The organism is Pseudoalteromonas xiamenensis, from assembly GCF_017638925.1.
Taxonomy (GTDB): domain Bacteria; phylum Pseudomonadota; class Gammaproteobacteria; order Enterobacterales; family Alteromonadaceae; genus Pseudoalteromonas; species Pseudoalteromonas xiamenensis.
Genome location: NZ_CP072133.1, coordinates 3,198,009 through 3,255,679, shown reverse-complemented (window position 1 = coordinate 3,255,679; position 57,671 = coordinate 3,198,009). Strand labels below are relative to the sequence as shown.

General features: G+C 43.3%; 56 protein-coding genes, 1 other RNA gene and 3 pseudogenes (1 of these 60 only partly in view). 14 read left to right on the top strand and 46 right to left on the bottom strand.

The window, feature by feature from the left end; all coding sequences use genetic code 11:
* Positions 1-4 precede the first annotated feature (4 nt).
* The 8 genes from J5O05_RS15745 to J5O05_RS15710 form a co-directional block, all read right to left on the bottom strand.
* On the bottom strand, positions 5-751 hold the full coding sequence (locus J5O05_RS15745; RefSeq protein ID WP_208842866.1) for an alpha/beta hydrolase: 747 nt from the start codon (positions 749-751) through the stop codon (positions 5-7).
* 91 nt (positions 752-842) lie between these two features.
* A complete protein-coding gene (locus J5O05_RS15740; protein ID WP_244369681.1) occupies positions 843-1,310 on the bottom strand; it encodes a GNAT family N-acetyltransferase in 468 nt (155 codons plus the stop codon).
* Between the two features lie 163 nt (positions 1,311-1,473).
* On the bottom strand, positions 1,474-2,115 hold the full coding sequence (locus tag J5O05_RS15735; RefSeq protein WP_208842865.1) for a hypothetical protein: 642 nt from the start codon (positions 2,113-2,115) through the stop codon (positions 1,474-1,476).
* Between the two features lie 50 nt (positions 2,116-2,165).
* Complete coding sequence (locus J5O05_RS15730) at positions 2,166-2,456, bottom strand: antibiotic biosynthesis monooxygenase family protein (protein WP_208842864.1); 291 nt, start codon at positions 2,454-2,456, stop codon at positions 2,166-2,168.
* 31 nt (positions 2,457-2,487) lie between these two features.
* A complete protein-coding gene (locus tag J5O05_RS15725) occupies positions 2,488-2,859 on the bottom strand; it encodes a hypothetical protein (protein WP_208842863.1) in 372 nt (123 codons plus the stop codon).
* Between the two features lie 47 nt (positions 2,860-2,906).
* Positions 2,907-4,361 (bottom strand): M1 family aminopeptidase, encoded by a 1,455-nt coding sequence (locus J5O05_RS15720; protein ID WP_208842862.1) that lies wholly within the window; start codon positions 4,359-4,361, stop codon positions 2,907-2,909.
* 414 nt (positions 4,362-4,775) lie between these two features.
* Complete coding sequence (locus tag J5O05_RS15715; RefSeq protein WP_244369679.1) at positions 4,776-5,291, bottom strand: LysE family translocator; 516 nt, start codon at positions 5,289-5,291, stop codon at positions 4,776-4,778.
* Positions 5,292-5,492: 201 nt separating this feature from the next.
* The gene (locus tag J5O05_RS15710) at positions 5,493-6,647 is read right to left on the bottom strand and encodes a porin (RefSeq protein WP_208842861.1); all 1,155 of its coding nucleotides are present in this window, start codon (positions 6,645-6,647) and stop codon (positions 5,493-5,495) included.
* 82 nt (positions 6,648-6,729) lie between these two features.
* Between J5O05_RS15710 and J5O05_RS15705 the strand changes: the two genes are divergently transcribed.
* The 3 genes from J5O05_RS15705 to J5O05_RS15700 are packed head-to-tail and all read left to right on the top strand — an operon-like array spanning position 6,730 to position 9,477.
* Positions 6,730-7,980, top strand: coding sequence for a PDC sensor domain-containing protein (locus tag J5O05_RS15705; protein WP_244369678.1), 1,251 nt, complete (start codon positions 6,730-6,732; stop codon positions 7,978-7,980).
* On the top strand, positions 7,931-8,614 hold the full coding sequence (locus tag J5O05_RS21995) for a methyl-accepting chemotaxis protein (protein ID WP_244369676.1): 684 nt from the start codon (positions 7,931-7,933) through the stop codon (positions 8,612-8,614). The genes J5O05_RS15705 and J5O05_RS21995 overlap by 50 nt, the downstream gene beginning before the upstream one ends.
* Positions 8,615-8,631: 17 nt before the next feature.
* The gene (locus J5O05_RS15700; protein ID WP_244369674.1) at positions 8,632-9,477 is read left to right on the top strand and encodes a substrate-binding periplasmic protein; all 846 of its coding nucleotides are present in this window, start codon (positions 8,632-8,634) and stop codon (positions 9,475-9,477) included.
* A 141-nt stretch (positions 9,478-9,618) separates the two neighbouring features.
* Here J5O05_RS15700 and J5O05_RS15695 read toward each other — a convergent pair whose 3' ends face one another.
* From J5O05_RS15695 to J5O05_RS15665, 7 genes are all read right to left on the bottom strand, one after another.
* A complete protein-coding gene (locus tag J5O05_RS15695) occupies positions 9,619-10,425 on the bottom strand; it encodes an AraC family transcriptional regulator (protein WP_244369672.1) in 807 nt (268 codons plus the stop codon).
* Entirely contained in the window at positions 10,382-10,840 is a 459-nt protein-coding gene (locus tag J5O05_RS15690; protein WP_208842860.1) for a carboxymuconolactone decarboxylase family protein, read from the bottom strand. The genes J5O05_RS15695 and J5O05_RS15690 overlap by 44 nt, the downstream gene beginning before the upstream one ends.
* A 135-nt stretch (positions 10,841-10,975) precedes the next feature.
* Complete coding sequence (locus tag J5O05_RS15685; protein ID WP_208842859.1) at positions 10,976-11,986, bottom strand: thrombospondin type 3 repeat-containing protein; 1,011 nt, start codon at positions 11,984-11,986, stop codon at positions 10,976-10,978.
* Between the two features lie 240 nt (positions 11,987-12,226).
* Positions 12,227-12,838 carry a LysE family translocator gene (locus J5O05_RS15680; RefSeq protein WP_208842858.1) on the bottom strand — a complete coding sequence of 204 codons (612 nt, stop codon included), beginning with the start codon at positions 12,836-12,838 and terminating at the stop codon, positions 12,227-12,229.
* 4 nt (positions 12,839-12,842) lie between these two features.
* A complete protein-coding gene (locus J5O05_RS15675; protein WP_208842857.1) occupies positions 12,843-13,295 on the bottom strand; it encodes a GNAT family N-acetyltransferase in 453 nt (150 codons plus the stop codon).
* 38 nt (positions 13,296-13,333) lie between these two features.
* Entirely contained in the window at positions 13,334-13,696 is a 363-nt protein-coding gene (locus tag J5O05_RS15670; RefSeq protein WP_208842856.1) for a VOC family protein, read from the bottom strand.
* Positions 13,697-13,742: 46 nt separating this feature from the next.
* The gene (locus J5O05_RS15665) at positions 13,743-14,264 is read right to left on the bottom strand and encodes an NADPH-dependent FMN reductase (protein WP_244369670.1); all 522 of its coding nucleotides are present in this window, start codon (positions 14,262-14,264) and stop codon (positions 13,743-13,745) included.
* A gap of 135 nt (positions 14,265-14,399) precedes the next feature.
* On the opposite strand from J5O05_RS15665, the gene J5O05_RS15660 reads away from it, so the two are divergent.
* On the top strand, positions 14,400-15,044 hold the full coding sequence (locus J5O05_RS15660) for a TetR/AcrR family transcriptional regulator (protein WP_244369668.1): 645 nt from the start codon (positions 14,400-14,402) through the stop codon (positions 15,042-15,044).
* A gap of 44 nt (positions 15,045-15,088) precedes the next feature.
* Here J5O05_RS15660 and J5O05_RS15655 read toward each other — a convergent pair whose 3' ends face one another.
* The 3 genes from J5O05_RS15655 to J5O05_RS15645 form a co-directional block, all read right to left on the bottom strand.
* Complete coding sequence (locus J5O05_RS15655; protein WP_208842854.1) at positions 15,089-18,124, bottom strand: efflux RND transporter permease subunit; 3,036 nt, start codon at positions 18,122-18,124, stop codon at positions 15,089-15,091.
* 98 nt (positions 18,125-18,222) lie between these two features.
* Positions 18,223-19,221, bottom strand: a complete 999-nt coding sequence (locus tag J5O05_RS15650) for an efflux RND transporter periplasmic adaptor subunit (protein ID WP_244369666.1) — start codon at positions 19,219-19,221, stop codon at positions 18,223-18,225.
* 427 nt (positions 19,222-19,648) lie between these two features.
* Positions 19,649-19,945, bottom strand: a complete 297-nt coding sequence (locus tag J5O05_RS15645; protein WP_208842853.1) for a GNAT family N-acetyltransferase — start codon at positions 19,943-19,945, stop codon at positions 19,649-19,651.
* 450 nt (positions 19,946-20,395) lie between these two features.
* Between J5O05_RS15645 and J5O05_RS15640 the strand changes: the two genes are divergently transcribed.
* On the top strand, positions 20,396-21,007 hold the full coding sequence (locus J5O05_RS15640; protein ID WP_208842852.1) for a TonB-dependent receptor plug domain-containing protein: 612 nt from the start codon (positions 20,396-20,398) through the stop codon (positions 21,005-21,007).
* The gene (locus J5O05_RS15635; RefSeq protein WP_208842851.1) at positions 20,976-22,484 is read left to right on the top strand and encodes a TonB-dependent receptor; all 1,509 of its coding nucleotides are present in this window, start codon (positions 20,976-20,978) and stop codon (positions 22,482-22,484) included. Before J5O05_RS15640 ends, J5O05_RS15635 begins: the two co-directional genes overlap by 32 nt.
* A gap of 134 nt (positions 22,485-22,618) precedes the next feature.
* Here the strand turns inward: J5O05_RS15635 and J5O05_RS15630 are convergent, their stop codons facing one another.
* The 6 genes from J5O05_RS15630 to J5O05_RS15605 all read right to left on the bottom strand — a co-directional run bounded on the left by J5O05_RS15630 (position 22,619) and on the right by J5O05_RS15605 (position 28,333).
* Positions 22,619-23,182, bottom strand: coding sequence for an acetate uptake transporter (locus J5O05_RS15630; RefSeq protein ID WP_208842850.1), 564 nt, complete (start codon positions 23,180-23,182; stop codon positions 22,619-22,621).
* A 239-nt stretch (positions 23,183-23,421) separates the two neighbouring features.
* Positions 23,422-23,889, bottom strand: coding sequence for a GNAT family N-acetyltransferase (locus tag J5O05_RS15625; protein ID WP_208842849.1), 468 nt, complete (start codon positions 23,887-23,889; stop codon positions 23,422-23,424).
* A 107-nt stretch (positions 23,890-23,996) separates the two neighbouring features.
* Positions 23,997-24,863 (bottom strand): PhzF family phenazine biosynthesis protein, encoded by an 867-nt coding sequence (locus tag J5O05_RS15620; RefSeq protein ID WP_208842848.1) that lies wholly within the window; start codon positions 24,861-24,863, stop codon positions 23,997-23,999.
* 57 nt (positions 24,864-24,920) lie between these two features.
* On the bottom strand, positions 24,921-25,370 hold the full coding sequence (locus J5O05_RS15615) for a GNAT family N-acetyltransferase (RefSeq protein WP_208842847.1): 450 nt from the start codon (positions 25,368-25,370) through the stop codon (positions 24,921-24,923).
* A gap of 230 nt (positions 25,371-25,600) precedes the next feature.
* Entirely contained in the window at positions 25,601-26,929 is a 1,329-nt protein-coding gene (locus tag J5O05_RS15610; protein WP_208842846.1) for an amidohydrolase family protein, read from the bottom strand.
* 195 nt (positions 26,930-27,124) lie between these two features.
* A complete protein-coding gene (locus J5O05_RS15605) occupies positions 27,125-28,333 on the bottom strand; it encodes a winged helix-turn-helix domain-containing protein (protein WP_208842845.1) in 1,209 nt (402 codons plus the stop codon).
* A 210-nt stretch (positions 28,334-28,543) separates the two neighbouring features.
* Between J5O05_RS15605 and J5O05_RS15600 the strand changes: the two genes are divergently transcribed.
* Genes J5O05_RS15600 through J5O05_RS15590 form a run of 3 tightly spaced genes read left to right on the top strand, consistent with a single transcriptional unit; the run spans position 28,544 to position 30,169 of the window.
* A complete protein-coding gene (locus tag J5O05_RS15600) occupies positions 28,544-28,963 on the top strand; it encodes a hypothetical protein (protein WP_208842844.1) in 420 nt (139 codons plus the stop codon).
* Positions 28,964-28,976: 13 nt separating this feature from the next.
* Complete coding sequence (locus J5O05_RS15595) at positions 28,977-29,936, top strand: methyl-accepting chemotaxis protein (RefSeq protein ID WP_425281520.1); 960 nt, start codon at positions 28,977-28,979, stop codon at positions 29,934-29,936.
* Positions 29,933-30,169 carry a hypothetical protein gene (locus J5O05_RS15590; RefSeq protein WP_208842842.1) on the top strand — a complete coding sequence of 79 codons (237 nt, stop codon included), beginning with the start codon at positions 29,933-29,935 and terminating at the stop codon, positions 30,167-30,169. The genes J5O05_RS15595 and J5O05_RS15590 overlap by 4 nt, the downstream gene beginning before the upstream one ends.
* A 404-nt stretch (positions 30,170-30,573) precedes the next feature.
* Here the strand turns inward: J5O05_RS15590 and J5O05_RS15585 are convergent, their stop codons facing one another.
* Positions 30,574-31,053, bottom strand: coding sequence for a DUF2798 domain-containing protein (locus J5O05_RS15585; protein ID WP_244369663.1), 480 nt, complete (start codon positions 31,051-31,053; stop codon positions 30,574-30,576).
* A 59-nt stretch (positions 31,054-31,112) separates the two neighbouring features.
* Here J5O05_RS15585 and J5O05_RS15580 point away from each other — a divergent pair, with 59 nt between their 5' ends.
* Entirely contained in the window at positions 31,113-31,535 is a 423-nt protein-coding gene (locus J5O05_RS15580; RefSeq protein WP_208842841.1) for a MarR family winged helix-turn-helix transcriptional regulator, read from the top strand.
* Positions 31,536-31,642: 107 nt separating this feature from the next.
* Here the strand turns inward: J5O05_RS15580 and J5O05_RS15575 are convergent.
* Positions 31,643-32,284: pseudogene (locus J5O05_RS15575) on the bottom strand (MBL fold metallo-hydrolase); the annotation flags it as partial.
* A 186-nt stretch (positions 32,285-32,470) separates the two neighbouring features.
* Between J5O05_RS15575 and J5O05_RS15570 the strand changes: the two are divergent.
* Positions 32,471-33,618: pseudogene (locus J5O05_RS15570) on the top strand (IS3 family transposase).
* Between the two features lie 140 nt (positions 33,619-33,758).
* Positions 33,759-34,667, top strand: a complete 909-nt coding sequence (locus J5O05_RS15565; protein ID WP_208842840.1) for a hypothetical protein — start codon at positions 33,759-33,761, stop codon at positions 34,665-34,667.
* Between the two features lie 25 nt (positions 34,668-34,692).
* Here J5O05_RS15565 and J5O05_RS15560 read toward each other — a convergent pair whose 3' ends face one another.
* The 5 genes from J5O05_RS15560 to J5O05_RS21985 form a co-directional block, all read right to left on the bottom strand.
* Positions 34,693-35,322 (bottom strand): TnsA endonuclease N-terminal domain-containing protein, encoded by a 630-nt coding sequence (locus J5O05_RS15560; RefSeq protein ID WP_208842839.1) that lies wholly within the window; start codon positions 35,320-35,322, stop codon positions 34,693-34,695.
* A 130-nt stretch (positions 35,323-35,452) separates the two neighbouring features.
* An RNA gene (gene ffs / locus J5O05_RS15555) (signal recognition particle sRNA small type) lies at positions 35,453-35,549 on the bottom strand.
* Positions 35,550-35,728: 179 nt separating this feature from the next.
* Positions 35,729-36,034, bottom strand: coding sequence for a DUF3014 domain-containing protein (locus J5O05_RS21990; protein ID WP_280117665.1), 306 nt, complete (start codon positions 36,032-36,034; stop codon positions 35,729-35,731).
* The gene (locus tag J5O05_RS22575; protein ID WP_280117664.1) at positions 35,976-36,140 is read right to left on the bottom strand and encodes a DUF3014 domain-containing protein; all 165 of its coding nucleotides are present in this window, start codon (positions 36,138-36,140) and stop codon (positions 35,976-35,978) included. Before J5O05_RS22575 ends, J5O05_RS21990 begins: the two co-directional genes overlap by 59 nt.
* 135 nt (positions 36,141-36,275) lie before the next feature.
* Positions 36,276-36,560 (bottom strand): hypothetical protein, encoded by a 285-nt coding sequence (locus J5O05_RS21985; RefSeq protein ID WP_244369660.1) that lies wholly within the window; start codon positions 36,558-36,560, stop codon positions 36,276-36,278.
* A 187-nt stretch (positions 36,561-36,747) separates the two neighbouring features.
* On the opposite strand from J5O05_RS21985, the gene J5O05_RS15545 reads away from it, so the two are divergent.
* A complete protein-coding gene (locus J5O05_RS15545) occupies positions 36,748-37,893 on the top strand; it encodes a patatin-like phospholipase family protein (protein ID WP_208842838.1) in 1,146 nt (381 codons plus the stop codon).
* A 97-nt stretch (positions 37,894-37,990) separates the two neighbouring features.
* On the opposite strand, the gene J5O05_RS15540 is transcribed toward J5O05_RS15545, so the two are convergent.
* Positions 37,991-39,964, bottom strand: a complete 1,974-nt coding sequence (locus tag J5O05_RS15540; protein WP_208842837.1) for a monovalent cation:proton antiporter family protein — start codon at positions 39,962-39,964, stop codon at positions 37,991-37,993.
* 183 nt (positions 39,965-40,147) lie between these two features.
* Between J5O05_RS15540 and J5O05_RS15535 the strand changes: the two genes are divergently transcribed.
* The gene (locus J5O05_RS15535; protein ID WP_208842836.1) at positions 40,148-41,044 is read left to right on the top strand and encodes a GGDEF domain-containing protein; all 897 of its coding nucleotides are present in this window, start codon (positions 40,148-40,150) and stop codon (positions 41,042-41,044) included.
* A gap of 57 nt (positions 41,045-41,101) precedes the next feature.
* Here J5O05_RS15535 and J5O05_RS15530 read toward each other — a convergent pair whose 3' ends face one another.
* The 14 genes and pseudogenes from J5O05_RS15530 to J5O05_RS15465 all read right to left on the bottom strand — a co-directional run.
* Positions 41,102-41,440 (bottom strand): hypothetical protein, encoded by a 339-nt coding sequence (locus J5O05_RS15530; RefSeq protein ID WP_208842835.1) that lies wholly within the window; start codon positions 41,438-41,440, stop codon positions 41,102-41,104.
* Between the two features lie 10 nt (positions 41,441-41,450).
* Positions 41,451-42,800, bottom strand: a complete 1,350-nt coding sequence (tilS, locus tag J5O05_RS15525; protein WP_208842834.1) for a tRNA lysidine(34) synthetase TilS — start codon at positions 42,798-42,800, stop codon at positions 41,451-41,453.
* A gap of 109 nt (positions 42,801-42,909) precedes the next feature.
* The gene (accA, locus tag J5O05_RS15520) at positions 42,910-43,866 is read right to left on the bottom strand and encodes an acetyl-CoA carboxylase carboxyl transferase subunit alpha (protein WP_208842833.1); all 957 of its coding nucleotides are present in this window, start codon (positions 43,864-43,866) and stop codon (positions 42,910-42,912) included.
* Positions 43,867-43,881: 15 nt separating this feature from the next.
* Positions 43,882-47,374, bottom strand: a pseudogene (gene dnaE, locus J5O05_RS15515) (DNA polymerase III subunit alpha).
* Positions 47,375-47,417: 43 nt separating this feature from the next.
* Entirely contained in the window at positions 47,418-48,008 is a 591-nt protein-coding gene (gene rnhB, locus J5O05_RS15510; protein WP_208842832.1) for a ribonuclease HII, read from the bottom strand.
* Positions 47,998-49,149, bottom strand: coding sequence for a lipid-A-disaccharide synthase (gene lpxB, locus J5O05_RS15505; protein WP_208842831.1), 1,152 nt, complete (start codon positions 49,147-49,149; stop codon positions 47,998-48,000). The genes rnhB and lpxB overlap by 11 nt, the downstream gene beginning before the upstream one ends.
* Before the next feature lie 72 nt (positions 49,150-49,221).
* Entirely contained in the window at positions 49,222-49,992 is a 771-nt protein-coding gene (gene lpxA, locus J5O05_RS15500; protein ID WP_208842830.1) for an acyl-ACP--UDP-N-acetylglucosamine O-acyltransferase, read from the bottom strand.
* A gap of 1 nt (position 49,993) precedes the next feature.
* The gene (gene fabZ / locus J5O05_RS15495; protein WP_208842829.1) at positions 49,994-50,446 is read right to left on the bottom strand and encodes a 3-hydroxyacyl-ACP dehydratase FabZ; all 453 of its coding nucleotides are present in this window, start codon (positions 50,444-50,446) and stop codon (positions 49,994-49,996) included.
* Between the two features lie 12 nt (positions 50,447-50,458).
* Positions 50,459-51,496 (bottom strand): UDP-3-O-(3-hydroxymyristoyl)glucosamine N-acyltransferase, encoded by a 1,038-nt coding sequence (gene lpxD / locus J5O05_RS15490; protein ID WP_208842828.1) that lies wholly within the window; start codon positions 51,494-51,496, stop codon positions 50,459-50,461.
* Positions 51,496-51,963 (bottom strand): OmpH/Skp family outer membrane protein, encoded by a 468-nt coding sequence (locus J5O05_RS15485; RefSeq protein ID WP_377096505.1) that lies wholly within the window; start codon positions 51,961-51,963, stop codon positions 51,496-51,498. The genes lpxD and J5O05_RS15485 overlap by 1 nt, the downstream gene beginning before the upstream one ends.
* Positions 51,964-52,025: 62 nt before the next feature.
* Positions 52,026-54,497 carry an outer membrane protein assembly factor BamA gene (gene bamA, locus J5O05_RS15480; RefSeq protein ID WP_208842826.1) on the bottom strand — a complete coding sequence of 824 codons (2,472 nt, stop codon included), beginning with the start codon at positions 54,495-54,497 and terminating at the stop codon, positions 52,026-52,028.
* 72 nt (positions 54,498-54,569) lie between these two features.
* Positions 54,570-55,922: a sigma E protease regulator RseP gene (rseP, locus tag J5O05_RS15475; protein WP_208842825.1), complete on the bottom strand. Its 1,353-nt coding sequence runs from the start codon at positions 55,920-55,922 to the stop codon at positions 54,570-54,572.
* 2 nt (positions 55,923-55,924) lie between these two features.
* Complete coding sequence (gene ispC, locus J5O05_RS15470) at positions 55,925-57,124, bottom strand: 1-deoxy-D-xylulose-5-phosphate reductoisomerase (RefSeq protein ID WP_208842824.1); 1,200 nt, start codon at positions 57,122-57,124, stop codon at positions 55,925-55,927.
* A protein-coding gene (locus tag J5O05_RS15465) for a phosphatidate cytidylyltransferase (protein ID WP_208842823.1) crosses the window boundary here: on the bottom strand, positions 57,121-57,671 show its 3' portion. The gene runs 319 nt beyond the window's last position; only the last 551 of its 870 coding nucleotides appear in the window; the start codon falls outside the window, past its right edge — the gene reads right to left on this strand; the stop codon is at positions 57,121-57,123. The genes ispC and J5O05_RS15465 overlap by 4 nt, the downstream gene beginning before the upstream one ends.

Here is a 57,671-nt window from a genome sequence, read left to right as displayed (position 1 = left end):
CCAATCAGCAAATTGAGACTCGAAATGCCCCAATTTGCGACAATAAAGGCGTCGTCATATGATCTTCATTAGGAAACTCTTGAAAAATCGCATTTGGATAGACGCCTGAAAGTTTTGCTTGGTAATTTTGATAGGCTGTTCTTTGCTTACCTTGCTCATTTGCAATACTCATATACACAAATGGCGACTTTGCTTTTGATTTGAAATCAGTACGTTTAGCTAACACTTCGTTATCCCACCACAGAGATGGGCTAAACAAATAGTAAGCATCAAACATATCGGGTTGAGACTGTAGGATATATGCGCAGAAAAGCCCTCCTAACGAGTGTCCTGCTACCATATTAAAACCAGAAACTCGGTAGTTTTTATTTATCTCTGGCATTAATTCCGACTTTAAAAATTGCGCGTAAAGATCTGCCTTTCCTGAATCACGTCCGCTGTTCTTGTCCAAAGTCGGCGTGAAATATGTAAATCGCTCTACCGTTGATATCGCCACCACGATAAGCTCTGGCATGACGCCTGTTGAATTCAGGAACGCTGAATTGGTCACAGTATGGTTTGCGTGTGTGTCTCCATCTAAGAGGTAAATAACCGGATAGGTTGTTTTATTAACCACGTCATACGACTTAGGCGTATAAACTTTAACATTAATCGATTGATTCAATCGTGCAGAGTCAATTTTTAAAATCGACTCTGCTGCTTGTGAACCAATCGATGTAATGAGTAACAGAAATGTAAGTAACAATCGCACAAAACCTCCTTGCGTTAATATAAATAGAGTCGGAAAGAGCATTTGCTCATTCTAGTTTTAACCTCATTAAGGTAGACCGTTCTGATATACATTAATGGGAAAGGTCAATGGGCTTCACGTAAACGTGTGACGTTTTAGACAAGTTAAAACCTATCGATGGGTAGAAAGCATGGGATGCATCGCGAGCCACATTTGACCTTACAAATAGCCGCGTTAAACCATGTTCTCGCCCCCATAATTCCGCAGAGTTCACAAGCGCCTCAGCAATACCTTGACGACGAAAATTTACGCCTACCACCAATCCCGTAATTTCAGCTGCAAAGCCAGACTCTAAAAACAGCCTTTTCTCAATCACTAACCAGCCACATACCGATGAGTCTGTTACCGCGACCAATACCAGATGAACGGGAGACGCGATTAACTCACGTAACCACACACGTGTATCTTCAACGCTTACTTCGTAACCTAATTCCAAAGTCAAATGCGCAATCGCATCAGTGTTGTCTAAACTTGCAGGTATCACTTCAAATTGCATTTTTTCTCCACGACCTAATCTCATTTTTATTTTCTTAACGGCGTCTTTATAAATTTCGTGACTTACAAGAAGTCGCTAATCGAACCCAAAATAGAAACACACCTTTGTTGCCACGCATACATAGGCCATTTTGCTCCAAATGGACTAAAATCTATTACTTTCAAAGAGATGAACGTTACAAACCACATTACCTTCGTTTTGTTACACGCCAATATCCTCCACACTGATTTGCCTGTCCCGGTGAATCACAGCGTGTCACTTTTTGCAGGTTTTTTGGTATTGGTAACTCAATCCAGTGGTAACCACTCGGCGGTGAAGTGACCCATCCTAAGAGCGGTGCCATGGTTAATTTTTGTGGTCGAGTTGGCGACATTAATACGAAGTATGGGGTTACATTGAGCCAGTTTTTACCATTAGCACCGAAAATATGGCGTAGGCGACCCGCTTTGGAAATGGTCTGCGCATTCGACCATCCCGTGACCCCTTTCGCTTCAATGCAAATTACATGAACATGTCCATGGCTTTCATAAGCGATAAGAAAATCAACGTCCTCTTGCTGACCTTTAATCTCCCCACGGTGATTGTCGTATACCGATTGTGGTTGGTAGGTTTTGCAAAGAGCTGCGTAAATCCAATCAAGGTGGCAATCCATTGCACAAAAAAGTGCGTCAGGAAACGAAATTCCCAACACTTCTTCAAGATGACTTAAAAATTCACTCGAAGGCGAAAATGACGTGTTACCTAAAATGTGCCCAAGTAAATAAAAGCGTTCTTTGCTATTAAATGCTGTCAATTGTTCAATGAAGTCTAACTCTCTTTGACTTTCCATTAGTCACTCCATATGTCAGAACCTACTAACCCGCTGTTCGCTATGCTTTATTAATTGAAGCTATACTCTCTTTTAATTTCAACAACTTGAACTATATATGATTCATACCATGTTTTGCGCCCAAGTGACTGAGCCAACGCATGTTCTGAATCATTCTTCCAGTGTTTAATCGCGTCTTCGTTTTCCCAATAGGAAATAGTCACTTCTTCCTCGCCAGCAGTGGCAGCAACAAACTCAAGACAGCCGTATTTTTCAAATGCCAGCTCACGCATTTTTGCGACCGTAATTCCATATTCTTCATCTTGAACACCCGGCTTTGCCCTAAATATAACTGCGTACATATGACTTCCTTCGACGATGCATTATTAACGTTTAATATAAACTGATGAGAGCTGACACGCTGATCGCTAAAAACACAACCCAAGATAGGTGTTTGCCTCTAGAACCGAGTAACGCGACAAGACCATGCACAATGAATGTCGCCGCAATAACATAAATCAAGCTGGCTTTTTCAGTCCCTGGAGTGGCCAGAAGTGCGAGGATCGCGGCAAAGCCCAGCCAAGCAATTGACGTGATATGCCAAGCAAATCTTAACGTGCGCTTAGTAAAGTCATCACTTCCAAATAGCTTTGGGAGGTTATCTCGCTTAAATAAGCGCGTCAGGATGTAACGTTCGCCAAGGAACGAATGAACAAACGCAATCACCAACAACAAAACGGCTGAAATGTATAAAGCAAAGTTCATATCAATTCCTTGAGTAAATTGCGGCGCCAATCAGATATCGGAATCTTCTAACGCACATTTTTTGGTATTGAAGCCATCTGCTTTGAGAGACTTGTGGAATAGTAGTCAATCAAGTCGCGGTATGACGTTGTTGATAAAACACGTTCGGTGTATTTGCCAGAGTAGGCCCATTCATTAAAGAACGTCGTCAAATCGACCTTAGAATTTTTATTAATAAAATCAATAAATTCTTGTGTAGTTGCGCCCTGTTTGTGGTATGTACGATAAAATTTTCCAATGATCGCGTTAAATTCATCCGTGCCTAATAAATCAGACATAATACGGAAAAAGACCATACCCACAGCGTATGAATTTAAATCAGCTTTACCATAATCAATGAACGCCGTTTTGCTATAAATGGGATTATCCTTAAATCTATCTCGTAGTTGGTTCATAAAAGTCTGTGTTTTACTCTCCAGATGACCCGGTTTGCCTAAGTCCGTTGTGGCTGCTTGCAAGTAAGTTGCTAACCCTTCATTCCATCTGGGAGAAAAGGTATCCAACGTTTTCACATTCCATTGGTGGCTGATTTCATGATAAACGCGACCGAGTTCCCTAAACCCTTCCGCATCTTGAATAACCGCCGTCACGTCGGCCTGTGCACCATAATTTTCGGGTACTTCAATGAAGGTATAGCCAAGCTCTTGCTGTAGCGGCCCGAACCAGTTCGAATACAATTCGAACGTATTATTTATCTCTTGCAACAAGGCATTAGAATCTTCTGGTGATTCCCAACTGAACACGGAATATCGACCTTTTGAGTATTGCTCGTAACGAGCAATGGCAAAATCCATACGCCAAGCCGGTAATTTATTCACATAACGATACGTAGTTTGCTCAGTATTCTGTAGCACAGGCTGTAACGATCCGCCATTCGCCACCACGTAACCCGTAGGAACCGTCACACGAACATCGTAATCATAGGTATGCAGCCAAAACTTCGCCTTGTGATTTACGTCATCATTGGGATACGTAATGATTGGATAGGCGAAAGCATCCATTCTTAGTATTGAAAAGTCGGCTGAAATAGAGTCTTTGACATAGTTCATCCCCGTTTCACTATAACCGAGGAGAGAGCCATCAAACTGTACCTGAAAGGTGTATGACTCGTTCGGCTCAATACCCTTCTTAAGCTGAACTTCGACATAATTGGTTTGCAACACGGGCCAATCTTCATTACTCAATACGTGTTGTGAAAATGCCAATGGTGCTCCTGCATTGTTCTTAACAGCTGACACATGAAGCAATCGATACAAGCGCATTGGGATATGATCCGCGACGTTTGCTGAGTTGTTTTTTACGGTGATGATACCTGTCGCAGACAAAGTTTGTTTTTTGATATCAACTTTATAATCCAGCTCATATTTCGTCGCAAAGAGCTGAAGTTCTTTATCAACAAACGAAGTAGTCGCAAACGCCGAATTTGCTATGCAACCCAAAATGAATAGTATGTATTTCAACATAAGCTTCCTTCTTAGTTATTCTCCTTAATATAAAAACCACTTTCCAGCGCCGCTCAGCGCTCGAATTCTGGTAGATATTGTTGTAATACCAATTGAAGTTTCTCTATTAAGATTTTGGTTTTATTATTATTTTGTAACAAGAACCACCCGTCAGTGCCCATCATTTCGAGAGAGTCAATTTGGCACCTAAAGGAGGTAGTGTCACACCACGTCCCTGACAATTTGAAAATCCCGAAATTCGTAGTGAGTCGATTAATCGTAAATTGCCTCATGGGAGCAATCCGTTGGGTCAAAACGAATTAACCACGTTGTTTCATAAAGGCCACGGCTAATCCCGAAGAGACAAAAGTGACTCCCGCTCCAACGTTGAGACCATTTACAAATTTAGGTCTATTTTGTAGCCAACGGCTCAATTTAGATGCAAACACACCCATAAGCGAAAAACCAATGGCCGTGAGAAGGGCGAACCAGCCTCCGTATACCAGCATCTGACTGGTCACTGAGTTCCAGTTCCGGATTAACGAACTGAGGGACAAATGCGAGGACAAATAAGCCAGGTTTTGGATTCAAAGCTGCCGATAAAAAACCTGTCCAAAAGATAGTTTTTAACGACTGTTGCTGAGCCTTCTCCAAAGAAAACAAGCTTTTGGATTTAAGCACTTTAATCCCTAACCAAATTAAATAAGCGGCACCAATAATTTTTACAATGTAAAACGCAATCGTGGACGTTTGCAAAAGCAAAGTAAGACCAAACGTTGCTGTTAACACATGGAATAAAATACCCGCCCCAGAAGATAACCCTGACACCACCGCAGCGGCTTTACCTTGACTGAGTCCTCTACCGATGGCCAACAAATTATCGGGACCTGGAGAGAGTACTAAAAGAAAACATGCCAACGTATAGGCTAGCCAAACATCCATTGGAAACATGGTTACTCCTTTATGCTTTGAGCATTGGTGCTATTTATAACAATACTGATTATTAAACACCCATTAAAATGCCCCCAAAAGTGAAACTTCGCAAGCGAAAAATTCGACAATTAGCAATTAACTTTCAGCCTTTTTCATTTGCTCCTTTGACAAAAAATAGGCCTTTTGCTTGCGAAAAATCCTTTCAGGTCTGTTTAAACATCATTTGAACGACCACTGCTGCTTGAAATCATAGCGAAAGCCAATAGAAATAGAGTCAAACTCAGTATCATTTACAAATGACTTGGATAGGTATTCCAAATGAACGCGTAGAGGCGCAATTGGCAACCACTCAAGCGTCACGTTATAGCCATCGAAACTTTGATTCTCCAATGCGGTGCTGGCAAAACCGTCCTCGAAGTCAAAGATACCCGCTTTGAGTTTGTAGTGTGGTGATAATTGATAAGCCAATGACAAGTCAAAAGTATGGCCGTCACGCGATAGATCTGCCGTCAATCGCTGGTACGTTTTGTCTTGGTACGCAACAGCCGCATAAAAACGGTCGGTGAATTGATACGCTAAAGCACCTGCCCAGATTTGATTTTCACCGAGCCGAGTGTCTGCGTCATACACCTTACTTTGCTGGTAGGTAATTGCGGCATGAAGACCATTCGCATCATAACTCAGCCCAGCGTTAAACATATCGCTTTGATCATCGCCTTTTTGACCATCAAATTGACTCACCGCGATAAAGGTTAAAGCTCCATATTCATAGCGATATGACAGTAAATTATCGACGAAAAATAAGCTTTCTGGATCATACGAAAACGGGCTACTGGAGTGGTTAAAAATATCAACCGGATCGGCAATAAACAAATATTGGGCTGGTCTTTGTTTCCCGATACCAAATCGACCATAAGGCGTTTTTAGTGCGGTATAAGCACGCCTCGATTTGCCGAAATTCCCCTCATTCGCCAAATCAATTCCCCATTCGCCTTGCAGTTCAACCTGCCAATCAGGCATAAATTCATGTGTTACTTTGAACCCTGCATGGGAAAGAGCGTCACGTACATCCCAATTATTGCCACCTGATTCTTTGAGATAACCAAATGTCGGACGCACTGTGGCGTATAAATCAACAAACGAGTTAGTTGAAGTTAGTTCAGTCTTTGATGAAGAAGGCGTATTTGGCGTACTTTGCGGGGGTTGTGCTTGCTGTGCTTGCTGTGCTTGCAGCCTAGCTTTTAACTCGACCAGTTGTGCTTCCAAAGCTTGAATATCAGCCATCGTAACAGGACGTTCCGTGCTGGAAGCGGAGACTGCGAAACTTAAAAGGCAGCAGAGCGACAGCAGTTCTTTGCAGCGAGAGAAGGACATTGTTTTTCACCTTCAATTATTGCCAATAACCAAATAATAGACAACACTTTTGAAGTTGGGATAATTTTTTAGGCAACAAAAAATGCAGATACGCACTAAGTTTTCGGTGACTTCCGCTGTTGTGATACTAATAATTATTTGCGTCACTACGACATCAACCTATTGGTTTGTGAGTGATTCGCTCCAAACTAAAAATCATGCCTATGTAAGCGATAGCACACAATTGCTTGCTATCAGCATCGACAACTGGTTGACGGCAAAAGCTGATCAAATCAATTTAGTCAAAAGCCAAATCGAGCAACATTTTAGCTCCGAGGCTTTTCAAGCTGCGCTGAATTCGCCTTTTTTCACTCAATCTTTTCTACTCGCCTTCGGGACCTTAGACAACGAGACGCAATTGCGCTCTAACGACCTGAATCGCCGTAACCCCAAAGAGATCGATTTTAGGCAACGAGCTTGGTATCAGTTAGCAAAACAAAAACAAAATACGGTTTTTACGAGTCCATATACAGACGCAGCAAGTGGTGAGCTGCTTTTGTCGGTGGTATCGCCGATTATTGTAGGAGGCAGATTTCAAGGGGTAATTGGAGGGGATTTAAGCCTTGAGGCTATTGCAAAAAGTGTAAATACGATCAATTTTGATAACACTGGGTACGCCTTCTTAGTTGATAGCACAGGCGCTATTGTTACCCATCCCCAAAAACAATTTTACGGTCAACCGATGAGCAAAATATACCCGGAATTGTCCCTCTCAAAAACCGACCAAATTACAGAGATAAAGACAGCTGACGGTACAAAATTGTTTTACTTACATGCACTTGATAACCGCTTTGGTACAAATTGGTACCTTGCCGTGTTAATTGACAAGTCTCTCGCGTACAAAACCTTATTTGATATCACCTTAAACTCATTTGTCATCGCTGTACTTGCCGTGTTGTTTGGCGTGATCTGTATGCGAGCATTAGCACTGCACCTGCTCAAGCCGCTTCGAGATTTAGAGGTTGCAATTACCGGTATGGCCAGTGGTGGAGGCAATCTTACTCAGCGGTTAACCATTAAAAATAGTGATGAATGTGGTGTTGTTGCCAGTCAATTTAATCGCTTTTTAGCTTCATTACAGCAATTAGTGTGCGACGTGAAAGAACGAGCTGATCAAGTACTTGGCAGCAGCGACGCGGCAAAAGAACTGTCGACGCAATCGATGAAAAAGTTAGATCAACAAGTGAGTTTGATTGAAAGTTTAGCCACGGCCATGCATCAAATGAGTACCACGTCGATAGAAATTGCGGGTAACGCGCAACAAGCCGCGAGCATCAATTACGTCGGTCAATGAAAAAGCCGCGCAAGGGCAAGAAGTATTTTTGCAAGCAAAGAACCAAATTACGGCGCTCGCCGACGATATTAACCATTCTCACAAGTTGAGTACCCAATTAGCACAGTACAGCCAAAGCATTGAAAATATTCTTTCTGTTATCAATGGGATAGCTGAGCAAACTAACTTACTAGCGCTTAATGCGGCAATTGAAGCCGCACGAGCAGGTGAGCAAGGCAGAGGGTTTGCAGTGGTGGCTGATGAGGTCAGATCATTGGCGTCAAAAACTCAACAATCGACCACTGAAATCAAGACCATGATTGACCAAATCCAAGCATCGTCAAGTCAAGTTCAAGAAGCCATGGGCAGCAGCCGAGATAAAACCTTGAGCTGTGTAACACAAACTGAACAAGCGACAGATATGTTGAATGAGATCTCAGAGGCAGTTAAAGAACTGATGGATCGCAATATTCAAATCGCCACGGCCATTGAGCAACAAAGTGTGGTTATTGAAGAAATAAACAAAAACACCAACTACATTAACGATATCAGTGTTGAAGTTGGCAGTTTTGCGGATAAGCAATATTGCGCCAGTGATAAACTCGCTAAACAGGCGCATGAGCAAGAAAGTCTTCTATCGAAATTTAAGGTGTAACGGTGGTGTGCAATCTATTGAGATTTCGCATTGCCCCTCTGACAACGAATAGTGCAGTACATCACGTAGTGAAAAATGGCTTCAGTTGCATGGGCAAATTAATGCTGATGTTGCTCCTTTTTACAACAAGATCCTTTGCCGAGCCACAATATCGCGTCAGTATCATGGTGGATGAAAGCTATCCTCCTTACACCTACATGATTAACGGTGAACTCAACGGTATCTATGTAGATCTCGTGCGACAAGCTGCACGTTTAATCGATAGTAAGTATCAGGTGGAACTTGTACCTGTACCTTGGAAACGTGGGCTTGCTGACCTTGAGCATGGTACCGCATTCGCCATCATGCCACCGTATAAACACATTCAAAAACGACCATACATTTGGCCATACTCGGTACCGCTTTTGGAAGAAGTTGTGGTGGCTTATTGCAACTCGGGCTTTACCCTAAAAAATATCGAACATCGAGATACGTCAGAAACTCCGATAAATCTTGGTATCAATGCCGGTTATTTGATTCTAGATGATGTACTGACCCAAGCACTGGCACAGAATAAAATCCAAGTATGGGAGAACAAAGACACCTATTCCAACGTAATGAAATTAGTGAAAGGACGCATAGATTGTTACCTGAACGACAGATTGTCTACCGTACTGGTCATGCGAAACATAAAACGTAGTGAACCCGATATTGATTTAAATGGTGTTCTAGAAGACCGCGTAGTACTACGGCGTACTGCACACATTGGTTACGTTAAAGATGGGCTTGAACAATATCCTTATAAACTTGATTTCATTGCACAAATGGATGAAGCTTTGTTGAAAGTGATGGCGAGTCAAACGCCTGAATTAGATATCAATTAAGCGCGAATGAGATAACAGCATAACTCGGTGCATTTGCCAAGTGATTGAACTTTCCTGATTAGCAACCTATTCCCTGCGCTTCACATGATTATTCACCGCTCTGTTCACAACACAGCTCACTTTGGTATCTAATTGCATGCGCTACAATTTTCCGGGCGTCGTACGCGCTATCGCAGAAAACTCCCTCGTCATGTGTGCCTGATCGCTAAAGCCAAACTGAACCGCCACGTCAGCCAAATTTGCTCCGCTATTGTGCTTTAAATAGTCGATAACATGCTTCACGCGGATGAGACGCTGATACGCCTTCGGAGTCATGCCTAACCATAACTTAAATAAGCGTTCAATTTGCCGCTGACTAAGCGTTGCAACCGTACTCAGATCTCCAACAGGATGCCCCTGTCTAATACTCTCGAGCGCATTGTCAAGTGAGTGAGGTAACACTACCGATAAGTCAAGGTAGGTCTTCGCCCACTTGTTTAACAAGGCAATTTGGCCTTTCACACTTGGTTCTTTGTCGAGTGAATGAAATAGTGAGTATAAATGAAACTGGTTATCCTCAGACTCCTCCAGCCTTTGATGTTTTTCAACATGAGAACCCAACAACCCAAATCCAATTGCCGGATGAAATCGTACTCCGGCCAAACGCGTATCAGCTCCAAAAGTAATGTGCTGAGTAACGTTACTCACAGGCAATAAAATCACACCTCGAGGTAAGATTTGTTCACCGACTTGAACCTTGCCTGAAAAATTAAACATCAGCCCACTGCCTGCGTCACAATGCAATGGCTTGCGGATGACGTCACTCTGTGAAGTCACTTTTGCAGCCCATATTCCCTGAAACAAAGCACTGAGCTGCCCCGACGGATGGGACAGCTCAAAATGGAATGGATTTAGGTTCAAATCTTTAGGCTTGATAATGTCCCACCTCTGGCTTAAATACTTTAACAATGCGATTCCAGCTATTAATCGCGTTAATCGCGAACGTAAGTATCACTAACGCTTTTTCGCCAAACACCTCTATCGCCATTTGATAATTTGTCTCATCAATTGTTTTACCCAATGTCAATTGTTCGGCCAAATCGAGTGCGGTACGCTCTCGATTCGAATACTGTGGCATATCTCGCCACGCGCTAAGCCCGACGATACGTGACCACGTTTCGCCTAGTTTTAACGCATCCTTAGAATGCATATCAAGACAATATGCACATTCATTGATTTGAGATACACGTAATTTGACTAGTTCCCAAATAGAGAGGGTCAACGTATCAGACTGTTCAAATTGCGTTCTTAAAAAGCCTTCCTGTTCCAATAAAATTTTCAGGCCTTGTGGTGCAAGTTCTATGTAGTTTGCTCGGTTACTCATGACTATTCTCCTGTTTTGATGAGCACCAAGATACTGACTTTACCAACTCAGGTATTGAATATTTTCGACACATAAAGAAAGGCCTTCAAAAGGCCCTTCTCGATTTATTTTAGTAACACGAGTTAGATTTTACCGCTATCTTTTACCTTTGGACTTCTTACCGCAACTACTTTGTGCTGCAGACTCTACCAAGGCTTCTCCTTCCACTTCCGAGAGCAATCCCATATTAATCTGTGCATTTTTCGCATGAGCAACGCAACTCACATATTGTCCATGATTTTTCCAAAGCACACCCTCTTCAGGTCCACTACAACCGCATGAATTGCCGACATTCTGTTCACCTGAACACCCATATTGATCGACTGAAGCACCGCTTGCCGTTCCTTCGCACAGGTCATCACCATCCATCACACCATCCCCATCAGAATCCACGACAGGTGTACTAGTGCCGTCATTAGGGTCACTGCCTGCGCTCACTTCCTCACCATCGCTATACCCATCGCCATCACTATCTGGATTAGTTGGGTCCGTTTGCGTTAGCACTTCCTCTGGATCGGTAAGACCATCGCCGTCCGTATCAGGAAATTGCGTGCCAGTATTTGTTTCAAGTTTAAACATTCCCCCCGCTAAACCGCCACCATCATAAATTAGAAAATCCAACGTATGCGTACCACTTAAGGAAACTGGGTATTGTTGCGAAGACGATGTCACACCTTGAAACCCGACTAAGTTTCCATCAATGTAAACCCATGAACAATTATCCGCTAATAGATCTAATACAAATTCGCCGGTTCCCGAAACTTCTTGCGTGTAGCGAGTCCAACTTTGTCCTTGTGGTCCCTGTGAACTTAGATTGTTCCAAGCGTTAATCCAACTTGCGTAATTATTGTTTTGATTTTGCCAAGGATGAGCTGCTGTACCAAATGAATAGGCCGAATGTGGATTAACCCAATTGTCCGCTAAGGTGATTTCGGGATTGACAACACACGGTGCAGCCCAATTGCTATAGGCTGAGGTAGGATAAATCGGATCCCAAGCGGTTACACTTGAGTCACTTGTATAAACTGTATTTGCGAATACTTGAAACGACCCTATCAAGCATCCTACTATGACCGCCGTTCTGACTGGCGCTACCATCATTTTCATTGTATTTACCTCAATAATACGCTTGTATGTATGAGCAATTCCGTGATGATGCACTATTACAAACTTCTTCCTTGGCCCTAGGTTGATGCTATTGACTGATCGCGCTCACTCAATGAAGCGTAGAACACCCTTTCAATCATTCCAGTTTTAGCAATAAAAGCAGAGAAAACGCTGAAGCAGTAAAAAAGTACTAGTACTTTTTACCAATGTTCAATTTAGAAACAACCGACAAGAGCAAGTTTAACTCTTACTAAACAGTAAGTTGAATCCAGACAACGACAACAACACAGCACAGCCTTTGTTAAAACGACTTGCTGTTTTTGGTCGAGTAAACCACTGGCTTAGATATATACCAAACAATGCATAACAACTCAGTGCTACCATTTCTAATAGCAAAAATAGGCTTCCTAACACCACGAACTGTTGTCGTACATCTTGGTTTACATCAATAAATTGGGGCAGGAATGAGGTGAAGATTAAAATCGCCTTAGGGTTCCCAGCAGCTAACATAAATTCCTGTTTAATTAGCTCTTTATTGCAAGCACCATTGGCGGCTGTAGCTATGCGCAATTCACTTGAACGCCAGAGTTTGAAAGCAAGCCAAAACAGGTAAACAGCGCCTAACATTTTAATCGTAAAAAACAGTGTTTCTGATGCATACAAAACAGCAGCAAGTCCTGATGCTGCCAAAGTAATCATAATGACAAATGCAACGATACGACCCAACCCAGCCAAAAAGGCAATGTTGAAACCATAGTTGCGCCCATTGTTCATCGCTAATAAATTATTTGGACCTGGTGCCATATTGAGTGCAAAGCACGCTGGTATAAACAACAAAAGAGGCCAATACATTTTCTCAGTCCTTCGATGGTGCTTTAATGACAAACCCTTTTTCAATACCCGCTTGAAAACCGATTTTTTCGTACAATCGATGTGCTTCAGGTCTTAACTCACCTGACAGCAGCATGACTTTATAGCACGAGTTTTCCCAAGCCAATTGCAATGCATGTTCCATTACACGTTGGCTCAATCCCATCCGCCGAAACGAAGAACTCGTTATTACATGTTCGATCACGCCAAAAGGCCTCGCGCCATTAGTGAGCGTAGGAATGATCCCAAGCTGACATGTTGATGCTATTTTTCCTTCCACAAGCGCTACAATTAACTTCGTGTTTGTGATTCTCAACAATTGTTCACCGTGAAGGTCTATTTGCTGTTGAGTGAGCGTGGGATCAAGAGGTCGCAATTCGTGATAAAGCGATAGAATTCCGACCAAGTCTTCAGGCTGTGCCAACCGCACACATATCATCGTAATTTCCTTATATAAATTAGTATTAACGGGACATATTAGTTAGGTTGCCAGAGCTCAATAGGATTTCCTTCTGGGTCGTAAAGTCTCGCAAAAGACCCATTCGGGTAGGCTTCAGGGTCGACAGTGACGTCTATCCCTTGCGATTGCAACTGAGCAACCATTTTACCTAAATCGGTCACTCTAAAATTAATCATCCAACGTTGGCTGTCTCTTCCAAAATAAGTCGTGTCTTTTGCAAAAGGCGCAAATACGGTTGGGCCTGCGTCTTGTGTCCACGGTGTTTCTCCATAACTTTTCGGCACAAGATTAACCCCTAGATGTTGTTCATACCAATTTGCCAACGTCTCTGGATCTTCTGACTTAAAAAAGAAACCTCCAATACCCGTAACTTTTTCCATTTTTTCTTCCTTCTCATCGTGATTCGTCGTCTTAATTTAGACTACGCTATCCAAACGAACAAAATACATCTAGCGCTTCACGAATTTGTTGCACCATATGCTCATCTTCTAAAATGCCTTCATACGACAGTTCAGAACCAAGTAAAGGGAGCGTTAAACAAGCCTGTATTTCAATATTGCCCGACATCGTACGAATAATTTCATGGAGTGCATTGATTGCATGTGAAGCTCGCGGTGAAGTATTAAAAATGGCCACCCGTTTATCGACAAATTCAGGCTCACTGACCAACCAATCTAGGGCGTTTTTTAGCACACCACTTACGCCATGAGCATATTCTGGACTGGAAATAATCAGCCCGCTAGATAACGCTAAAAGCTGTTTAAGTTTCAAGACGCTCTCTACGCTACTCGCTTCAATGTCTGGATTAAAGGGTGGAATGTCTGCCAATCCGTCAAAGAGAATAATTTCGGTTGAATCTGGCGCCAGCAATTGACACGCCTTTAAGAGCGCAGAATTATAAGATTTTTTCCTTAAACTTCCTGATATTGCTAATATTTTCAAAGTCATTATCCTTAAATGATGTCTGTTCACCTTAACACAATTATTTGCTGTAAATAAAAACAACTTGTTGCGTTAGTACTCGCCCCAATCAATGTTATGATAACGAACATGTTAAACGCTTGCTCGACCATGACCAGAATTATGATGACCAAACCTCTTCTCGAATCCCCTCTATCTGAAGAAATGACAAAAGCCAAACGAGGTCGGCCGACAGGTGATCGGGATAAAAAAAGAGAGGAATTACTCGATGTTGCAATTACAACGCTCGCGCATGAAGGTTATTCGGGTTTATCTATCCGCAAAGTGGCTCAAAATGCAGGTGGTTCAACTGGAACGATTACTTATTACTTTGCAAACAAAGACGAGTTAATACTCGGTATCGCTGATGAGTTATTTAAACGTTTTGAAGCAATATTGGTTAGCGAAGGTGAACCGACGGATATAGCGACGGCTATAGAACAATGGTCTCTGTGGAGTAGCGCTGACAATACGGACCTGGTAAGGGCTTTCTTACAGCTCCAATCTTACGCAACGATTGAGCCGACGTTTGCTGATTTTGTGCAAAAGCGAAACGAGCTGATCCTATCTCAGCTCATCAAGATGATAGAGAAAGGCCAACAGGCCAACATCGTTCGAAATGATATTCCAGCCGACATTCTTGCTGAACAACTCAGCGCCATGGGAGATGGATTCATGATTTCACTTTCTATCCACCCAAATAGACTCTCGAGCGAGAAAATCAACGCCCTGCAACAATGCATTAAAACGTTGATTTCCCCGACCTAAGCTCAGCGCGGTTGTTCGCCGCGCAAGAACGGAACACAGTTCACTTAATTGCTTTGTGCTTTAAAAATCAAGGCGTAGAGAATGGGTAAAACGACCATTGTGAGTATCGTGGCAAAGACGAGTCCGCCAATAATAGTGATAGCCATCGACACGAAAAATGCGTCAAAAATCAACGGGATCATCCCAAGCGCCGTCGTCAATGCGGCCATTGCAACGGGACGTAAACGACTAACACCTGAATCAATAATGGCTGGCAAAAGAGGTTTACCTTCACCTTGCTCGAGGTTGATTTCTTCAACAAGGACAATCGCATTTTTGATAAGCATACCAATTAAACTGAGAAAGCCAAGTAAAGCCATAAAACCAAATGGTTGATTTGTCGCCAATAATCCCGCCGTGACACCAATTACGGCCAGTGGCACGCAAAGCCAAATAACCAAGGTTTGTTTTAGGGAATTAAACATGATGATCGTCAATAAAATCATCGCCAAAATAAACACAGGGATCGTTTTACTTAGCCCTTCTTCAGCCTTAGAGGCGTCTTCAAACTCCCCTCCCCACTCTAATGTATATCCTTTGGGCAGTGTCAACGCTTCCACTTTTGGTCTCAGTCGCGCTAATAATTCATTTGCAGTACCTTCAGTTGGATCAGCAAAAATCGTTATCGTGCGCGCGCGATTTCGACGATAAATAATGCCATCCTCAAATTCCGTTTGAAACGATTCCACGACTTGACGTAAAGGGATCATCTTTTGGGCAATGGGACTCCAAATTTGAATATTCTCAAGATTGCTAATGTCAGCTTGGAATTGCTCATCGGCACGTACAATGATGGGAAGCAATAAGTTTTGGTCTCGGAAAACACCCGTTGTTACACCTTCGAAGGATTCTCGAATAGTTTGTGCCACCATCGCACGCGAAATACCATTAAGATTGGCTTGCTCTTCAGACAATATAGCCTTCACTACTTTGACTTTTTGTCGCCAATCCGTTCGCACCGCTTTCGTGTTGCTATCCTCATTAAAAATCGCTATGACTTCTTGCGCACTTTTCCTAAGTTGGCCAATATCCTCACCGCTTAAACGGGCTTGAATTTTTCCTACGGTCCCTGTGCCAAGCTCAAATGGTGCGGTATAAATTAGCGCGTCAGGGTAACGCTGTGATAACTGCTGCTCAACTTGGGGCATGAGTTCACTAAGTGCGGTGTAATCATCTACGCTGACAAGAAACTGTGCGTAGCTACTATTTGAAAGCTGAGGTTGATACGTCAACAAAAACCGTAACCCTCCTTCACCAATTGTACTTGTCACGTGTGTGACATGCGTTTGTTGCTTTAAATAGCGTTCAATCTCTTTTGTGTTCTCATGGGTTTTATCAATGTGCGTGCCTTGAGGTAACCACATGTCCACCATAAATTGTGGCCGAGTTGAACTTGGGAAAAAGCTCTGTTCTACAAAAGAAAAACCCCAAAGCGACAATGCAAAAATGACCGTGACAGAAGCTGAGCTAAGGTAACGGTGTCGAATGCATAGCGTTAAAAACGCACGATATCCTGAGTAGAATGCACCACCATAGGGGTCTCTATGTGCATCATTTTGTACGGGTGGTTTTAAAAAGAGTACGCACAATAATGGCGTGACGGTGACCGCGGTAACCCAGCTTAATAACAACGACACCATCACCACTTGGAACAACGAGCGACAATATTCTCCTGTTGCGTCATTGGAGGTGCCAATCGCGGCAAATGCGAGTATGGCTATCAATGTCGGCGCGAGTAATGGCCAAGCCGATTGGCTGACGACTTTCGGGGCAGCATTGCGTGCGCTTTCCCCTTTTTGCATGCGGATAAGCACCCCATCCACGACCACGATTGCATTGTCGACTAACATGCCGAGTGCAATAATCAACGCGCCTAGCGAAATTCGTTCAAGTGCAACGCCCATAGGCTCAAGAAAAATAAATGAACCCGCAATGGTCAAAATAAGAACAAACCCTATCAACATGCCAGCGCGCATACCCATAAAAAGCAGTAAGACTGCAATCACTATTACAACGGCTTCAACAAGGCTGATAACAAACCCTGAAATGGCTTCAGTCACCGCTTCTGATTGCAGCGACACATAGCCAAACTCAATACCAATCGGACGCGCATCTTCAAGTTCAGCCAGCCGATTTAGAACGGCTTCCCCCATATCAACTACATTGCCACCGGACACTGTCGACACACCGAGTCCGATGCCAGATTTGCCATCAAAACGGATAATGGCGCTTTGCGGATCTGAATATCCTCGTTTTACGGATGCAATGTCTCTTAAATAAAATTGCTTCTCAGCGCCATCGCTGATTAATAGCGACTCAAAATCGGCTACGGAATCAAATCCACCGGTTGGTGCAACGTTCACATAAGCCGCACCTAATTTTGCACGACCGCCATCTACGACAAGCCCTTTGCTACTTAATTGCTGAGTGATCATGTCGGGAGATAGACCGAGTTGTGCCAATCTGTCCCGGTTGAATTCGATGTAAATTGCCTCAAGACGCTCACCAAATGTGGTGATTTTTCCAACGCCTTTCACCTGTAACAATTGCTGCTGCAACTTGTCGACGTAACGTTTCAGCTCGTGATATTCATAGCCATCGCCAGTGACAACCATAAAAATACTGTACACATCACCGTAGTCATCCATCACTAATGGTGTCGAAGCGCCTGGAGGCAAATACGGCTGAACATCACTTACTTTCTGACGCAGCTTATTCCAAACTTGTGGCAGCGTTTCTTTATTGTACTGCTCCTTTATCGTTACGGTGATGGTAGACAGCCCCTGCTCTGACTTCGACACGACCTTGTCGAGTTCGCCAAGCTGTTGCACCGTTTTTTCCAAAAGTTCGGTGACTTCCTGCTCGACTTCTTCGGCGGATGCACCTGGATACGAAGTAACAATTAAGGCGTCTTTAATCGTGAATTCAGGGTCTTCCAAACGGCTCATCGATGAGAAAACCATGAGGCCTGCCACCAGCATTACCACGGTTAAAACTAACGTAACAATTCGATTTTTAATTGCGATACAAGCTAAATTCATGCCTTTAACCCTCTAAAGCATGAACTAGTGCGCCATTGCGAAGGCTATATAGCCCAGAAGTCGCAATGCGGTCACCTTTTTCCAAGCCTTTTTTCACTTCAACCAAATTCGCAGAGATTGCTCCGAGGCTCCACAGGGGTTTTATAAACTGCGCCTGTTTCGTTGTCTAAACGCCAAACAAACGAAGTGTTGTCCGTTTCCCCAAGTACAGCATCCACGGGGATATAGAGCGCTCCCTCTTTATCGTCATTGTTTTTAGGTTGGTAAAGTACATGCCCTGTCATCCCTGGGCTTATAGAAAGGTTGGAGGTTGAGGAAAACCCCACGGTCACTTTAAATGTGCGCGTTATCGCGTCTGCCTTGCCAGAAAACTCCGTAATTTGGCCGTCGAAACGTTCCTCAGGTAGTGCACTGACTTCGACAAAAAGCTGATCTTTCAACTTGATCTCCTTCGCAGACCGAACATTGCGCCCTTTTGCCCAATCTACTTCAGGCACTTCAACTACCATTTCAAGTTCAGCGTCACTGTGAATGTGCATGACGGGTTGTTTCGCGTAAACCGTTGCAAATTGCTCAATTTCTTTACTGGTGATTCGACCAGAAAATGGAGCGATTAATCGCGTATCGTCGAGCGCTTTTTTCGCTTGGGTTAATGCTGATTCTGCTACCTCTAAGGCACTTTTTGCCTGCTCATACGCTTGCGTGGTTACCGCGTTCACTTTAATGGCTGTGCTGAAACGCTCAAAGTCCAACTTGGCTATGTCTTTCTCCGTTTCAGCTCGCTCAAGTTGAGCTTGGTAGTCTCTAGCATCGAGAGTGGCCAATACATCACCTGCTTCGACCAAGTCACCCTCTTTGACTAGCACATTTATGATTTTTCCCGGCACTTCAAATGCCAGTACCGATTGCTTAACCGCTGAAACACTACCCGGATAGCGGAGCGATTTTTGAATGTGTTCACTGCCTACAGTAAACAGTTTGACCGGTCTTGAAACCGGTTTGGAATCATACTGGTCTGACGGTTCGCAACCCATCAGTAAAGTAGCAACACCGAGTACAAAGGCATGCATTCGCAGCAGACGGTGAAAGTATTTCATGCAGTTCTCCATATTAACAACGAGGAAATTGACGTTATTTGCAGGGACTTTCATGCCTCTCACCTGATGATAAAAGCAACAATAGACGCCCAGCGGGGGCGATTATAGAACAACTAAAACAATTAACACAACGATTGTTATGTTAATTAAAAATTGGATAAGTAGCCGAAGCCCTGAGATCATTGCTATTTGAAATCAGAGAAAAGTTAACTGAATCTTGGACTTGAACAACGACGATTGGCTAAAAAATGCAGAGTATAAAATTGCTAAAATGTTGAGATTTGAAGTGATAGATCAATGCGGGACGAGCATGCAGGCTAAGCGGAAGATTGGCATACCACAATGGTATGATGAACCGGCGATTCAATTGGCTATGGTTAAAAGTACAGCCCAAAATCTAAAGTTCATTCGTTGACTATTCGTCAAATTAACAGGGTTTTCGTAAATACGTTTCAGGTGCATCAATGACTTTAAACCCGAATTTTTCATACAGCGCTGCCGCATCGTTCGTACGCAGTAACCAATTTACCGTTTGTAATTTTTCATGGTTCAAAATATGACCTAACAATTGTTTCCCAACGCCTTTTCCTTGATGGTTCTCCAAAACAAATACATCAAGCAAGTACGCAAACACGACTGTATCGGTGATCACTCGTGCAAAGGCGATTAATTCGCCATCAATATAAGCACCAAAGCACATGGAATGCTCTATGCTTTGTTGCACCTGAAATTCTAGTTCTACCCTGAGTTCCAATAAGATTGATTGGCAAGATAGTCATGAATAGTCTCCACATCCAGTGTTCGTATGTCGTTTGAAATCGTCATTGATGTGTTCATATTCGCTCTCCTTATGCGTCGAATAGCAACGAACTCTGCGCGTGATGTCCTGATGTTTCGTCTTCTTTGGCGGCTATATCTATCACGAATAGTGAACAATTTTGCCCATAGCGTTGAATCGCCTTTTGCTCACTATAACAAATAAAACTAGGCGAGAGAACGGCTAGTTGGATAAGCTAATCAAATGAATTTTAAATACTTAATCAAGTTTTCTAACACTCAAATGTGTCGCTTTATGTTATTGTGCGCACCAACATATTTGCACGTTGAAATGTCATCGTAGACTCGACTTCTACGCCCAACGCATTTTATTCGGCTCTCAAGGAAATCTTAACCCATGCGTTTATCTGTTGTTTGCCTCTCAGTCATCGCTTTCCTCTTTGTTCCCTTCAGTGATGCGGTTGAACCTATTGAAACGATTACGGTGACTGGAAGTCGAGTTGCAGAGGCGAACGTAGACCAAGCACTCAGTGTTTCTGTTGTTTCCAACAACACGATTGAGCAAGACAACCCACAGCATATTGGTGAAACTCTCGCGTCTGTCGCAGGTGTGCTAGTCAACCAATTAGCTGGCGGGCAAGGCCATAACTCAGCTATTCGTATGCCAATGAACTATGGGGGTTACACACTTTATTTACAGGATAACGTGCCGCTGCAAAGCGCCGCTTTTTATAGCCATAACGCGCTTTGGTGGTCGAGCAGTAATGCGGATCTAGGACGTATTGAAGTTATCAAAGGTGCTGGCACTAGCCTTTATGGCTCTGGAGCCGTCGCAGGAACCGTCAATGTATTATCTTCACCGCTCGTTAGCGACCGTAAACATGTGGCCGCCACCTTTGGCGATTTTGGTTATCAACGGATTCAAATGGCGATTGAAAAGAAAGACCGTCTTGGTGTATCGATTGCTTCTTTGAATAATGGCGGCTGGCGAGGCTCATTCTGCTGTTGATAAATACGAACTCAACGCTAAACACCGCACATTCATCAACACCAATACGGCAATAACGACTCACCTGATAGCGTCAACGTTGGACCAACAACTGACCGGAGCATTATCACCGGAACAATACGCCAACGATCCGACACAATCCGCGTTACCCGAAGCCATTGAGGCCGTTGATCCGCACCGTAAGACCGATTACTTCCGATTAACTAGTTCAGTGGTGGTCAACGATGGCGACATTGAATGGTCTGCTATACCGTTTTTGCGTTACCGTACCAATGATTACATTGCAACATGGCAACCTAACATGCCGCAAATGGAAACGACCATAAAAAGTGCAGGTTTGCTCGCCATGTCTCGTGTTAACTTTTCACGCGAACAGCAAAGTATTTTGGGTCTCGATCTAGAATTTACTCAAGGCGATAGCCTTTCGTATCAAGCAAACACCATTTCAACCACTGGTTGGAACGCTAAACTTTATCCTGAAGGTCACATTTTTTACGACAATCGCGTCACTTTCAGAAATATTTCACCCTATTTTCAGCATCAATCAGAGCTATCTGAAGTACTGTCGTTGTTGGTTGGGGTGCGATATGACATTAATGAATATGAATTAAATAATCATTTACCAGAATACGATGACGATGGTTTTGGTAATCGTTCTCTTGCCAATCGTCATGATCGCATCACCCACTTATCACCCAAAGCGAGCATCAACTATCGATTGAATGAGGATGCTAACGTGTATGCACGTTTTGCCAACGCAATCCGGATCCCGACTGCAGCAGAACTGTACCAATTAAAAACGCAAGATAGCAGTGCGCAAGTTGGACAAATTTCAGAAGAAACGTCAAACACCTATGAGGTTGGCTATAAACATAATTTTACTAATGCGAGCGTCGAAGCGGCGTTCTATCGCATGGATGTAGACGATGCCATTGTGACCGCCTACGACGACCTCGGCTCATCATATCGCGTCAATGCAGCCAAAGTACGACATCAAGGCATTGAGCTGGCGTTAACCTACCCTATTTCCAAACAATGGCAACTCGCATTCGCTGCTAGCCGTTCACGTCACACCTACGTCGATTACACGCAAGATGTTGGCCGAATTGATACCAATACAGGCGACACCAAGGCAATAACATTAGATGGTAACGACCTTCCACTTGCGCCTGATTACATCGCTAATCTGCGCTTAATTTACACGCCAACGTTTATCGCGGGACTTTCTGCACAGATTGAGATAAAAAGTATTGGTGACTATTATGGAGATGAAGTAAATCAACGTCGTTTCAATGGCTATATCACGTCGAATTTGAAGCTAAACTATCGGTTAACCAATGCATTCGCGATTAATGCCCGAATCGCAAACCTCAGCAACGACAAGTACATTCTCCAAAACGAAGTCCGTTTTGGAAAAACTCAGATCCATCCTGGAGACCCAAGAACCACATATCTAGCGCTCTCTTATACGTTTTAAGATTTCACGCCCCAAATGGTAACATGAGGGATTCACCACACTGCTTAATATACTCGATATTCTGCAGTGTGGTCTGACATAAAATAAACGCTCGCCGAGTGATTAGGGTGCGTAGACACGCAGATCAATCATCTTTATTTTGGCATGCCAATTGGCAACACCGTACGACCAATTTGTTCATTCAAAACGGTCGCCATAGCAAGATAAATCGCCAAGCTGCCCACGAAAATACCTTCATACGCCGCAATGAGGCCAATCAATGTATTACCCGTGAAATCGCGAATGGCCAGCAAGAAAAACAACAACGTTAAACCGGCAAAAATAGCCTGTTCCACCTTGTTGTATTTAAACGTACCTAACGTCATAAACAAGGTAAACACACCCCACATAAACAAATAGCATCCCATGTACTCTGGTGATGTTGGTTCTGCCAGCCCCATTTTAGGTAAAACCAAAGTCAGCACTAAACTCCACCAAAACAAGCCATAAGATAGGAAGGCTGTCATACCAAACGTATTGTTGCGACGATATTCCATGATACCAGCGATTATCTGAGCGAGTCCGCCATAACAAAACCCCATTGCCAAAATCATGGCGCTAATTGGGAAAAAGCCGGCATTATGAATGTTCAAAAGAACGGTTGTCATTCCAAAGCCCATTAAACCGAGAGGGGCTGGATTGGCAAAAGTGGGATTCACGATAACACTCCAAAAAAGACCCCAGAATCAGGGGCGCGGCATTGTAGAGTCGTCTTTTGAATAGAGCAAGCGTGATGAAGATGGATTTATTTCAAGTCGCTAATCAGACCCAATAATCATTCGGTTAATACAAGACGAGCAGGCACGTGCTGCTCTCCTTTGTTGTGTCATACACTTCTTTTGATTTTCTGTTTAGTGCTTTAATACATTGGATTTCAAATGAATATTACGAACTCAACTTACATTGGCTCGGTCGCAGAGTTTTTCATTAAAAATGCGATTTTTTCTATACCGTGAGACGGAGTCCAACGTTTATATTCTGTAAACCCTTGTTTTTGATATAAAGTAATGGCTGGCGCATTGGCAACTGCCGTTTCCACCGTCGCTTCCGTATGTTCAAAATTCACCAGAACAAAGTTAATCAGCTGAGTCGCTATTCCTTTTTTGAAATGGTCTGGGTCTACCGTTAAACTGTCTATGTCTAACTGTTCATGCTGAAGTGAGACCTCGATAACCCCCGCCAGCACTTCATTTTCGAAATAGCCAAAAAATTGAGTGGTTGATTCAGCAATATCTAAAACTCGACGTGACAATGGGGGGAAATGTTGTGTGCCTATGAGTTTGGCTTCTATAGCGTAAGAACGCTGAAAAACATTATATATCTGACGAGCAACATCTTTATTGGCTTGGTTCAACTTCGTGATCATATTTAAACACTCTTACTGCGTTGTTTTATTCTATGCTGCGGGCTACGGTTCTGATTTTAATTGTTCTTATCTATTCCCTCAATTCAAAGAATAGTTCAAAAATCACCTTAAACGTGAATTGTTTGAGTATCAAACTGCTTAGCAAAACCGCCGACCTTAACCTGAGTGATTGTTTGTCCTTGAAGCTTAATCGACGCCGATAACCTCGAAATACAGCCCATTGCTCGGCCTTGCTCAAACAAAAATTGCGTCTCTATGCCGTCAAAGTGTTTGGTCAAATAACTGGCAAGCGCACCTGTTGAACTCCCTGTCGCCGATTCTTCAGAAATACCAAACAAAGGGGCAAAGTTCCGGCAATGCGCTGTGACGCTGAGCTGCTGATTACATAATTCAAACGCATGCAGCCCCACCACATTATGCTCCTTGCAAAATGCCACAAGCCTCGATTCATCAACAACTAGACTATCAAGACTGCCATGAGGAACCGCGACAATAAGGTCTGACAACCCTGTTGAAACTACTTCAATAGGTAGATTGGTTGACGCTAAACGTTCAGCTTCAAGACCAATGAGCGGCGCAATTAATTCGGAGTCAAATACGCCTTTAAATTCGGGCAGTCGTTGCTCCATCACTACATGCCCCGTTGCATCGACATATACACCAAGTAAACCCGCTTTAGTTCTTTGGATATATTGACCTTCACTAATTAAACCTTGAGCATACATTGTTGAAAACGCGGCTAACGTTGCATGACCGCAGAAGTCGACCTCATCAGTCACGGTAAAAAACGACACGGCGAAATCGACTTCGTTATCCTGACATACAAACGCCGTTTCCGAAAAACCAACCTCCTTCGCGATAGCCAATTTTTGTTGGTTTGATAATGAATCCGCGTGTAACACAACACCGGCTGGATTACCGCCTATTCCATCGGCTGTAAAGGCATTCACTAAATACGCTTGAACGTTTTCCAAAAGCTCATCTCCAACTCAGATTAAAACTAAACGTTTTTACAAATGGTGCTAAAAGGCTTACGCGAAATGCAATTCCATAATGGTTTTATCATATTCGTCTTGTTCTACCACGTTGAAATCAAAACGTTCAAAAAAGGCTTTCATCACATCATGACCCTCAACACAACAAATTGAGACTGAATTGAATCCTTTTAATTGTTTAATTTCCTCTAAAGCTAATTTGATCGCCTCGGTACCGTAACCTTGGCCTTGTACACTAACGTCAATGAGTAACTGATCAATGAAAATTTCGTTCGGTTTCCCATCGCCTAAATTTGGGTAATATTGAATAAAACCAACAGGTTTATCACCAGAGTAAATACCACGGTTTATATAGTGGTCATAGAATTTAGACGCAGCAATCGCTTCTGAGGGCAGCGCGACAAAGCGCTCTTGTTCTTTTGAAATTTCAAGGTCAATCATATCAACCCAATTGTCTTTCGTAATGTCTCTTAAATTAATGGCCATTTCTCAACTCGCTTTTTGTTCAGATGAATTATCAAACCCACAAATTCGAATGAATTCTATGTTCTTGTCGACACCCCTGTTTTTGTTTTACCACAAACAAGAGACCATTAGCACAAAGAATTACCCAAATCTAATACAGCGCTATCTGTTCGCGTTGAATTAAAAAGGATTACGTTGAAAAAAGACGACGCTCAATGTATGCAACTAAACCTCGCAAAACGTCAACAATGCTATTCTTTTGGAACAACCACCTTGCCATCTTTCACGACAAAAGCGATGTCCTGAGTATTTAAGATATTTTTGGTTGGTGAGGTGTTTAGCACGACAAAATTTGCTCGCTCTCCTTCGTTTGTACCGACTTTCATTCCCAAGAATTCAGTAGCGTACGTTGATGCGGCCGCTATTGCTTCCTCTGGTGTAAAGCCAGCTTCAGACAGTAATTTCATTTCACGGTGCACGGAATAACCTTGAACTGTATTCCAATTTCCAGCGTCCGTACCCACTAAAACACGAACACCCGCTTTATGGATTGCGTTAACGGCAGCAAATGCAATTCGATTACGTACCTCAACTTCAGCCTTACGATCTTTATATTTTTCCAAAAGAGATTGGGATTTATAGGCTGCGATGAGCGACTCAGGCACCAACTGTTTCAATAACGGAGCATCTAACACGGATTCGTCGAACAGAAAATTTACAAAATCATTGTGAACAGCCAGTGTCGGTATCATTACCATCCCTGACTGTGCCATCAAAACAGGCACATCCAAAGGAATTTTCCCCCGCGGGACATGCGTAACCGCACTCGCTCCAACCTCAACAGCATCTCGTACATCTTGCCAGGTTTTGATATGTACAATTGTTTTGATGCCAAATTCATCTGCCGATTTTACTAATTGCGCAAATACTTCCTTGGATATTGAAGGTTGGTCGTCAGTGGGTTGGTACACAATTTTAATTACATCGGGTTTATATTGCGCGAGATCGTCCATTTGACTTTTCACCTCTTCAACCGTCGTGACGGTCCGAGTTGGAATACCATACTCAGAACAGTGTCCTTTTGGCGCAGTAAAACAGGTTAAACTGGTATACATGTCGGCGCCAACAAATGCGCCACTGCGTTGCTTTGCTCTTACTTCAAACAGCTTTTTTTCGTAGCCAAACAAGTCTACAAACCCGGTAACGCCAGCTTTAAGTATACGTTGCGCAATGACTTCTGTGCCGGGAGAGTCATTTTTCGCATTGGGAATGAAGTTGCCATAAGAGTGCGTGTGCATATCAATAAGTCCGGGGATCACCCACTTTCCTGCTAAGTCGACAATTTTTCCTGAAAAATCAGACGTTAAATTTTTAACATTAGCGATAACAGCACCTTCTCTTACGATGAATACATTATCTACAAAGCCATCTTCCGCGTTAAAAACGTGACCATTTACAAACGCCACATCGCTTACCAAATACTTGGCCTGAGGTTCATTTTGATTGTCAGATGCGCAGCCGAATACACCGAGTGTTAAGACAAAAATCACACTTCGCTTGAGGCGGGTAACTAAATTCATGTTCTTATCCCTAAATAGTTGGCAAGGCCAGTTGTTGTTTTCAATAGCGATAAGTTGAGATTTAAGGATGGCCAGTGTGAATTCGCGTGTAACTACTAAGGACTCAATAACCTAACGATCTACAATCTCGCATACCGTTCTTTTTGGATAAGACGAGCGCGATTTTCGAAAGGTTTAAAATGCCTGCAATTTTATTTAGGCTTGCCATTTCAATGCATGTTCTCCAATGGCATCGAGACTGAGCGTGACACAGCCATTGAAATGTGCAAAATTTTCGAGCTCTGCTAACAAGGCATTGAAGAATACCCGCTCATTAAAAACCACATTTTCTAGATGTAAACTAATGACTTCAAGCCGCTTTTCGGCTCTGTGCGCTTTACAATCCAATCGCGCCACTAATTTATCGCCGTATAAAATAGGCAAACAAAAATACCCATATTGGCGTATATTCGCCGTCACATAGCACTCTATTTTATAGTCAAAATTGAACAATTCTTTTAGTCGCTCCCGATGGATCACCAAGTTATCAAATGGCGATAAAATCTTAAGTAACTTGTTGGGAGAAGTTGTCTGCTCAAGAAGTTGACTTTCAACATAAAGATCTCCCCCTGTTTCTTGTTTAATGACCTTAATATCACCAGTCTGCACATGGTCAATAAGGATCTGCCGCATTTGCTCTCTCAGCGCCGGTCCTTTACGTAAATGAACAAGTTGTTTCCAATTGAATACGCCATGTGCCCGTTTCGTCGTGTTGAATAAATATTCTGCGAATTCGCTGGTTGTGGGTACTCTGGTATTAAGCTCGCTTGGCAAACAGCGCTCTGCTAGGTCGTACTCCTTTTCCATTCCATATCGCTGCGTTACCATCAGGTCGCCACGCATAAAGAGGTGTTCAACGGTGCGCTTCACTGGGCCATAACTCCACCAGCTGCCACTGCCACCACCCCCACCTTTGTTATCCAGTGTTCGAAGTCGCATAGGCCCCTCAGACTTAATACGAGAGAGGACTTCGCGCTCTAACTTAGGGTTGGTATTTTGATGATATGGACTTTCACCATTTCGTATGCTGTTCATTTTGATGAGTGCAAATCGGTAGTCGTCCATCGGTAAATACGCCGCTGCATGAAACCAATATTCGAAAATAGATTGTTGTTTTACAAGTTGATTTAGATAGTCAGGTTGATAACTTGGAACTCGACTCCACAACACGTGGTGGTGTGCTCGCTCAACAACACTCAGTGTGTCGATTTGCACATAACCTAAATGTTTAATGGCTTGTTTAGTTGCGAGTAAATCGTCATGCGCTTTAACTTCCGACTTCAATCCTTGCGAGGCAATCGCGATTCTTCTTAAGTGTTCATTCAGTTGCATATTGTTTTTACATCCCATAAAAATCATTGCCATTGGCACTTACTACACCTTCCCAACATTTAAATTAGTCACCTTTTGTACAGACAACTTACCCATTGTTTTGGGCATCCCGACAATACTCTTCATAAATAACAACCAGACTTTATTATCCAATAGTCTAATCGCCTGTTCTGGCCCATGCTACACACTAGGGGATGAGCTATAATTCAGTCTTGCGGTAGTCCTATCTAAGAAGTGTTCTTTATGCTTAAACAGCTCCAAATCATTACGAAATGCTATCTAATCAGTGCAGTTATTTTAACTGTGTTATTGGTTCAGTCGGTTTTTAGCCACTTTTTAATGTCTTCAATAAGTCAAAATGTAGACGAGCAACAATCAATCACCTTACCAACACTTGAAGCGTCTTACGAACTAAAAATTAACATCATCCAAATTCAACAATGGTTAAGTGACATCAGTGCAACAAGAGCAATGTACGGATTGAATGACGGGCTGGACGAAGCAACCAAAAGCTACAATCAAGCAGTAAAAACAATCATTGAATTAGAGCGCCTTCTTCCCGAAAAGTCAGCAGATTTAGCTAAGATCAAACACGCGCTGGATACTTATTTTGAAACAGGGAAGACCATGGCAAACGCCTATATTACTGGCGGAGCCTCATGAAGGGAACAAAACGATGTCCGATTTTGATGCAGCGTCGGAGACCCTACAGCAACATGCCGAGGCGTTGACGGGTTACATCAATCAGCTCAAGGATTCGAGTAACCACAACATTCTAGCGGATGTAAAATCAGCTTCAACCAGCAGCTTGATTTCATTTGCTATCTCTATTTCTGTAATTGTATTGCTCGTCTATTTACTCAAAGAATGGATAATCGCACCGATTAAATCGTTAGAACTGGTCTTTAAAAAGTTGAATCAAGGTGATGCAAACTTACATTTCCGCTTTGACAATATTGAACCTAATGAACTGGGTGCCATTCAATACGCATTCAACGAGTTTTTAGCAAAATTACAAAGTATGGCCGATTCGATTACCCAAAAAGTGGATGTGATTTACCAAGATATCGAGATTTTGGACAAGTCAGCATCGGATGTCAGTGCACAAACCCAAGAACTCTTCAAGCGCGTTGAGTTGCTTGCTTCAGCCATGCATGAACTTGCTGCCACTTCTGAAGACGTTGCACGCGCAATGGAAAATACCTCAGGGAATGTCGAAGGATTGAATACCTATTTAAATAACGGACACAGTTTATCTGAACAAACTCAAGAAGCTACTCTCAGGGTATCAGAACGCATAAACGAATCGTCTAACGTCATCAATCAGGTTGAAAACCACACTACGAGTATTGTCGCCATGGTTGACAACATAAGAGCGATTGCAGAACAAACCAATTTACTTGCTCTCAATGCCGCAATTGAGGCTGCTAGAGCTGGAGAACAAGGCCGAGGCTTTGCGGTTGTGGCTGACGAAGTAAGAGCGCTCGCCTCGAGAACACAAGTGTCCACCGTTGAAATCAACAGTATTATCCAATCACTAAAAAGCTCAGCGAGTAATGCCGTCGATATTATGGGCGTCAGCCTTAGAGAAGTGGATGGATGCGTGACCTTAGGGTGTCCGGCAAAGACGCGATGACGTCATCTCTAAAAGAATCTGATTTTGTTAGGGAGCAAGTCTTTAGTGTGGCCAGCTCAATGGAACAACAATCCAAAGTCGTTAGTGATAACTCGCAAAACCTTTATGAAATAAACAAAAGTGCAGAAATCCTTGAAAAAGCGATTCAAAACACGGTTGACCGTGTAAACAGTTTGAATACTCAAGCTGGGCAACTAAATAAACTAGCACGCACTTTCAGTAAAACAGATTAACCTCAACCTTCGTTAAAATAGGTATTCATGGCACATGCAGTCATCGTGTCATGAATACGAAGGTTTTTAGACAAACTATGCGCAATCATGACGTTTGAAATAAAGTCTGTACAGCAAGCCCAGCAACGTGCAGGTTTTGCGCACGTCAAGACCCGAGTCTTTTAACTCTTCCACAACTCTGGAGTCTTTGAGAATTCAGCATGTGGCAGCCAAAAGTAAAAAGTTATGTAGTAATTCAAAAGAAGAGAATTGTTGTGTTGAACATCGTAAAGTCAGCTAAAAAACGGTCGTAGGTTCGCCTCATAAAAACGTGCGGCTTCGACGACTTACGCTTTATTCCCGTCATACTTATACCGAGCATTGTGTTTACTTATGATTAAACGATACATCCACATAATTTGTCTCTAGCTAGCCATAAAACGCTCAAGGCGAGGTTTTACAGTCAAAGTCATAAAGACTGAAATTAACAACCCGACAGGCAAGGCAACAATAAATGCCTGCCACCAAGCACCTGAAAATTCAATTATTGAGGTGTAGTGGACATTATTTATCGTGGTCACAACGGCCATAATTCCTTCCATAATAATGGCCATTGATATGCCAATTACTGTGTTCTTTGTGACTTCTCTTGTATTTGGAATCAGTGTTCCAACCGCTTTTGATATGATCGTTACCATCACAAAACCAATCGGCGCCATAGTCGTAGCAGCCCACAAGGTTGAAGTTAACCATTGCTCAACAAACGCATTGGAAAACCCAATGTTTTGATAAGTCATTACAAACGTTAGGATACCAATCAAGGTAAATATCAATGGTACTAAAACAAGCATCTTTCTAAGTAAATTCAAAATAACCTCCGCAATAAAGTTGACATTATCAACCATTGAAAACACAAAGGTTAAATGATACTGTTGATATTGTCAACTATATAAGGAGTGACGTTTTGAACAAAAACCTACCTCATAGCTTTTTAACATTAACCTTTAAATTTAAGTCTTTGGTTCTAAAAGCAATTAGAGAACAAGGAATCGATATTGTCCCTATGGAAATACAATCTCTCCATCTCATCAGTAGCACAGATAATTGTACAGCAGCACTTATGTCTGAACGGATGAATAGAGACAAAGGTCAATTAGCAAGATTAATTAAAGATATGATTAATAAAGATTTAATTGAAAAAACAATGAATCCAAATGATACTCGAAGCCATTTACTGAGTTTAACTAGCAACGGTAAAGCGGTATTAGAACAAGTGCATGCCATTGAAGCCAAGTTAATACAAAAAATGCAAACTGGTCTTTCGGCAGCACAATTGGAAGCATTTAATCACGTGGCTGCTACCATGACTGCGAATTTAAATAATTAGATATTGTGAATGGCTTAAGAAATATTGGAAATATATTACTTTTGACTCGGCTTTTATCAAGTTAAAGGCGCGTTTTTCAGATTGAAGCCTTAAAATACTGTCTCACCTCAATCAACCAACGCTTTAACGTTCAGTTCTATTGACGTGTTAGGATTGCCAGTCTTTTTGAGTGGTGCGTTTTCCTTTATTTTTTTAGACGCTGAATCTTCCTGCAGCTCTATAAATTGGAAAAAATTGCTGCTACTAATAAATGGATTCGCTGATTCACCTTGGCGTATTTTGTCTCTGTTGGCGAACAAATTGTTTTTATGAGGATGATTGCTTAGATTAACCGCCACAACAGGACTCTCATTTGCCAGCTTTTTTATTCGGGCCATGCTAGACAAAAAAGCCTTTACAAGACTCGGCTTTTGAAAATTAACCCCATGCCCGCCTACGATAAAAGCTCTATAATTCATATTGTTATCTTTGACTAGGAAGTCGATTGATAAGTCACCTTGTGTATGCCCTGGTGTGATGTAGAACTTGAACTCAGTTCCACCAATTACAATACTTGAACCATCTGTTGCGAACGCTTCTACTTTAGGGGGTAGAAATTTATTTTTACCCTTACTCTTTCCGGATTGCTCTATGGCTAGTTCGAGGCCCTTTTTAGTCATTATCACTTTAGAGCCAAAGATAGACTGAAGATATTCAGCGCCGCCAACTTGATCGGAATGCCCATGCGTTACCAGAATATGGGTTATTTCCTTCCCCCCCCAAACCCAGTTTTTTCAAATTTTCAGGTATCCATTTGCTGTATGGGAAATCAAGCGAATCGATAAGAACTAGGCCAGACAGCGTTTCGACAACATACGAAGAAACCCATTTATTGAATCGCCACTAGTTTCCTAGACACCTCTTAGTTAGATAAACTAACTCAAAGAGAGGTGCTTATGAGCGGCAAACGCTATCCTAAAGAATTCAAAATCGAAGCGGTTAAACAAGTTGTTGATCGGGGTCATTCCATCGCTGATGTTGCTAAGCGACTAGATATCACCACACACAGCCTATATGCTTGGGTGAAGAAGTATGGCCCTGATAACAAACAACACAACGACTTATCTGAGGCGCAGGCAGAGATTAAACGCCTGCAAAAAGAACTAAAACGGGCCACTGAAGAGCGCGACATTCTAAAAAAAGCCGCGGCGTACTTCGCAAAGCTGTCCGACTGAGGTACGCCTTTATTAAGGAGCACAATGATCGGTGGCCGGTACGCTGGCTGTGTAACATGCTGGATGTTCATCCCAGTGGTTTTTATGCATGGAGCAAGCAACCATCTTCAAAACGTGACAAGGCAAACCGTCGGCTGACAGGGTTAATCAAGCAGTTCTGGCTGGAATCTGGTTGCGTGTATGGTTACCGTAAGATCCATTCTGATTTACGTGATACGGGCGAACGTCTGCGGTATTAACCGGGTGTATCGATTGATGCAATCTGAGGGCTAAAAGAACAGGTTGGTTACCGCAGACCGAGGTATCGCAAGGGTGATAGCCATATCGTTGTGCCTAACCGTTTACAGCGCCAGTTTAATCCAGTAACGCCTGATGAGGTGTGGGTAACTGATATCACCTATATCCGCACGCACGAAGGTTAGTTGTATCTGGCCGTCGTGGTGGATCTGTTTTCCCGCAAAGTTGTTGGTTGGTTGATGCATTCCCAAATCAGCAAAGACATCGTATTAAACGCACTACTGATGGCGGTTTGGCGACGTCAGCCGAAAAAGCAGGTGATGGTGCATTCCGATCAAGGAAGCCAATACATCAGCCACGATTGGCAGGCATTCCTTAAAACTCATGGCTTGCAAGGCAGTATGAGCCGACGCGGAAATTGCCATGATAATGCTGTAGCCGAAAGCTTTTTCCAGCTGCTGAAGCGTGAACGGATCAAACGCAAGATCTACTCAACACGGGATGAAGCCAGAAGTGATGTGTTTGATTACATAGAAATGTTTTATAACAGCAAACGAAAACATGGTTCCAATAATCTGCTGTCACCGGTAGAGTATGAAAACCGTTACCAAGAACGGCTGGGAAGTGTCTAGTTTATTGGTGGCGATTCAATCCTTACTGACAGCAGGGGCACCAGACATTCATTGGTTAACCTATTGCTGGCACTATTCAAGGTGTCGGGCTTGAGTTACATTGTAACTTCAATTATAGGTGTTTAGAGTAAGGGCATTGTATGGAAAGGGATAGTAATTCTGAAACAGTTCAACCAATTTGGATGAGGCCTGCATGGCTCACTGCAATAGCGACAATTATTACAGTTGTATTAAGTGTTCCAAATGTTATTGGCGACTATTTTTCTAAGCAGCAAGATATTGAAATAGCCAAAACCAAGAATCGTGGTGAGCTGTTAGCTCAGGAGTTTTCAATTATTGAGAAGACTCAGCAAAAAGATGGTGAAGAGAGGGTTTTTTTCCTTAACTATTTGAGTCGAGTGCTCGATGATCCTGAAGGTAAAAAATGGGCTGCTGAAGCTTCGATTAGTTTAAGAAAAGCTCTGGATAGAAAGAATGAACTAGAGAATGAGAAAAAGGAGATATTAGAACAACTCAGCGCGTTAGCGTTGAGCAAGCAAGAAGTAGAAGAGAAAACGTCCACCGACTATTTGGCTTTGGCTAATGAATACAAACAAAAAGAAGCCAACTTGAAAAAAGAAATTAGGGAAAAAAATGAACAAATTAATGTTATAAAGAAAAATAACGACTTAACAATCAGAGAATACGAAAATAAAGTTAAATACGTCGTCGTAGTAAATTTAGAATCGGATAAATCTCGTCATCTTTTGGTAGGTAGGTGGTTCGGGTTCGATAAGTCAGCTCAGAGATATGAGAGTTTTAGTTTAGCCTGCCAGTCTTCGATTTGCATGGGTATTATAGAGGCGAATGCTTCAAGGGGTATTACATCGTCAATAAGATTTAAAAGCAACCTTGGTGTAAGCTCATCTAGTATTAACGTATTTTCGACTAAGGTAGTAAATCGTTATGGCGATACTTCTATACCAAATCTAGTATCTATAAATTGTGCAGATAACGTTGATGAGCTGCATTGTGCTTTGATCGATCTTGCTCAGCTTATGGATGACTAGTGCTTCCTCAAAGTTAAACTCGTCTTCAAACTCCATCAGCCCAAATCACCGACTCTAAAGTAAGTTCTGTGTTTAAGTCTGAATGAACACTGCCTAAAGACAATAAACGACATACCGAGGCAAGCACCTCACCAATGGAGGCTTTTAGGGTCATTACTAAGTCTTGAATGGTGATTTTGCGCCATTGATTCACTAACTGAATGATTGAAAGCTGAAGATCAGTTAAAGATTGGAAACCAGAGTAACGATGAAGCAGTTTTAGATTATCTAAGGTTGGATAAACACGAATTTGTTTGTCGGTCACTAATATCAGCTCGATACCAGTTTGCGCTTTGGCAGCGAGCTGTTTTTGCGCAAAGCGCGCTCTAAAGTCAGGATTCGCGATTTTGCTATAAGGTTTAATTTCGATAAATTTTTGTGGCTTGTCGTGATGTGAGATCAAAAAGTCTGGCGTGTAACGGCAAACTCGGCCGTCAAACTCATATTCAAACCCTAACGGTTGAGCTTCAAAGGTTTTTATTTCACGAGAGTATTCAAAGTGAAAGCACGCATCGAATTCTAAGGATGATTCAACTAAGCAAGTGCCTTTGTTCTTTTGACTTGCAAACTTATAGAGGTTTTTGACTCTGGAGTGCTTTAGTTTACGCCTGATCATAACCATCACCGAAAACACGCGACGGTCTAAAAATAGGCAATGCAGAGTTATTATTCAAATTTTATGCGGGGTTTTACTTCAAATTTGCAGGATTATACTTCAAACAGCAGTTTTGGGAATTGGGTGGCAGTCTTACCAGCCACATCCCGGCACACAAGTCATACGCTGTGGCTGCTTCGTTCCCGACCTGACCAGGTTCACGTACTATTGTTGCGAGAGGACCAATAAGACTACCATAGAGAGCCGTCTTAGGCGCGGGATGGATTATCTCGGGTTTCCCTTCGAGTTTCAAGGGAAAACCACAAGAAAAACGTCAACTGACCAAATATCGGACAAATTGTCGTTTTATTGATGCTTTAATTCTTTTTGTACAGCGCGAAGTGTCACTTTCAATTTTTCCATGTTTTCAGAGTACCATTCGTAAAAATAGTTTTTGTGCGTCAGAGAGTTGCTCCCACTCTGTGCTAACGTATTTGTATGTCACTGATTCTTTGATAAGTGGCAGCGGTGATTTTGGAATGGGTGTATCTATCAGCTCTTGAATCGCACTTTCGAGCGTACCTTCGAACTGGTCTCCTTCATAACCAATCTCCTGATAGGCTTCGACAAATAATGGTTGGAACTCGTTATACATGCGCACCAGTTGTGCACCGCTAAAACGAGTAACGAGACTCAACATACGGTGTATAGCGCTCAAAACTATTTGGATCAATCGTGACGATGTCTCCTTCAATTGCCGTAAACTTCTCTTTTGGCTGCTGTACAGGGCTGTGTTTTTTAGCGATGTCGCCTTTCGCTAAATTATCAATAAAAACCACTGTCCGACGGATTAAATCGTCGTTTGCAAGTAACTTAACCGCTGAGACTCGATACTTTATTTTCTATAGCTTGAATAACCGTCGCATCACTGTTATCAAGGCTTGGAAGCGCTGGCTTCGTAGGTTGTTCAGGCTCTAAACGTGGTGTTGAAACGGTTTGTTCAGGTTCTGGCAGTTCAACCGATGCAGAGCCTCAGGTATCGTTGTTGTAGGTTCAACCAATTCAACCTGAGATTCAAGTGGTTTGGTTGGGATCACATCGGGCACAGGTACGGGTTCAGACGATGCGATTGATTCCCCTTGCTTTGTCATTACATACGCGACAACCACCGCTAAAATCACAAGGATGGCTGACGCAAACAATAAACTCGCTTTTTTGTTATTGTTTGCAGCTTGATGGTCGGATTGTTGTTCTGACATGAAGTCTCCCTTTATATAAACTTCTTCACTTTCGATGCTGGAGCTTCCTCCAGTATTGGCATAAACTAAAATTAAATCAGAAAGTAACGTGCGTTTTCTGAATGCAACCTTACTCTCACAGCACACATACTTATTATAGGTATGAGCGCGGCAAAACCAATTAGTTCACTCACATTTAATGGTAATTATGGGTAGAAAGCAACAAAACCAAGACAAACCAAACGTTGCCCTGCTATTAACGGGTGGTGGTGCACGTGCTGCCTATCAAGTTGGCGTGTTAAAAGCTCTCGCTCACAGTATGGCCAGAACTGCGCCCCTTCCCTTTCAAATCATTAATGGTACATCTGCGGGCGCGATAAACTCCTGCGCATTGGCTTGCTATGCATCCTGTATGCATTTGGCCGTTCGGAAAATTGAATGGGTGTGGAAAAATTTCCACACATCAATGGTATACCGAAGTGATTTTGTGGGTGTGTACCGAAATATCTTTGGCAACATGCTGCGTAGTTTTCAGTCCGAACATTTAAATCATCCACCTGCGAGTCTATTGGATAATGCACCTCTTCGTCGATTGCTGAGTGAAGTGTTGGACTTGGCGCGTATTGACCGAAATATCCATCGCAATTTTTTAGATGCTGTTTCGGTCACTGCGTCTTGTTATTCCACGGGTGAATCGGTCGCCTTCTATCAAGCCAGAGATGCAGAACCTTGGAAACGTGCACGTCGTCGTGGCCAACATATGCAACTGACTATTGACCACCTAATGGCATCGAGCGCCATTCCGCTGGTTTTTCCGAGTGTAAGAGTGAAGCACCATTATTACGGTGACGGTTCAATCCACCAGCTCTCGCCTTTAAGTCCACCGATACATTTAGGCGCGGACAAAATTTTCATCATTGGTGTTGATCAACCAAAACCAGATACTCCCGTTGGGTATGAGCCTCATTTTCCAGGTATGTCTGCGGTTGCGGGTCATTTGCTTGATAGTATTTTCAGTGACACACTCCAATCGGATTTAGAGCGTTTATCTCGTATCAATCGCACGGTCGATTCCGTTTGCGAAGAGGAAAGCAAAACCGAATTAAAGCGTATAGATACGTTATTAGTTAATCCATCGGAAAACTTCAACCAAATAGCGCAGGAGCTTTACGATGACATGCCCTTGGCTATTCGGTCTATGCTTCGGTTAATTGGTGTGAAAAAAACAACTGATTCCAGTTTGCCAAGCTATCTGATGTTCGAAAAAGCGTTTACCCAACGTTTGATTGAAATTGGTTACCAAGATGGGCTGCGCAAACTGCCTGAAATTAGAGCGTTCCTCGAATTAAATTAGTCGCTTTTTACCGATTGCCAACTTTGCATGTTCATAGAGGCAACGATTGTCGTGTTGAATGAAGTTGAATCAAATGTCTTTATAGTTCAATCCACTTTTATGGTAAGCCATCCAGCAAAAATTGTTCTGCCCTTTCCACCCGTCTCGGCTTTCCCTTCAATAACACAACATCGTGCGGCAAAATCTCCGTTGATTCATCAGGCATCGATATCTCCGTGCCGTTTCTCCTCAACGCGCTGATCTCGACTTTGCGCTGCAACAGTCCAAGTTCTTTAATAGTTTTATTTACTGCAAATGCATTCTCAGGAAGCGCAATGGCGTGCAAGAATTCAAGTCGGTCCTGCTGTTCCATACGCAAATCATCCGTATCTCCTGCAAAGAACCCATGTAAAAACGCGTAGCGATTTTGACGTTCCTTGCTAACACGTCTAAGGATACGTTTCATCGGTACACCTGACATAAACAACACGTGAGAAACAAGCATCAAGCTCGCTTCCAATTCTTCTGGCACGACTTCCGTTACGCCCACTAATTTCAATTGTTCTACATGAGTGTCATCACGAGTCCGCACGAGAATATTCACTTCAGGCGCAACGCGCTTGATGGTATCAATAATCTCTAAACTCTTTTCATATTCCACGAAGGAGATGATAACGAGCCGCGCTTTCTCAATTCCAGCTGACTTAAGGATGGCTTTTTGACCTGCATGACCGAAATAAACCGTTTCTCCCGCGGCTTTTGCCTCTTGAACTAAGGTTGGGTTGAAATCGACCGCGACATAGGGGATTGCCTCTGGTTTTAAAAAACGGGCAATAGTTTGCCCAACGCGACCAAATCCAACAATGACAACATGGTTCGACAACGATTTTAAGTCATTATTTTGAGGTTGCTCACCTTCATCGTGGCCACCCGAGACATTCAGCGTATCAAGAATAAAATCCAGTTTATCAATGATGTATGGTGTAGCGGCCATAGATAGTACGCCTAAAGCAATGAGAAATGATGCCGTACCCGCATCAAACATATGATGTTTGCTCGCCAAAGCCACTAACACGAAACCAAACTCCCCCATCTGCCATAGCATTAATCCTGATGCTATGGAATCACGCTTTCGCTCTCCCATTGTTTGAGCAGCGGCAGCCAATATAATCACTTTACAGACGAGTAACCCTATCAACGAGACAACAACCCAGCCCCACACATCGGCAAGGTAATTTAGGTTTAATTCCATGCCTACAGTAACAAAAAACAGCCCCATCAAGATGTCGCGAAATGGTCTAATTTCGGCTTCAAGTTGATGCCGATAGTGACTTTCACCTAGCATCATACCCGCTAAAAAGGCCCCTAGCGCCATAGATAACCCAAAGGCGTACGTCATCATGCCAGCACAAAGTGCGACGAGAATGGTCGTCAGTACAAACAGTTCATCTGACCGTGCAGATGCGACTTCATTGAATATTTTTGGTAGTAACCACTTACCCACAGCTAGAAGAAAGATACACACAAATGCACCTTTCGCGAATGCAAATAAAATGGCACCAGCCACATCTTTGCCACCCGAATTAGCCAGAAGTGGTAACGCTATCAATAATGGTACAACGGCAATATCTTGGAACAGCAATACGCCGATGGCGAGTTGTCCTCGACGGATATTCAGTGTGCCGCTTTCTTTTAATACCTTAACAACCACGGCCGTTGACGAAAGTGCCATTAACGCCGCAATCGTAAATGCCGTGAGCGTATTATAACCAATAAGTTTCAACACCATCATGCCAATACCGGTGGTAACGAGCACTTGTAACGTGCCAAGACCAAACACAATGTTGCGCATTGCCATTAAACGCGGCAACGAAAACTCAAGGCCTAAACTAAATAGCAAAAAGACGATACCTAATTCGGCAATAAGGTGTATTTCCTCACTGTTGGTCATCCAGCCAATACCATGGCTGCCTGCTAATAGTCCTGTCGCCAAATAGGCTAAAATCGCGGGTAAACCGATGCGCTTAAATACCCATACAAGCACTACGGCCGCTGCGATTAACGCAAAGATTTGCGCAAATATGTTTTGCAAACGCTGTCTCCGTCAAACTCTTGGCTACGTGACAGTCGTTTACACGCCATCACCCCTGTTTTGCCGCCTCATTGCCGCATCATTTCTTATTAAATATAGCAACCAGCTGTTTTATATCCAGTTTAAAAAACTGGCACAGTATTCGCTTAATCCAATACGAAAGTTGTACTAAAGGGGTTAACGATGGAAAATGTCCATATTCTGTCACAGCGCATGCCAACACGCGGCGAATTTTTGCCGTTTGGGTCTGCATTGCAATCACAGTCAAGCCTAAACGAGTATCAAAAACTCGTTGAGAAATTACAGACATCTTTAGATTTAACTGAACTCGTTACAATCTATGCTGACTTTGCTGCACGTGTTTTTAAATTTAGTGGAATGCAATTTCACTGCTCACTAGGCGTGTTTCCAATGAAAAACGCTGATTTGAGCAATACCCCATCAACATTTGAATTGCATCTAAGCGGCGAGCATTTAGGTCAACTGGTTTATTTTAGCCAATATCCAGTGTCTGAAAGCATTACCGATAAATTAGCTAAATTTCATCAATGTCTTTTGTATCCGCTTCGAAATGCGTTGATGTACACGCGTGTACTAAAACTTGCGACCAAAGATTCTTTAACCGGACTTAACAATCGCAGTCAGTTTAATGAAATTTTGAAACAGAAAATCGAAACAGCGCGTCGTCAACATCGTCCGTTTGGTTTAATGCTGTTGGATTTAGACAACTTTAAGCAAGTTAACGATGTGTACGGCCACAAAGCCGGAGACGAAGTGCTTGTCGAATTTGCGACGATTTTGGATAACAGTGTCCGCGCTACGGATTCCGTGTTTCGATTCGGTGGAGATGAATTTGCCATTCTCATTGATGATCCAGCTATCATGACCAATAAAGTGGTTGCTGAGCGCATTATGAAAACGGTGACAAAATCAGCACTGATGAACCGCTATGGCGTAACCAGCAGTATCGGCTATACACTTGCACTTAGCAAAGATGAAGAAGACGAGCTGTTTGCCCGCGCAGATAAAGGCCTTTATCAAGCGAAAAACGCTGGCCGAAATTGCGCTCGAAGCGCCTAACACACTTTTGATTTTCACGTGGCTCAGTTCCCCTTGCTGAGCCATTTTTTTATCCGCTTAATTCTTACCTTTTTGCAGCAAGGCCGTTCCTGCCAGCAATAATGCAAAGCCAAAGAAAAAACCAACAACCGCAAAAACAAGTGCAACGACGCTTGGGATCTGTGCAAACACGATATGCACCAACGGCATTAGTAGGCTCAAAATAAACCAAACACCGCCCTTACCATGCCAATACCCAAGTAACATTAAGGCTGACAAACCACCAAACCCAACACCTTGTAAACCAACCGGCCAAGAATCAGCTGAATAAGCAAACAACCCTGCTGCGATGAACGTTAAAATGACCAAACCCATTGGTGATTTACGAATAATGCCTGAACCTATTTTTTGTTCCACCCTTGCCTCTCTACTTCGCTAACGCTTCGTGGGATTTTGGACTCAATTGCCAACGGATCCCATTGTCGACTAAATGGGAGTGTGCGATACCAACCCCGACAATTTGCACGGGTGTATCGTTATAAAAAATCACCGGAATGTTGCCACGCTCCCAAGACGGAATTTTCGCGTCTTTTAACCAGTGTTTGATGGTATTTGAACCCGGTTTGTGACTCAAGTGAATGCGAACCAATGGACAATTGAAACGAACACTGATGGTTTCGTCTTCGTGCGGTAATCGAAGCCCTTTGGTTGTGTGAACTTGCTCTAAAATCATGGCCCCTAAATCAATTTGAAGACCTAACTCTACGGGTTGATTTGAGTATTGTTTACTTGGTTTGACTAAATAGAGCTTATCTCGGTAGCGCTTTACACACATACCTTTTAGTTGAATGTCGATTTGTGCGTCGTCTTTCGAGGACACCGCTTGAAGACGGATTTGTTCCAATATGGCAAAAGAAGGCATGGGTAACTGCCCAAGCCTAATGAAAGCGCGCAGTACATTACGTTGCCGCGATACACTCATGCCACGCACGGTGTTTAAACAGAGCGTGCCATTATCTAGTGCGGCCCGCAAATCAAGCTCCGTATATTCATCCAACAAGTTTTGCTGATCTCGCAAAAGTGCTGCGCTTCGCGTAATCGTTCGCAGCAACCCTGGCTGCAAACGCTCCCACAATGGGATCACATTATTGCGTAAAAAGTTGCGTGCGTATTTATCGTCAGAATTGGATTCATCTTCAATATGTTGAATTTGAAAAGTTTCGACAAACGCATCAATCTCTTTTCGGGTAGACTCCAATAACGGTCGGAAACACAGCGCTCCATTACCTAATAAACGAGATTCGGCCATACCTGCAAGCCCAAGGCTTCCAGCACCACGTTGCAATCGAAGGAGCACGGTTTCAAGTTGATCGTTTGCATGATGTCCAAGCAAAATAATCGTTGTTTCATCTGAGTGCTTTTCAAACGCGGCATATCGTGCGATTCGAGCCTGTTCTTCAATACTGTGTCGAGCTTTTTCAACAACGTGTACGGCTTCTGCATAAAAAGGTATGTTCAGCGAGCTGCAACTATGCTGCGCATGTGCTTGCCAAGCATCGGCATTTATCGACAAACCATGATGTACGTATAGAGCTTTCATCTCTAACAAATGCGATTGACAAAACGCTTGGCAAAGATGCAACAGTACCATTGAGTCCGCGCCGCCCGACAACGCAACCAGCAGTTTCGTTTTGGAGGGGTGTTGAGACAAAAAACACGCTAGTTTCGACTCCACGCTTTTATACAAAGGATGTGAAGAAATTAATAGTGTCATCATCTTCCTTTTTTTGGCTTGAACACAACATAGTTTGAAATACAAAGGCTCGAAATAGAAAAAGCCGCTTAAAGCGGCTTTTTCTCACAGTTTGCATGCAAGTGCAAGTCGATTAGCAATAACCAAACGACATCAAACGTTTGTAACGTTGGTCTAGCATGTCTTCTGTGCTTAATGCATCTAAATCGGCAAGGTCGCGCTTAAGTTGATTCTTAAGATTCTTTGCCATTGCATCGTAGTTACGGTGTGCTCCACCCATTGGCTCATCAATAATGTTATTGATAAGGTCTAGCTCTTTAACGCGAGACGCCGAAACACCCATCGCTTCAGCCGCGAGAGGCGCTTTTTCTGCACTTTTCCAAAGAATTGACGCACAACCTTCAGGTGAAATAACAGAGTACGTGCTGTACTGCAACATGTTAACGCGATCGCCAACACCGATTGCCAAAGCACCACCTGAACCACCTTCACCAATCACCGTACAAATAGTTGGCACTTTAAGCGCCGCCATCACTTTTAAATTACGTGCGATAGCTTCACTTTGACCACGCTCTTCTGCACCAACACCTGGATACGCGCCCGGTGTGTCAATGAACGTGATGATTGGCATTTTGAAGCGCTCAGCCATTTCCATTAAACGTAATGCTTTACGGTAACCTTCTGGTTTTGGCATACCGAAATTACGTTTGATCTTCTCAGCAGTATCACGGCCTTTTTGTTGACCGATAACCATAACTGGACGACCATCTAAACGCGCAACACCACCTAAAATAGCGGGATCGTTGGCAAACACGCGATCCCCTGCAAATTCATCAAATTCAGTGAAAATGCGGTCAATGTAATCACGTGTATAAGGACGAAGTGGATGACGCGCTAACTGAGAAACTTGCCATGCACCTAAGTTAGCAAAAATCTTTTGTGTTAGTTCGACGTTTTTTTCTTTTAGTTTGCTGATCTCGTCTTCAAGACTTAAGTCTAAAGTGCCCGATCGGCTCACGTTTTGTAACTCTTTAATCTTTGCTTCTAGCTCCGCAATTGGAAGCTCAAAATCAAGATAATTGAGACTCATGCTCTAAACTACCTTTTAGTTAAATTCTAATTCTATTTCTTGTGCAGCCAAGAGCGATAGTCGACGGATCAAATCATCGCTTGGCGTCACACACCATTCTGTACCGAGTGTTAGCTCAGCCCATGCATCTGGACGCTGATAACCAATTTTTATAGGGCAAGTGCCAAATTTGTATGGTTCTAACACTTTTTTCAAACTTTCAATGAAGTTCGCATCAATTTGCGTCATATTCAGCGTCATTCTTAACGCTTTAATCCGCTTTTCGCGCGCTGCAGCTAAGGTACAGACGTCTCTAGCGGTCATTGTAATGCCACCAGAGAAGTTATCAAAGCTGACCTGTCCAGATATTACCAATATTTGGTTAATTTGCAGCAAATCTTGGTACATTTCAAACTGTTCAGGAAATAATCGTACATCTAATCGCGCACTTTTGTCATCAAGCGTAATTAGTCCCCAACGCGCGCCCTTTTTATTAATAAGGGTTCTTGCACTAATTACCAAGCCCGCTGCGGTAGCCTGCCCATCTCTTGGGGTAGGTTGCAAATCAACCAGTTTTCCAGAGGTATAATATTTCAGCTCTTTCCTGTATTGATTGATTGGATGCCCTGTAAGATACAAGCCTAATGTTTCTTTTTCACCTTCTAGCCATTCTTTATCTGATAATTTCGGCACAATCACAAAAGCATTGGCAACTTCTTCCGGTTCAACCGCAAGTAAGCCGAATAAATCGCTTTGCCCGAGTTGTTCCGCTTTATGGTGTTGTTCAGCCGATTTCATTGCATCAGGTAAACTTGCTAATAAAATCGCGCGCCCACCTTGGGTTTTATCTGGCCCTAGATTGTCAAGCGCACCGGCATAAATCAGCTTTTCGATGACGCGACGATTCATTTTCTTTAAATCTACGCGTGCGCAGAAATCAAACAAGTCTTTAAATGGTCCGTCTTTTTCACGCGCTTCTAGGATGGTTTCAACCGGGCCTTCACCGACCCCTTTTATTGCACCAATGCCATAAACAATTTCACGTTGTTCATTCACCGTGAATTTGTACATCCCCGCATTCACATCCGGTGGCAACAACGTAAGCTTCATGTTCTCGCATTCGTCAACAAGCGTTACGATTTTATCGGTGTTATCCATATCCGCGGACATTACCGCCGCCATAAACTCAGACGGATAATGCGTCTTCATCCAAAGCGTTTGATACGATACCAGTGCATAGGCTGCAGAGTGAGATTTGTTAAAGCCGTAACCTGCGAATTTCTCTACCAAGTCGAAAATTTTCATCGCAAGTTCGCCATCGACTCCATTTTGCACAGAGCCTTCTTCGAAGGTCGAACGTTGCTTTGCCATCTCTTCTGGTTTTTTCTTACCCATCGCACGACGGAGTAAGTCAGCGCCGCCAAGACTGTAACCTGCAAGCACCTGCGCAATTTGCATTACCTGTTCTTGGTAAAGAATGATGCCGTAAGTAGGTTCGAGTATTGGTGCCAAACTTTCGTGCTGGTACTGCGCATCTGGGAACGAGATTTCTTCACGTCCGTGTTTTCGGTCAATGAAATTGTCTACCATGCCTGATTGTAAAGGTACCGGTCGGAATAGCGCCACGAGAGCTATCATGTCTTCAAAGCAGTCGGGTTTCAAACGACGAATAAGGTCTTTCATCCCGCGCGATTCTAGCTGGAACACTGCGGTTGTTTCAGCACGCAGCAAGAGATCAAAGCTCGGTTGATCTGTCAGTGGAATTGCGGCGATGTCGACAGGCTTTTTACCATCACGCACGAGCCGCTCATTCGCCATATCCAGTGCCCACTGCAAAATCGTCAGCGTACGAAGGCCCAAGAAGTCGAATTTAACCAATCCTGCGGTTTCAACGTCGTTCTTATCGAACTGAGTAACCGGAAACTTACCTTCTTCATCGCAATATATGGCTGCAAAGTCCGTAATCGTGGTGGGAGAAATCACTACACCACCCGCATGTTTACCGGCGTTTCGCGTACACCCTTCTAACTTGCGACACATGTCTATGAGTTCACGAACTTCTTCATCATTGTCGTAGGCTTCAGGCAAACGAGGTTCAGCTTCGAACGCCTTCGCAAGCGTCATACCGGGGTCCGGTGGAACCAACTTGGAGATTCGGTCAACAAACCCATATGGGTGACCAAGAACACGGCCTACGTCGCGGATTACCGCTTTTGCCGCCATCGTTCCAAAGGTAATGATCTGGGAAACCGCGTCTCGACCGTATAGTGCAGAAACGTGATCGATTACCTCATCACGTCTATCCATACAGAAGTCGATATCAAAATCGGGCATTGATACACGTTCAGGGTTCAAGAAACGTTCGAAAAGTAAGTCGAACTGCAGCGGGTCCAAATCGGTGATTTTAAGCGCATAAGCAACCAATGAACCGGCACCAGAGCCACGGCCTGAGATTCACTGGTATGTTGTTGTCTTTACTCCACTGAATGAACTCCATAACGATGAGGAAGTAACCGGGGAATCCCATCTGGTTAATACAGTTCAATTCGATGTCTAAACGTTCATCGTACTCTTTACGTTTTTCTTTGCGCTCATCTTCGTCAGGGAAAAGGAAGAGCAACCGTTCTTCCAGACCATCTTTAGAAACCTTGACCAAGAAGTCTTCGATTTTTAGATCGCCAGTAGGATAATCAGGTAAGAAGTATTTACCAAGCTGCACCGTAACGTTACACCGCTTTGCAATTTCAACGGTGTTTTGCAGCGCTTCAGGAATATCTGCAAATAGCTCCGCCATTTGCTCTGGTGTTTTAAAATACTGTTCTTTAGAAAATCGCTTTGGACGCTTGGTATCATCCAACGCATAGCCATCGTGAATCGCAACACGAATTTCATGTGCGTCAAATTCGTCTTCTTTTAAGAAAACCACTTCATTTGTTGCAACAACGGGTAAATCGTATTGCTCGGCAAGGGCAACTGCGGCATGCAAATATTCTTCTTCTTGTGCTCGGCCTGTACGATGAAGTTCTAAAAAGAAATGATCCGCGAAATGCGTTTGATAAAAAGAAAGCGTTTCATCTACCAAAGCGCTGTTGTTTTTTAACAGTGCTTTACCCACGTCCCCGTCTTTAGCGCCAGAGAGCAAAATAAGCCCTTCTTTGTATTCTTCAAGCCACGCTTTATCTACAACAGGACGTTGAAACACATGACCTCGTCGATAAGCTTTCGAAATCAGCAACGTCAGATTTTGATAACCTTGATTGTTTTTCGCCAGTACGACTAAACGACATGGTTCGTCAGGGAATTGTTCCGAACGAAGCCATATGTCTGCGCCAATAATAGGTTTGATGCCCGCACCATGTGCGCCACCATAAAACCGTACCAATCCACATAAGTTCATTTGATCGGTAATTGCAAAGGCGGGCATCTCAAGTTGTGCCGCATGCCCTACTATTGGCTTGGTTTTAGCCAAACCATCTACCATCGAAAAGTCACTATGCACGCGAAGGTGTACAAACCTTGGTTCCGGCATTACCTCTCCTAACGAGTAATCTTTGTTCTTATTTGTCTACTATTTAGTTATTCAACAACGCTTGTTGAACAGGTTTGAAGCTACGACGATGATGTGGCGTAACACCATATTTCTCAAGCGCTTCAAAATGAGCTTTTGTAGGATAACCTTTGTGCCCTGCAAACCCATACTCAGGATACGCCGCATCCAAGTCAACCATTTCTTGGTCACGTGTCACTTTAGCTAAAATAGATGCCGCACTGATTTCAGGCACTAAACTATCCCCTTTCACAACAGCCTGTGCAGGTACGTTTAATGTCGGCAATCGGTTTCCATCCACAAACACAAATTCGGCTTTGACGGATAAACCCTCCACCGCGCGCGTCATTGCGAGCATCGTGGCGTGGAGAATGTTTAGTTCATCAATTTCAGCAACTGAAGCGCGAGCAATGCAGTAACATAAGGCTTTCGCTTTGATCTCTTCAGCAAGTAATAGACGCTTTTTTTCACTTAATTTTTTAGAATCCGCCAATCCGTCTATCGGATTATTTGGGTCAAGGATCACCGCTGCGGTAACGACATCCCCTACAAGAGGGCCTCGTCCGACTTCATCCACACCGGCAATCAAAGAAATATTAGGGCGTTCAATTTGCATTAATAAGGTCCTTAACGGCGAGTGCCGCTTGTGTGCTTGCTTCTAAGCGAATGCTTTCATGAATTGCCATGAACTTAGCTTTCAAAGCACTGTTGTCTTGTCGCAGCATTGGTAAAAGCGCATCGGCTAAGGCATCTGGGTTACAGTCTTCTTGTAAAAACTCAGGGACTAAAGAGGCATCAGCTAATAAATTGGGCAAGGAAAAATACTTAATATTGAATTTGAAGAACGTTGTAAAAATCCAATAGCTCAGCGGTTTAAAGCGGTAACCCACCACCATAGGCTTTTTGTACAACATCGCTTCAAGCGTTGCAGTACCAGACGCAAGTAAAATTGCATCCGCTGCTTTCATCGCTGTTGCCGACTGGCCATCAAGTAATATCGGATGAAAGTCCGGAAGAATGCGCGATAAAGCTTCGCTAAACTGTTGTTTGCGCGCATCATTCACAAGAGGCACGACCACTTTGAGATGAGGCAGATGGTTCAGTAATTTCTTCACTGCCAACAAATAGGACTCACTCAATAAACCGACTTCAGAACCTCGGCTGCCCGGTAACAAGGCAAGGACAGTGTCGTCCGCAGACAAACCAAGTTCTGCTCTTGCAGCTAAGGTGTCGTTGATTAGTGGTATCTCGTCCGCTAATGTATGTCCCACAAACGTGCAGGGTACTTGATGCTTGTCATAAAAAGCTTTTTCAAAAGGCAGTAACGACAATACTAAATTGGTCGCTTCTGCAATGGTGAAAATTCGCTTCTCTCGCCATGCCCACACGGACGGACTGACATATTGCACGGTTTTTATTCCAGCGGCTTTAAGTGATTTTTCAACTCGCAAATTAAAATCTGGTGCATCGATACCCACAAATACATCCAGTGGATTATCAATAAAATATCGAACAAGTTGCTTCTTAATACGAAGTAAACGGGGCAGTCTGCCAAGTACCTCAATCAAGCCCATTACCGCAAGCTCTTCCATATCAAACAAAGACTCACAGCCTTCTGCTTGCATTTTAGGGCCGGCAATACCGACAAATTTTGCGTTAGGATAATGGACTTTGAGCGCGCGAATTAAACCTGCACCGAGGATATCACCTGAGTGTTCGCCTGCAACGAGGCCGATTGTGATTGGAGTGTCTGTCATATCTTTTTTAAGTACACTAAACAAAAACGCCATACTCGCAAAGGTATGGCGTTTGACTCGTTCAACCGTTGCTTAACGAATAATGCCACGGTCCGACGTGCTCAGGAAATCGAGCATTAACTTTACTGCTGGGTACGTTTGCGCATCTTCCTGAAGCGCCGCTGTCGCCTCTTCGATACTTAACCCTTTACGATAAAGTGTTTTGTAAGCACGACGTGTCGCCATGATCTCATCAGATGAAAATCCGCGGCGCTTCATGCCTTCAGTATTAATAGCAGCGGGCTTTGCTGGCGTGCCTGTTGTCGTAACAAACGGTGGGACGTCTTTATTCACACCAGAGTACATGCCGATAAAGGCATGTGCACCAATTTTACAAAACTGATGTACGCCTGTGTTGCCTGCAAGTATGACCCAATCACCAACGTGTACGTGGCCTGCTACACTCGCGTTATTTGCAAAAATAACGTTACTGCCGATAACTGCATCGTGAGCTACGTGGGTATACGCCATAAATAAGTTATTGGAGCCAATCGAAGTGATCCCTTTATCTTGAATCGTACCACGGTGGATAGTCGCACATTCACGGATAATGTTGTTGTCACCAATAATTAGCTGAGTGGGTTCATCCTTGTACTTTTTATCTTGGCAAGCTTCGCCAACCGACGCGAACTGATAAATATGATTACCTGAACCGATTGTTGTTGGGCCTTTCACCACAACGTGCGATTCAATAATACAATTGTCACCAATTACTACGTCATTTCCAATGTAGCTATAAGGGCCGACTTTTACGTTTTCGCCGAGCCTAGCGCCTGACTCAATAATCGCTGTAGGATGTATCACTCTATAACTCTCTTCTTGCACACATAAGTTCAGCAGTACACACTGTCTTACCCTCGACCTTTGCTTCTACTGCAAATTTCCATAAATTGCGGCGCTCTTTCAAAAATTGAACGTGCAAATGCATGGTGTCGCCTGGTGTTACAGGATGTTTAAAACGTGCTTCGTCAATTGCTGCAAATAAGTATAGCTCATTATCGCCACGGTTCTCGACCGTTTTGAAGCCCAATAGGCCCGTCGCTTGCGCTAATGCTTCCAGAATTAACACACCAGGGAAAATTGGTTGATCTGGGAAATGGCCCGTAAAAATTGGCTCATTAGCCGTCACGTTTTTAATGGCGTGTAAATACTCGCCTGGTTTGTAATCCAACACGCGATCGACCAAAAGCATTGGGTAGCGGTGTGGCAATAATTTCAAGATTTCTTGAATATCAAAGCTATTTAATTCGTTAGCCAAAATAGCATCCTTTTATTCAGGGTGTTTAAGTTGTTCGACTTGGTTTTCAAGGACTCTAATGCGCGCCTTAAAATCCGATAAATTTCGTAAATGGGCCATGCTCTTACGCCACTCAAGGTTTGTGCTATGAGGCACACCTGAGGAGTAAACACCAGGCTCAGTGATGGAACTGATGACCATCGACATGCCAGTGATCACAACACCATCACAGATTTCATTATGTCCATTAATCGCAACCATTCCGCCAATCTGACAGAACTTACCAATGCGTACGCTCCCCGCTAAAACAGTCGCGCCTGCGATAGCAGTACCTGACCCAATTTCAACGTTATGCGCAATTTGACATAAATTATCAATGATCACGTTGTCGTGTACTATGGTGTCATCAATGGCTCCACGGTCAATTACCGTGTTTGCGCCTACTTCAACATGATTACCGATAATGACTCGACCAACCTGAGGGATTTTAATCCAGCGGCCTTGTTTATTTGCATAACCAAAGCCGTCACTTCCTATGACCGCACCCGTTTGAAACAAGCAGTCTTCGCCTATTTCAACTTCGTGGTAAACCGTTACATTTGCCCACAATTTTGTGCGGGCGGCAATTTTGGCATACTTTCCAACGAAACAGTTAGCACCAATTTCAACATTGTCACCAATTATTGCTCCAGACTCTATCACCGCATTTGCACCAATGTGTGCAGACGAACTCACAACCGCATCGGAAGCAATAGTCGCACTTGGGTGCACACCGCTTGCCGATGCAGGTGTTGTATCTAATTCTTGAGCAATAATGGCATAAGCAGTGTATGGGTCACTTGTAACGAGTTTATGACCCGAAAAGAACTCTGCTTCACTCGGTGCTAGGATAACTGCGCCCGCTTGAGTAGTAGATAACTGACTGCGGTATTTCTTATTAGCCAAAAACGCAATGTCTTGGCTAGATGCATTCGCCAGTGTTGCAATTTTGCTTACCACAAAATTGCTGTCTCCTTGTACCTCAGCGTCAATCAGTTTCGCGAGCATCGCGAGTGTATAGTGTTTTTCCATTACTTCTTGCTTACCACTGCAACAACTTCATCAGACAAGTCAGTTACTTTTTCTGGGTTAAAGTAAACTGTCGTGTCTTTCGTTTTCACTTCGTCAAACTTGCCTTTCTTTGCAACTTCTTCGATAGCAGAAACGATGATCGTTTGTACCTTTTGCAATTCTTGTTGTTGACGAGTTTTAAGTTCCTGCTCTAGTGGGCGACCTTTTTCAGTCAGTATTTTTTGCAAACCTTGAATTTTATCGCGAAGCTTTTCTTTTTGGTCTTCGCTCATTGTTGTTTGCTCGCGCTTGAACTTTTCAGCTTCAAAACGGATGTCGCCCTGAATCTTTTCAAGCTCTTGACGGCGCTCAGCAAATTCGCTTTGAAGCGCTTGCTCGATTTTGCCCATTTGTGGAATTTGTTGATACACTTTTTGCATATCAACTAAACCTACTTTGTGTGCAAGTGCGCTTGCTGATGTACCCATTAAAAATGCTGCTAGCAGGCTAACTGCTGAAGTCTTTACAAATTTGTTCACAATAATACTCCTTAGAAAGTGTTACTAATATTGAAGCTAATCGTTTCAGTGTCGTCATCTTCTTCTTTTTTGAGCGGATAAGCGAAACTGATTAGCATAGGTCCCATAGGTGAAATCCACTGTACAGAGAGACCTGCAGATGCACGGTAGCGAGATGGATCTGAGTAATCATCCAATTTCGCAATTTGATCTCGTTGTAATTCGGTATAACGACCTAAATCGAATTCGGTATCCCAGACGTTGGCCACATCGACAAATAAGCTTGTACGAACTGAACTTGATTTGTCTTCATCCATAAACGGTGTCGGCACAATAAGTTCAACGCCAGCAAGTGCCTTCGCGTTACCACCAATACGTCCGTATGGTTGTAGAACGTCAAACTGCTCGTCACCACCGATACCGGTCGTTGACGAACCATCGGCATTCGGCGTACCTGGAATTAAGTTAGGCTCACGACGGATTGCTTGTGGCAAAATAGTGTTACGTTTGAAACCACGTAATTCCATTTCGCTGATTCGGAAAAACTCTTGGAACGGCAAGGTTTGTTCTGCACCATTGGTTTTGCCGTAACCATTACCGTAACCAAACGCTGCTCTTGCTGAGAATACCCAACTGTGGTCGTTAGTGATTGGCCAGTAGAAACGCGAATCATAGTTGATCTTAAAGAAGTTCAAATCTGAGTTTGGCGTTGTCATCATAAAGGATGCAGATTGACGAGAACCATCCGTCGGGAACATACCACGGTTAATCGTTACGCGTGACCAGCCGACACTCAGTTCATATTTCGTAAAATTAAATGGTGCGTCTGGGTTTAATGGATCAGTAAACGATTCACGTAAAACACGGTTTTGTTCAAATTCGGTAATGTTATCAAGTTCTTCTTCAAGCCAACGAAGACCAAAGTTCACACGATTTACCGCATCAATTGGGAAACCGATGTTAGTACCGATACCGTATGTTTTTGAGTTATACCCAACGATACCAAAATCGCTACCATCGAAGTCACGATAGAAAATACTGCTGCCTTGAGAGACACCGTCTGGCGTAAAGTATGGGTCAGTATAAGAAATGCTGTATGAGTTTGAACCACGCGCAGTGTTGATGTTAAACGCAAGCTGGTTACCCGTTCCCAAAAAGTTAGATTCACTCACACCGATGTTAAACTGTAGACCCGCATAAGAACCATAAGCAAGACCAGCTTGGAAACTACCCGCAGGCTGCTCTTTCACTTTAAAGTCGACATCGACCAAATCGTCTTGACCCGGCACTGGATTGATAGCGAAGTCTACCGTTTCCATGTATGGCAAACGTTGAATTTGTAACTTCGAGCGTTCAAGTTGCTGGTTCGACAACCAAGCACCTTCCAACTGGGTCATCTCACGGCGCACAACTTCATCTGCCGTGATTTGGTTACCTTCGACAATGATGCGACGTACATAAACGCGCTTGCCTGGGTTTACTGATAGCGTCAGTTTTACTTCTTTCTTTTCATCGTCGATTTCAGGGATCGTACGAACTTCCGCATTTGCATAACCAAAACGCGCTAAGAAGCTTTTGATGAACTCTTCAGACGATGTGACAACTGAGCCGTTGTAAAGTTCGCCAGAACGCAGTGGCAATACAGCGCGTACTAACTCTTCGCGACCAAGTAAATCACCAATAAAGTCAAAACCTTTAACGGTATATTGCTCGCCCTCGGTCATGTTGGCTGTTACGTAAACTGCGTCCCTTTCAGGACTGACCGATACTTGCGTTGAATCGATATTGAAACGCAAATAACCACGATCTAGATAAAAACTCTTAATTTTTTCTAAATCGCCTTCAATTGTTTTCTTTTGATAACGGTCGTTCGACAGAAATTGCCACCAAGGCAAATCTTGTTGTGATTCGAACAACTGAAGAAGGTCTTCATCCGAGAATAGTTCGTTACCAACTAAGTTAATTTGGCGTACAGAGGCGGCATCACCTTCTTCAAAGTTCAACTGTAACTTCACGCGGTTTCGCGGTAACGAAGTCACTTTGATGTCTACTTTGGCGTTGTATTTACCAATGCTGTGGAAGAACTCGGTAAGACCTTTTTCAATGTTATCAAGTACGGTTCTATCTAATGGCTCACCTTGACGGATGTTTTGCTCTTCTAAACTTTGCGTGAGCTGCTCATCTTTAATGTCTTTGTTGCCATCATATTCAATCGAGCTAATTGTCGGACGCTCAATAACCTGAATAACCAGTAATCCACCATCACGTAATACTTTGATGTTGTCAAAGTGACCTGACTGATAAAGCGCCTTAATTGTTTTTGATACAGTAAAGTCGTCAATCGTATCGCCGATGTTGATAGGGATATGAGTCAGCGCAGCACCTAATGCAACACGTTGTAAACCTTCAACTTTTAAATCTTCAACGATAAAGGAATTTTGCCCCAAGGCCGCAAAGCTTGCGCCAAGTAAACTGGTAACTGCTAAATGTTTTTTTATAGGCATTTTATTATCTTTGTCCTTTACAACTTTCTAGCGGTATTGCGCCTAAATTCTTTTTACTAATAGGTAAGAAACCTAAAGTCTCGCAACATCATTCATTAACGCAAAACAGGTTAAAGCGAGCAAAAGCATTGCACCGACTTTAAAACCTAACTCTTGTGTCTTTTCAGAGACTGGTTTTTTGCGAATTAGTTCAATTATGTAATACATTAAGTGCCCGCCATCGAGGACGGGCAGCGGCAATAAGTTGAAAACACCTAGGTTTACACTAATTAGCGCTAAAAAACTTAAAAAGGCAACTAAACCGTAACTAACGCTAGCTCCAGCACCTACCGCGATGCCAACCGGCCCACTGAGGTTTTTAACTGAAACTTGACCGGTCAGAAGATTACCTATCATATCAAAACTGAGCGTGATTAATTCCCACGTCTTTTTCACGCCAAGCACCATACTATCCAATGGACCAAAATGTCTAGTTTCGATGTAATTTGTTGGCCAATTTTCTAATGCAGGGGCTACGCCTAATACGCCTTGTTCAGTCCCGTTATCAGCTACTTGTAGCGCAGGTATAGCAGTTAGTGTAACCTGTTGACTTTGACGTTTTATGTCAATAGCTAATGGAATATTGGCTGATTGTTGGATAAGCGCTACAAGTTCCTGCCAAGTACTCACTGGAGCACCATTTACAGCTAGAATTTGGTCACCGACCAAAAGACCTGCCTTCTCTGCCGCTGACCCCTTACTTACCAAAGCGAGGTTAAGAGTAATTGCGGGACGAAATGGCGTGATACCTAAAGATTCAGTTGGTGGAACATCTTGTTGGTCTAGCTTCCAATTTTGAATATCAAGACGGCGATACTGAATGCGTCCTGATTCATCGGTAACTTTCAATGTCATGTCGTTCTCGCCAAGCGAAGACATAAAGGCAAACATGACATCTTGCCAATCATGTACCGATTTTTCGTTTACTTCGAGAATGAGATCGTGAGGCTGCAATCCGCCTTGCGCGACGCGGCTTTGCTCTGCGACACTGCCAACAACAGGCTTAATGCTTTGTACACCTAGCATGTACATTGCACCTAACGCGACGATTGCAAAAAGAAAATTAGCCATTGGTCCTGCGGCGACGACGGCTATGCGCTTGGAGACAGGTTTATTGTTAAACGCGAGATGTCGTTCATGTTCGGCGACTTCTTCTACCCGCTCATCCAACATTTTAACGTAACCACCAAGAGGAATAAGCGCAATAACGTATTCTGTGCCGAGCTTGTCGTACCAAGTGAAAATTGGCTTACCAAAACCGACTGAAAAGCGCAGAACTTTCACCCCTGCTTTTCGTGCAACCCAGAAATGTCCATATTCGTGCACCGTGACCAAAATACCAAGCGCAAGAATAAACGATCCCAGATTCCACAAAAATTCCAGCATAGCTACCTCAATTCCTCAATAACGTTTAGGGCAATACGACGCGCTTGTGCATCCAGAGCCAATATCGCGTCCAATGAATCAGTCTCAGTCATCGATTGACGACTCAGTGATTCCGCATTGACTCGATAAATATCGCAAAACCCTATTTGTTCCCTTAAAAATGCCGCGACGGCAACTTCATTTGCCGCATTCACCGTGGTTGTGGCGGCTTGTCCCACTTTACACGCTTCCATCGCTAAACGTAAGTTCGGATAGCGCTCAAAATCAGGTTTTGTGAATGAGAAATTCATGAGTGTTGAAAAATCGATTGGTGCGACACCTGCATCGATTCTATTTGGGTAGGCTAGGCCATAAGCAATCGGTGTGCGCATGTCTGGCTGACCTAGCTGCGCAATCACTGAACCATCTTTGTATTGCACCATTGAGTGGATCATACTTTGAGGGTGAATCACAACTTCAATGTCATCGACTTGGCAATTAAACAACCATTTTGCTTCGATAAATTCGAGTCCTTTGTTCATCATTGTCGCAGAGTCAACCGATATTTTTTGACCCATAGACCAATTTGGGTGCGTTACAGCTTCACGCACAGTGACCTGCTCAAGGGTATCCAAAGCTCGGGTCAAAAATGGCCCACCAGAGCCCGTAAGGAGAATTTTGCTGATGCCAACGTCCGCAATATTACCTTGGCTGTTTTGTTGTAAGCAGTTCGGCAAACACTGATATATTGCGTTATGTTCACTGTCGATAGGCAACAAAGTCGCGTTGTGTTTACGGACTTTATCCATAAACAATTGGCCAGACATGACCAGCGCCTCTTTGTTTGCTAATAAAACCTTTTTGCCCGCTTCAACCGCACTCAATGTTGGCAGTAACCCCGCGGCACCAACGATCGCCGCCATAACGATGTCTACGCTTGCGTGAGACGCCATGGCTTGCATTGCCTCAACCCCGTATAGCACTTCGGGTTTAAATGGCATAGAGGCGGTTTTAAGGCGTGTTTCAAATACACGGGCATGCACTTCATCGCTGAGCACAACGAACTTTGGTTGATGCGTAATACATTGTTGTAGTAACCGTTCAACGTTCGTGCCTGCAACCAGCGCAAAGACGTGAAAAGCACTTTTGTTACGGGCAATCACATCTAAGGTGGACTGCCCTATTGACCCTGTTGACCCAAGAACAACAACCTGTTCTGTCATAGAGTAACCGTCCAGGCATAACAAAGTGCAAAAATTGGCGCCGCCGCGGTTAGGCTATCAATGCGGTCTAAAATGCCACCATGCCCAGGTAAACAAGAGCCAGAATCTTTAAGTCCAACTTCACGTTTAAACATACTTTCAAGCAAGTCACCAATGGCAGAGAACAGTGCAATAAATATCGTTAATCCCGCATAAACTGCCCAAAGGCTTTTAGGTACCGCTGCGAAATAACAAAACACCACGACAAAGACCACTGATGTTGCCAAGCCACCTAACAAACCTTCTATCGTTTTGTTTGGGCTTACTTTTGGCATTAACTTACGCTTACCAAAGTTCTTACCTGTGAAATAGGCTCCGATGTCAGCACTCCACACGATACCCAGAACCACCATAATTAACGTTGAACCAAAATGGTGTTCATCAGCAAAGTGGGCACTGCGCAAGGTATTCAATGCAAGCCACAATGGCACGAGTGTTAATAACCCTGCAACGCCTCGAAGCACAATCCCTTCACTCCATGCACTGGACATACGTGGATACTTGACGA

What these genes read in the sequence shown, in the direction of transcription:
- J5O05_RS15690 (WP_208842860.1), bottom strand. Translation starts at nt 10,840, where the DNA reads ATGAGTAACCGAGCAAACTACATAGAACTTGCACCACAAGGCCTGAAA.
- J5O05_RS15610 (WP_208842846.1), bottom strand. Translation starts at nt 26,929, where the DNA reads ATGAATTTAGTTACCCGCCTCAAGCGAAGTGTGATTTTTGTCTTAACA.
- J5O05_RS15615 (WP_208842847.1), bottom strand. Translation starts at nt 25,370, where the DNA reads ATGGCCATTAATTTAAGAGACATTACGAAAGACAATTGGGTTGATATG.
- J5O05_RS15600 (WP_208842844.1), top strand. Translation starts at nt 28,544, where the DNA reads ATGCTTAAACAGCTCCAAATCATTACGAAATGCTATCTAATCAGTGCA.
- J5O05_RS15545 (WP_208842838.1), top strand. Translation starts at nt 36,748, where the DNA reads ATGGGTAGAAAGCAACAAAACCAAGACAAACCAAACGTTGCCCTGCTA.
- J5O05_RS15725 (WP_208842863.1), bottom strand. Translation starts at nt 2,859, where the DNA reads ATGAACTTTGCTTTATACATTTCAGCCGTTTTGTTGTTGGTGATTGCG.
- J5O05_RS15720 (WP_208842862.1), bottom strand. Translation starts at nt 4,361, where the DNA reads ATGTTGAAATACATACTATTCATTTTGGGTTGCATAGCAAATTCGGCG.
- lpxD (WP_208842828.1), bottom strand. Translation starts at nt 51,496, where the DNA reads ATGGAAAAACACTATACACTCGCGATGCTCGCGAAACTGATTGACGCT.
- rseP (WP_208842825.1), bottom strand. Translation starts at nt 55,922, where the DNA reads ATGCTGGAATTTTTGTGGAATCTGGGATCGTTTATTCTTGCGCTTGGT.
- J5O05_RS15535 (WP_208842836.1), top strand. Translation starts at nt 40,148, where the DNA reads ATGGAAAATGTCCATATTCTGTCACAGCGCATGCCAACACGCGGCGAA.
- J5O05_RS15715 (WP_244369679.1), bottom strand. Translation starts at nt 5,291, where the DNA reads ATGTTTCCAATGGATGTTTGGCTAGCCTATACGTTGGCATGTTTTCTT.
- J5O05_RS15485 (WP_377096505.1), bottom strand. Translation starts at nt 51,963, where the DNA reads ATGGGTACATCAGCAAGCGCACTTGCACACAAAGTAGGTTTAGTTGAT.
- J5O05_RS15650 (WP_244369666.1), bottom strand. Translation starts at nt 19,221, where the DNA reads ATGAAATACTTTCACCGTCTGCTGCGAATGCATGCCTTTGTACTCGGT.
- J5O05_RS15565 (WP_208842840.1), top strand. Translation starts at nt 33,759, where the DNA reads ATGGAAAGGGATAGTAATTCTGAAACAGTTCAACCAATTTGGATGAGG.
- J5O05_RS15710 (WP_208842861.1), bottom strand. Translation starts at nt 6,647, where the DNA reads ATGTCCTTCTCTCGCTGCAAAGAACTGCTGTCGCTCTGCTGCCTTTTA.
- J5O05_RS15740 (WP_244369681.1), bottom strand. Translation starts at nt 1,310, where the DNA reads ATGAGATTAGGTCGTGGAGAAAAAATGCAATTTGAAGTGATACCTGCA.
- J5O05_RS15730 (WP_208842864.1), bottom strand. Translation starts at nt 2,456, where the DNA reads ATGTACGCAGTTATATTTAGGGCAAAGCCGGGTGTTCAAGATGAAGAA.
- J5O05_RS15675 (WP_208842857.1), bottom strand. Translation starts at nt 13,295, where the DNA reads ATGATATGTGTGCGGTTGGCACAGCCTGAAGACTTGGTCGGAATTCTA.
- J5O05_RS15685 (WP_208842859.1), bottom strand. Translation starts at nt 11,986, where the DNA reads ATGAAAATGATGGTAGCGCCAGTCAGAACGGCGGTCATAGTAGGATGC.
- J5O05_RS15560 (WP_208842839.1), bottom strand. Translation starts at nt 35,322, where the DNA reads ATGATCAGGCGTAAACTAAAGCACTCCAGAGTCAAAAACCTCTATAAG.
- J5O05_RS15660 (WP_244369668.1), top strand. Translation starts at nt 14,400, where the DNA reads ATGATGACCAAACCTCTTCTCGAATCCCCTCTATCTGAAGAAATGACA.
- accA (WP_208842833.1), bottom strand. Translation starts at nt 43,866, where the DNA reads ATGAGTCTCAATTATCTTGATTTTGAGCTTCCAATTGCGGAGCTAGAA.
- J5O05_RS15680 (WP_208842858.1), bottom strand. Translation starts at nt 12,838, where the DNA reads ATGTATTGGCCTCTTTTGTTGTTTATACCAGCGTGCTTTGCACTCAAT.
- ispC (WP_208842824.1), bottom strand. Translation starts at nt 57,124, where the DNA reads ATGACAGAACAGGTTGTTGTTCTTGGGTCAACAGGGTCAATAGGGCAG.
- J5O05_RS15735 (WP_208842865.1), bottom strand. Translation starts at nt 2,115, where the DNA reads ATGGAAAGTCAAAGAGAGTTAGACTTCATTGAACAATTGACAGCATTT.
- J5O05_RS15625 (WP_208842849.1), bottom strand. Translation starts at nt 23,889, where the DNA reads ATGATCACGAAGTTGAACCAAGCCAATAAAGATGTTGCTCGTCAGATA.
- rnhB (WP_208842832.1), bottom strand. Translation starts at nt 48,008, where the DNA reads ATGCAAATTGAACGCCCTAATATTTCTTTGATTGCCGGTGTGGATGAA.
- J5O05_RS21985 (WP_244369660.1), bottom strand. Translation starts at nt 36,560, where the DNA reads ATGTCAGAACAACAATCCGACCATCAAGCTGCAAACAATAACAAAAAA.
- J5O05_RS15595 (WP_425281520.1), top strand. Translation starts at nt 28,977, where the DNA reads ATGTCCGATTTTGATGCAGCGTCGGAGACCCTACAGCAACATGCCGAG.
- J5O05_RS15670 (WP_208842856.1), bottom strand. Translation starts at nt 13,696, where the DNA reads ATGGAAAAAGTTACGGGTATTGGAGGTTTCTTTTTTAAGTCAGAAGAT.
- J5O05_RS15635 (WP_208842851.1), top strand. Translation starts at nt 20,976, where the DNA reads ATGGCGGCTGGCGAGGCTCATTCTGCTGTTGATAAATACGAACTCAAC.
- J5O05_RS15665 (WP_244369670.1), bottom strand. Translation starts at nt 14,264, where the DNA reads ATGACTTTGAAAATATTAGCAATATCAGGAAGTTTAAGGAAAAAATCT.
- J5O05_RS15655 (WP_208842854.1), bottom strand. Translation starts at nt 18,124, where the DNA reads ATGAATTTAGCTTGTATCGCAATTAAAAATCGAATTGTTACGTTAGTT.
- J5O05_RS15640 (WP_208842852.1), top strand. Translation starts at nt 20,396, where the DNA reads ATGCGTTTATCTGTTGTTTGCCTCTCAGTCATCGCTTTCCTCTTTGTT.
- lpxB (WP_208842831.1), bottom strand. Translation starts at nt 49,149, where the DNA reads ATGACAGACACTCCAATCACAATCGGCCTCGTTGCAGGCGAACACTCA.
- J5O05_RS15585 (WP_244369663.1), bottom strand. Translation starts at nt 31,053, where the DNA reads ATGGTTGATAATGTCAACTTTATTGCGGAGGTTATTTTGAATTTACTT.
- J5O05_RS15590 (WP_208842842.1), top strand. Translation starts at nt 29,933, where the DNA reads ATGACGTCATCTCTAAAAGAATCTGATTTTGTTAGGGAGCAAGTCTTT.
- bamA (WP_208842826.1), bottom strand. Translation starts at nt 54,497, where the DNA reads ATGCCTATAAAAAAACATTTAGCAGTTACCAGTTTACTTGGCGCAAGC.
- J5O05_RS15705 (WP_244369678.1), top strand. Translation starts at nt 6,730, where the DNA reads ATGCAGATACGCACTAAGTTTTCGGTGACTTCCGCTGTTGTGATACTA.
- J5O05_RS15605 (WP_208842845.1), bottom strand. Translation starts at nt 28,333, where the DNA reads ATGGCAATGATTTTTATGGGATGTAAAAACAATATGCAACTGAATGAA.
- tilS (WP_208842834.1), bottom strand. Translation starts at nt 42,800, where the DNA reads ATGATGACACTATTAATTTCTTCACATCCTTTGTATAAAAGCGTGGAG.